A 54,468-nucleotide genomic window follows, 5' to 3' on the forward strand; every position below is an offset into this window, starting at 1 on the left:
TAGAGTCCGGGTTGCCGGTGAGGCTGATCATCTTGATGCCCAGGCGCTTGATCAGTGGCAGCAGGGTCACGATTTCGTTGGTGGTGCCGGAGTTGGATAGTGCCAGGATGATGTCATCCTTGGTGATCATGCCCATGTCGCCATGGCTGGCTTCGGCAGGATGCACGAAAAATGCGGTGGTCCCGGTGCTGGCCAGGGTGGCGGCGATCTTGTTGCCGACGTGGCCCGACTTGCCCATGCCGACCACGACAACGCGGCCCTTGCTGGCCAGAATCATCTCGCAGGCGCGTACGAAATCTGCGTCGATATGGGCCAGCAAGCCTTCCACGGCTTCAACTTCGAGGCGGATGGTGCGTTGTGCGGATTGAATAAGGTCGCTGGATTGGCTCATGTCTGAAGTCGTATAGCCTGACGAAAAGTCGGCGATTATAGCGGTAATGATCAAATCCCTCACGCAAGTTCGTCAGGCTTTATTCAACGGATGCCTGAGATCGATCCTCAGTAACATAGCCCGCAACGGTTTTTCCCTGTCCCTAAACTGAACTAGCGCTGTTCCGGCCTTGGGCGCCTTGTACCAGCAGTGATATAGTTCGCCGCCAGTTCGGTTCGCCCAGCCCATGTGGCTATCTATATGCGTCACCGTTGCAAACGTTTGTCGCATGCATGGTGTCTGAGTGAGAGGCTGCATCCCAAGGAGTTTAGATGAGTGCCGATAACGCCTACGCGGTCGAGCTGAAGGGACTGACCTTCAAGCGCGGGACGCGCAGCATCTTCAATAACGTCGATATTCGCATTCCCCGCGGCAAGGTCACGGGCATCATGGGTCCGTCCGGTTGCGGCAAGACTACGCTGTTGCGTCTGATGGGCATGCAATTGCGCCCCAGCGCCGGTGAGGTGTGGGTCAACGGCCAGAACCTGCCGACGCTGTCGCGCAGTGATCTGTTCGACGCGCGCAAGCATATGGGCGTGCTGTTCCAGAGCGGTGCGCTGTTTACCGACCTCGATGTGTTCGAGAACGTGGCGTTTCCGCTGCGGGTACATACCCAGCTGTCCGACGAAATGATTCGTGACATTGTGTTGCTGAAATTGCAGGCCGTAGGCCTTCGCGGCGCCATCGACCTGATGCCCGACGAACTGTCCGGCGGTATGAAGCGTCGTGTGGCCCTGGCGCGTGCCATCGCCCTCGACCCGCAGATCCTCATGTACGACGAGCCCTTCGTCGGCCAGGATCCGATTGCCATGGGCGTGCTGGTGCGCTTGATCCGTTTGCTCAACGACGCGTTGGGTATCACCAGCATTGTGGTTTCCCACGACCTTGCAGAAACCGCGAGCATTGCCGATTACCTCTATGTAGTCGGCGATGGCCAGGTGCTGGGGCAGGGCACGCCAGAAGAACTGATGAACGCCGACAACCCGCGTATTCGCCAATTCATGACCGGCGATCCCGATGGCCCTGTGCCTTTCCACTTTCCGGCAGCGGATTACCGCTCAGACCTTCTGGGGAAGCGCTGATGCGCAAGACATCTCTTATCGAGAAGGTTCGCCTTTTCGGTCGCTCCGGTATCGACATCGTCGAAGTGCTGGGCCGCTCGACGATTTTCCTGTTTCACGCCTTGCTTGGCCGCGGCGGCATTGGTGGCGGCTTTGGCCTGTTGATCAAGCAGCTGCATTCGGTGGGCGTGATGTCCCTGGTGATCATTGTGGTCTCCGGGGTGTTCATCGGGATGGTGCTGGCGTTGCAGGGCTTCAATATCCTGTCCAGCTACGGTTCGGAGCAGGCGGTGGGGCAGATGGTTGCCCTGACGCTGCTGCGTGAGCTGGGGCCGGTCGTGACCGCGTTGCTGTTCGCCGGTCGCGCGGGTTCCGCGTTGACTGCCGAAATCGGCAACATGAAGTCCACCGAGCAGTTGTCCAGCCTGGAAATGATCGGCGTGGACCCGCTCAAGTACATTGTTGCCCCGCGCCTGTGGGCCGGCTTTATTTCCCTGCCTTTGCTGGCGATGATCTTCAGCGTGGTCGGTATCTGGGGCGGTTCGTGGGTGGCGGTGGACTGGCTGGGCGTCTACGAGGGTTCCTACTGGGCCAACATGCAAAACAGCGTGACCTTCAACGGTGACGTGCTCAACGGCATCATAAAGAGCATCGTCTTCGCCTTTGTAGTGACCTGGATCGCCGTATTCCAAGGCTATGACTGTGAGCCCACTTCAGAAGGGATCAGTCGCGCCACCACCAAGACCGTTGTGTACGCCTCACTGGCAGTACTGGGCCTTGACTTCATTTTGACCGCCTTGATGTTTGGAGATTTCTGATGCAAAACCGCACTGTGGAAATCGGTGTCGGCCTTTTCTTGCTGGCTGGCATCCTGGCTTTACTGTTGCTGGCCCTGCGAGTCAGCGGCCTTTCGGCCAGCCCCACCGCCGATACTTATAAACTTTACGCGTACTTCGACAATATCGCCGGTTTGACTGTCAGAGCTAAAGTGACCATGGCCGGTGTGACCATCGGCAAGGTCACGGCAATCGATCTGGATCGCGATAGCTTCACCGGGCGAGTGACGATGCAACTGGACAAGAAGGTCGATAATCTGCCGACCGACTCCACTGCATCTATCCTCACTGCGGGTCTGCTGGGCGAGAAGTACATCGGTGTCAGCGTGGGCGGGGAAACAGCCCTGCTCAAGGATGGTTCGACCATCCACGACACTCAGTCGTCGCTGGTGCTTGAAGACCTGATCGGTAAATTCCTGCTCAATACGGTCAATAAAGACGCCAAATGAGGAATCTGTACATGATCTCTACCTTGCGACGTGGCCTCCTGGTACTGCTTGCAGCGCTGCCGTTGATGGCCAACGCAGCAGGTTCTGCGCACGAACTGGTGCAGGACACTACCAACAAGATGTTGGCTGACCTGACTGCCAATAAAGAGCAGTACAAGCAAGACCCGAGCAAATTCTACGAAGCGCTGAATACCATCGTCGGTCCGGTCGTCGATGCTGAAGGTATTTCGCGCAGCATCATGACGGTCAAGTATTCGCGCAAGGCCACCCCTGCGCAAATGCAAACGTTCCAGGAAAACTTCAAGCGTGGCCTCTTCCAGTTCTATGGCAACGCTTTGCTTGAGTACAACAACCAGGGCATTACCGTCGCTCCCGCCGGGGATGAGTCGGGTGATCGCACCAGCGTCAACATGAGCGTCAAGGGTTCCAACGGCGCTGTCTACCCGGTGCAGTACACGCTGGAGAAGATCAATGGCGAGTGGAAGCTGCGCAACGTGATTATCAACGGTATCAACATCGGCAAGCTGTTCCGTGACCAGTTCGCCGACGCCATGCAGCGCAATGGCAACGACCTGGACAAAACCATCAATGGTTGGGCCGGTGAAGTCGCCAAGGCCAAGGAAGAGACCGACAAAGCTGCCGGGAAGCCTGCGCAATGACCGAGTCGGGTGTTCGTCTCGGTGACGCTGGCGAGCTGTTCCTCAGCGGCGTGCTGGATTACCGCACCGGGCCTGACCTGCGCAAGCAGGGCCAGGCGCTGATCAAGACCAGCGCCGCCCCTGCGTTGGTGCTCGATTGCTCGGCTGTGACCAAGTCCAGCAGCGTCGGCTTATCGCTGCTGCTGTGCTTTATGCGCGATGCCGAAGCGGCCAAAAAACCGGTCAGCATCCGTGCATTACCTGAAGACATGCGCGAAATTGCCGAGGTTTCCGGTTTGACCGAGCTGTTGGCACATCCTTAATACACATTATCGATGAAGCCCCCCGTCAGAGTCCTGCTATGCGGGGTTCGCAGGCGCGGGGCTTTTTTGTATGATGTGCGACCCGTGCGCACTGGGCGCCGATAGAGGTTGATCATGCAGGCCCTAGAAGTTAAGAGCTTTCTTGAAGGAAAGCTGCCGGATACGAACGTAGAAGTTGAAGGCGAAGGCTGCAACTTCCAGCTGAACGTGATTAGCGATGAACTGGCGGCACTCAGCCCGGTCAAGCGTCAGCAGCAGATCTATGCCCATTTGAACCCGTGGATCACCGATGGCAGCATCCATGCGGTCACTATGAAATTTTTCAGCCGCGCGGCCTGGGCCGAGCGCACCTGAGCCCCCAAGGCGTCGAGATTCTTATGGATAAATTGATTATTACCGGCGGTGCCCGCCTTGATGGCGAGATTCGCATTTCCGGTGCGAAAAACTCTGCCTTGCCAATCCTGGCCGCGACCCTGCTGTGCGATGGCCCGGTAACCGTAGCCAACCTGCCGCACCTGCACGACATCACCACCATGATCGAGCTGTTTGGTCGCATGGGTATTGAGCCGGTAATCGACGAGAAACTGTCAGTCGAAATCGATCCGCGCACCATCAAGACCCTGATCGCCCCGTACGAACTGGTGAAAACCATGCGTGCGTCGATCCTGGTATTGGGCCCGATGGTCGCCCGTTTCGGCGAAGCCGAAGTCGCATTGCCTGGTGGTTGCGCCATTGGCTCGCGTCCGGTGGACCTGCACATCCGTGGCCTTGAGGCCATGGGCGCGACCATCGATGTCGAAGGCGGCTACATCAAGGCCAAGGCGCCGGAAGGCGGCCTGCGCGGCGCGAACTTCTTCTTTGATACCGTCAGCGTGACCGGTACCGAGAACATCATGATGGCCGCTGCCCTGGCCAACGGCCGCAGTGTGCTGCAAAACGCTGCGCGCGAGCCTGAAGTGGTCGACCTGGCCAACTTCCTGATCGCCATGGGTGCCAACATCACCGGCGCCGGCACCGACACCATCACCATCGACGGTGTGAAGCGCCTGCACCCGGCCACCTACAAAGTGATGCCGGACCGCATCGAGACTGGTACCTACCTGGTTGCTGCCGCCGTCACCGGTGGTCGCGTCAAGGTCAAGGACACCGATCCGACCATCCTGGAAGCGGTCCTGGAAAAACTGCGCGAAGCCGGTGCCGAAATCACCACCGGTGAAGACTGGATCGAGCTGAACATGCATGGCAAGCGGCCAAAAGCCGTTAACGTGCGTACCGCTCCATACCCGGCGTTCCCAACCGACATGCAAGCGCAGTTCATCTCCTTGAACGCGATTGCCGAAGGCACCGGTGCAGTGATCGAGACCATCTTCGAAAACCGCTTCATGCACGTTTATGAACTGCACCGCATGGGCGCGAAGATCCAGGTCGAAGGCAACACCGCCATCGTTACCGGCACCGAGAAGCTCAAGGGCGCGCCAGTCATGGCCACCGACCTGCGCGCTTCGGCCAGCCTGGTGATCTCGGCGCTGATCGCCGAAGGCGATACCCTGATCGACCGCATCTACCACATCGACCGTGGTTACGAGTGCATCGAGGAAAAACTGCAGATGCTCGGCGCGAAAATCCGCCGCGTACCGGGCTAGTCCCCACTGCATTGTAGGCGCGAGCTTGCTCGCGAAGAACTCGTGGGCACCGCGTTGAGTCTGAATAAACGCGTTATCGTTGACGTTTTTCGCGAGCAAGCTCGCTCCTACATACACTGGTTTGTTTCAAATCGAGGCTGTCATGGTCTCGATCTGTGTCTGGCGCCGTTTGCGACCGGACAGCAATAGCCTGATGAAGGACTGACGTTTCCCATGTTGACCATCGCACTGTCCAAGGGCCGCATCCTTGACGACACTTTGCCGCTTCTGGCTGAAGCGGGCATCGTGCCGACCGAGAATCCGGACAAGAGCCGCAAGCTGATCATCCCCACGACCCAGGACGACGTTCGCCTGCTGATCGTACGGGCTACCGACGTGCCAACTTACGTTGAACATGGCGCGGCCGACCTCGGTGTCGCCGGTAAAGACGTGCTGATGGAATACGGCGGCCAAGGCCTGTACGAGCCGCTGGACCTGCGCATTGCGCTGTGCAAGCTGATGACGGCCGGCCGTGTCGGTGATGTTGAGCCCAAAGGCCGCCTGCGCGTGGCCACCAAGTTCGTCAACGTCGCCAAGCGCTACTACGCCGAGCAAGGCCGCCAGGTCGACATCATCAAGCTCTACGGCTCGATGGAGCTGGCGCCGCTGATCGGCCTGGCCGACAAGATTATCGACGTGGTCGACACCGGCAACACCCTGCGTGCCAACGGTCTCGAACCACAGGACTTTATCGCCGACATCAGCTCTCGGCTGATCGTCAACAAAGCGTCGATGAAGATGCAGCACGCCCGTATCCAGGCGTTGATCGACACCCTGCGCAAGGCAGTGGAGTCTCGACACCGCGGTTGACTCACCCGCGTAGCTGAAAAGCCGCGCCCGTCTATCCGCCTCATAGCCAGAATTCTCAGGTGCCCAAGCGGAAACGACTGCTAGTTTAGGGCGCCTGAGTTTTTGCCAATTCTATTGAGGCCCTCGCTATGACCACGTCCACTGCAATTGCCCGACTCAACGCTGCCGACCCGGATTTCGCCCATCATCTGGATCATCTGCTGAGCTGGGAAAGCGTGTCCGACGACTCGGTCAACCAGCGGGTGCTCGACATTATCAAGGCCGTGCGCGAGCGCGGTGACGCGGCGCTGGTGGACTTCACCCGCCAGTTCGACGGTCTGGACGTCAAGTCCATGTCCGACCTGATCCTGCCTCGCGAACGCCTGGAACTGGCCCTGACGCGCATCACCGCGCCGCAGCGCGAAGCCCTCGAAGTCGCCGCGACCCGAGTGCGCAGCTACCACGAAAAACAGAAGCAGGATTCCTGGAGCTACACCGAAGCCGATGGCACGGTGCTGGGCCAGAAGGTCACACCGCTGGACCGTGCGGGTCTGTACGTACCGGGCGGCAAAGCTTCTTACCCGTCCTCAGTATTGATGAACGCGATCCCGGCCAAAGTTGCCGGCGTGACCGAAGTGGTCATGGTGGTACCGACCCCGCGCGGTGAAATCAATGAGCTGGTACTGGCTGCCGCCTGCATTGCCGGTGTCGACCGCGTGTTCACCATCGGCGGTGCCCAGGCGGTTGCCGCCCTGGCTTATGGCACCGAAAGCGTGCCGAAGGTCGACAAGGTGGTCGGCCCCGGCAACATCTACGTTGCTACCGCCAAGCGCCATGTGTTCGGCCAGGTGGGGATCGACATGATCGCCGGCCCGTCTGAAATCCTCGTGGTGTGCGACGGCCAGACCGACCCGGACTGGATCGCCATGGACCTGTTCTCCCAGGCCGAGCACGACGAGGACGCCCAGGCGATCCTGGTCAGCCCGGACGCCGAGTTCCTCGACAAGGTCGCCGCCAGCATCAATAAGCTCCTGCCGACCATGGACCGCGCCGAGATCATCGAGAAGTCGATCAATGGTCGTGGCGCGCTGATCCTGGTGCGTGACATGGAGCAGGCCATCGAAGTGGCCAACCGTATCGCGCCGGAGCACCTGGAGCTGTCCGTGGCCGATCCACAGGCCTGGCTGCCGTCGATTCGCCATGCGGGTGCGATCTTCATGGGCCGCCACACCAGCGAAGCGCTGGGTGACTACTGCGCCGGTCCTAACCACGTGCTGCCGACTTCCGGTACCGCGCGCTTCTCGTCGCCGCTGGGGGTGTATGACTTCCAGAAGCGCTCGTCGATCATCTTCTGCTCGCCACAAGGCGCTTCCGAATTGGGCAAGACTGCCTCGGTGCTGGCCCGTGGTGAATCCCTGAGCGCCCACGCCCGTAGTGCCGAGTATCGAATCCTGGAAGAGGGGAAATAACACATGAGCAAATTCTGGAGCCCCTTCGTCAAGGACCTCGTGCCTTACGTGCCCGGCGAGCAACCGAAGCTGACCAAGCTGGTCAAGCTCAACACCAATGAAAACCCCTACGGCCCATCGCCCAAGGCGCTGGCGGCGATGCAGGCCGAGTTGAACGACAACCTGCGCCTGTATCCGGACCCCAACAGCGACTTGCTCAAGCAGGCCGTGGCCAAGTATTACGCGATCGACGCCAGCAAGGTGTTCCTCGGCAACGGCTCCGATGAAGTCCTGGCGCACATCTTTCACGGCCTTTTCCAGCACGAACTGCCGCTGCTGTTCCCGGATATCAGCTACAGCTTTTATCCGGTGTACTGTGGTCTCTACGGCATCCAGTCCGACCCGGTGCCGTTGGGCGAGCAGTTCCAGATCCGCGTGGCCGACTACGCCAGGCCCAACGGCGGGATCATCTTCCCCAACCCGAACGCACCGACAGGCTGCGTCCTGGCGCTGGATGCCGTGGAGCAGATCCTCAAGGCCAGCCCGGATTCGGTGGTGGTGGTTGATGAAGCCTATATCGACTTTGGCGGCGAAACCGCCATCAGCCTGGTGGACCGCTACCCGAACCTGCTGGTGACCCAGACCCTGTCCAAGTCACGCTCACTGGCCGGCTTGCGTGTAGGCCTCGCCGTGGGCCACCCGGACCTCATCGAAGCGCTGGAGCGGGTCAAGAACAGCTTCAACTCCTACCCGCTGGATCGCCTGGCGATTGTCGGCGCGGCGGCGGCGTTCGAGGACCGTGAGTATTTCGAGAAGACTTGCCAGTTGGTGATCGACAGCCGTAACAAGCTAGTCGCGCAATTGGAAGGCAAGGGCTTTGAAGTGTTGCCGTCAGCGGCCAACTTCATCTTTGCCCGCCACCCACGGCACGACGCTGCCGGCCTGGCGGCCAAGCTGCGTGAGCAGGGGGTGATCGTGCGGCACTTCAAGCAGGAGCGGATTGCCCAGTTCCTGCGGATCAGCATCGGTACGCCGGAGCAGAACCAGGCGCTGATCGATGGTCTCGGCGAGCTTTAACGGGCGCTGAAATCAAATGTGGGAGGGGGCAAGCCCCCTTCCACATTGGTTTGTATTGGCAGTTAGATCAGCGGCTCATCCGGCTTCTTGTTCTTCCAGCCATCATTGCCCGGCAGCAGCAGGTTCAAACCAATCGCTACCACCGCACACAGGGCGATGCCCTTCAGACCGAAGTCATCCGGACCCGTCCCGGTTCCCACCAATACGCCGCCAATGCCGAACACCAGGGTCACCGACACAATCACCAGATTGCGCGCTTCACCCAGGTCAATCTTGTGGCGGATCAACGTGTTCATCCCCACCGCGGCAATCGAGCCGAACAGCAGGCACAGGATCCCGCCCATCACCGGTACCGGGATGCTTTGCAGCAGTGCACCGAACTTGCCGATGAACGCCAGGCTGATGGCAAACACCGCCGCCCAGGTCATGATCTTCGGGTTGTAGTTCTTGGTCAGCATCACCGCGCCCGTCACTTCGGCGTAGGTGGTGTTCGGCGGGCCGCCAAACAGGCCGGCTGCCGTGGTGGCGATACCGTCACCGAGCAAGGTGCGGTGCAGGCCAGGTTTCTTCAGGTAGTCGCGACCGGTCACGCTGCCCACTGCAATCACACCGCCGATATGTTCGATCGCTGGGGCCAGGGCCACCGGGACGATAAACAGGATCGCCTGCCAGTTGAACTCCGGCGCGGTGAAGTGGGGCAGGGCGAACCACGGTGCTGCGGCGATCTTTGCCGTGTCGACCACGCCAAAGTAGAACGCCATGGCAAATCCCACCAACACGCCGGAGATGATCGGCACCAGGCGGAAAATACCCTTGCCGAACACCGCCACGATCAACGTGGTCAGCAGCGCAGGCATCGAGATCATCATCGCTGTCTGGTAATGAATCAACTCGGCGCCATCGCCGGATTTACCCATCGCCATGTTCGCGGCAATCGGTGCCATGGCCAGGCCGATGGAAATGATTACCGGGCCGATCACCACGGGTGGCAGCAGGCGGTCGATGAAGCCGGTGCCTTTGATCTTCACGGCCAGGCCGAGGAAGGTATAGACAAAACCGGCTGCCATCACCCCGCCCATGGTCGCCGCCAGGCCGAACTGGTCCTTGGCGAGAATGATCGGGGTGATGAAGGCAAAGCTCGACGCCAGGAATACCGGCACCTGCCGCCCCGTCACCACCTGGAACAACAACGTGCCCAGGCCAGCGGTGAACAGTGCGACGTTTGGATCCAGACCTGTGATCAGCGGCATCAACACCAGCGCGCCAAATGCTACGAAGAGCATTTGTGCGCCAGACAGGATCTGGCGCCAAAGCGGGTCGTTGAATTCATCCTGCATGTTCACGCGTCCTTCTGCTTGGTGCCGAAGATCTTGTCACCGGCATCGCCCAGGCCTGGGATGATGTAGCCGTGTTCGTTCAGGCGCTCATCGATGGAGGCGGTGTAGATCTGCACGTCCGGGTGGGCTTTCTCGACGGCGGCGATGCCTTCGGGCGCGGCCACCAGCACCATGGCGCGGATGTCCCGGCAACCGGCTTTTTTCAGCAGGTCGATGGTGGCAACCATGGAGCTGCCGGTGGCGAGCATCGGGTCAATGATCATGGCCAGGCGTTCGTTGATTTCCGGTACGAGTTTTTCCAGGTAGGTGTGGGCCTGCAGGGTTTCTTCGTTGCGGGCTACGCCGACGGCGCTGACCTTGGCGCCCGGAATCAAGCTGAGCACGCCTTCGAGCATGCCGATACCGGCGCGCAGGATCGGCACCACGGTGATCTTCTTACCGGCGATTTTCTCGACCTGGACGGTACCCGCCCAACCTTCGATGTCGTAGGTTTCCAGAGGCAAATCTTTGGTGGCTTCGTAAGTGAGCAGCGCTCCGACTTCCTGAGCAAGCTCACGGAAATTCTTCGTGCTAATGTCGGCACGGCGCATAAGGCCGAGTTTGTGTCGGATCAGCGGGTGGCGGATCTCGCGAGTGGGCATGGGAAAGGCTCCGGCGGCGGGCAAAAAAACCGGCCTAGATTAATCTATCCGAGGGTGTTGTCCTATAGACATCTAGTACGTTAGTCCATTAAGGCTTGATCGTTGCGCCTCACATGCGTACCTTTGCCCGCTTTTCTTGCCACAGCACCCCTTGGAGAGCGCCATGTCCGCTGATCTCGAGCATATCCGTCAAATCATGCGCGAGGCTGACTGCCTGTATACCGAAGCGCAAGTCGAAGCAGCGATCGCCAAGGTTGGCGCACACATCACCCGCGACATGGCCGACACCAACCCGGTGGTCTTCTGCGTGATGAACGGTGGCCTGATCTTCGCCGGAAAATTGCTGACTCACCTGCAATTCCCGCTGGAAGCGTCCTACCTGCACGCCACTCGCTATCGCAACGAAACCACTGGAGGCGACCTGTTCTGGAAAGCCAAGCCGGAAGTCTCGTTCATCGACCGCGACGTGCTGATCATCGATGACATCCTCGATGAAGGCCACACCCTGGGTGCGATCATCGACTTCTGTAAACACGCTGGCGCACGTAAAGTGCACACCGCCGTGCTGATCGACAAAGACCACGACCGCAAGGCCCGTCCAGAGTTGAAAGCCGATTTCGTCGGCCTGCCATGCATCGATCGCTACATCTTCGGTTACGGCATGGATTACAAAGGCTACTGGCGCAACGCCAATGGGATCTACGCCGTCAAAGGTATGTAACGTATGACTCGCTTTCTTGATCAGACACTGTTTGCCGAGCTGGCCGAGAAAGCGGCCGCCAGCCCCCGTGGCCGGCATCATCACAACTTCCATCAGATGGACGAGCCGTGCCATCGGTTGGCCGTGGGCCTGCAGCCCAGCACGTATGTGCCGCCACATCGGCACTTGAGCGCGGACAAGGCGGAAACCTTGCTGGTTCTCCAGGGCCGCTTGGGCTTGCTGGTGTTCAGCGATACCGGCGAGGTGCTCGCCAAGCGTGTGATGCAGGCCGGCGGTGAATGTTCGGGCGTCGACCTGCCGCCCGGCGTGTTCCATGGCCTGGTGGTACTGGCGCCCGATACGGTGATGTTCGAGTGCAAGGCCGGGCCTTATCGGCCGGTGGGCGAAGGCGAACTGGCCGATTGGGCGCCCCGTGAAGGCGACGCCAACGTGGCCGAGTATCAACGTTGGATGCTTGCCCAGTTCGATTGAGCTACAGTGCTGGGCCACCTCTTGCGGAGCGGCCCATGAGCCTGTTGATACGCACCTGCGCCGCCCTGGCGTTGACCTTCAGTCTGCCGCTGGCTGCGGCGCCTGCGCCGATGCATGCGCAGTTCCTGCCGCCGGACGATCTCACCCTGCGCGCCGAAAGCCCTGACCAGCAACAGCTGTTGCAAGTCACCGAGTACGCGGTGGTGGTGGGCAACCAGCGTCAATCCACGCAACAGCCGATTCCGGTGACCTCCCCGCTGATGATCCGCCTCAAGGGCAAGTCCCTGAACAAAGGCGCGAGCATCAATCAGGTGGTGCTCAACTTCGATGCCGAAAGCAAAAGCCTGAAAAAGCCGGCATACGATGACAAGAGTAAAACCTTGACCCTGTCGTACCCGCTGACCCAGTACCGAGTGATTGTCGACCTGCTGCGCAATGACACGGTGTATGTGCAGTTCCTCAGTTACGCCAACGGGCATATCTGGGCGGATTTGCATACCGGTGCTGTTCGTACCAAATAGCAACAACACTGAAGATCCAACTGTGGAAGGGGGCTTGCTCCCTCATTGGTTCTTCAGCGCTTTCGAAGCCCGCGCCTCGCAGGTAGACTTCAAACCCCGTGTAAATGTCTGCTGGCTGGAGTCGGTAATGCGTAAAGATAAGAAACAGGTGATTGGTGACGAGATCGGCGACGATCAGATCAAGTTGTTCCTGGACTTCGAGCCGGTTGACGCGACTTCCCCGTCCCTGCACAAACTGATCAAGGCCTACCGCGGCCTGCGTATCGACGACTTCGAGCGCTTCCTGGGCTTTTTCAAGGAGGCCGGCCTGGACCTGGATGGCAAGGATGAGCACGGTCAGACCTTCGTCGACCTGATCAAGGACCAGCGTAACGCCGCCGAGTACATCGAGCTGATCGACAACGCCCGCGGCTGATTCTTCCTGGCCATAAAAAACGCCCCGTTCTCATCGTGAGAGCGGGGCGTTTTTTATTGCGGCAATGCCTTAGGCGTAGCTCTCGGCCTGGTTGCTCTGCTCAACCAGCTCCAGGCTGATGTTGTTCTGCGCGTTGATCTTGCGATACAGCTCAGCATCAGTCTCCAGGACCTTCTCCCGAGCCGGGAAGATCTCGTGCAGCTTGGTCGCCCACTCACCGGCAGTTTTCTCCGGGAAGCAGCGCTCGATCAGTTCCAGCATGATCGACACGGTCACCGAGGCGCCTGGGGAGGCCCCCAGCAGCGCGGCCAGCGAACCGTCCTTGGCCGCGACCAACTCGGTGCCAAATTGCAGCACGCCGCCTTTTTTCGGGTCTTTCTTGATGATCTGCACCCGTTGGCCGGCCACTTCCAGGCGCCAGTCTTCGGCTTTCGCCTCGGGGTAGAAACGGCGCAGGGATTCCAGGCGCTGTTCCATGGACTGCATCACTTCGCTGACCAGGTACTTGGTCAGGTCCATGTTGTCGCGGGCCACGGCCAGCATCGGGCCGATATTGCCGGCGCGAACCGACAGCGGCAGGTCGAGGAACGAGCCGTGCTTGAGGAACTTGGTGGTAAAGCCGGCGTATGGCCCGAACAGCAGGGATTTCTTGCCGTCGACTACGCGGGTGTCCAGGTGCGGCACGGACATCGGCGGCGAGCCCACGGCGGCCTGGCTATAGACCTTGGCCTGGTGGTGCTTGACCACTTCCGGGTTGTCGCAACGCAGCCACTGGCCGCTGACCGGGAAGCCGCCAAAACCTTTGCTTTCTTCGATACCCGAGGCTTGCAGCAGCGGCAGGGCCGCGCCACCGGCGCCGAGGAATACGAACTTGGCGTCCACTTCGCGACTGTTGCCGCTGTTGACGTCCTTGATGCTCACGGTCCAGCCGGCGCCGTTACGCTTGAGGCCGGTGACGCGCTTGCTGTACTTGACCTGGGCGTCCGGTGAGCTGGTCAGGTGGCTGAGCAACTGGTTGGTCAGGGCGCCGAAGTTGACGTCGGTGCCATTCATCACGCGGGTGGCGGCGATTTTTTCGTCGAGCGGGCGGCCCGGCATCATCAATGGCATCCACTCGGCCATCTCGTTGCGGTCTTCGGTGTAGTGCATGTCCGAAAACGCATGGTGCTGGCTGAGGGTTTCAAAGCGCTTCTTGAGGAAGTCCACGCCTTTTTCGCCCTGCACGAAGCTCAGGTGCGGCACCGGGCTGATAAAGGACTTGGACGAGCCAAAGGTGCCCTTCTTGGTCAGGTAGGCCCAGAACTGCTTCGACACCTCGAACTGGGTGTTGATGTGCACGGCTTTCTTGATGTCGATGGAGCCATCGGCGGCCTGGGGCGTGTAGTTCAGCTCACACAGCCCGGCGTGGCCGGTACCGGCGTTGTTCCACGGGTTGGAACTTTCCGCGGCACCCGAATCCATCAGCTCAACGACTTCCAGCTTGAGGCCGGGGTCGAGCTCTTTGAGCAGTACGGCCAGGGTGGCACTCATGATGCCGGCCCCTACCAGTACTACGTCGACTGCTTCGTTATGCGCCATTTAACGCGTCTCCAAAATCTGCAGCACCAAATTGACGGCATGGCTGCCAGGAGTGACGGGGCGGTTCACGTGTTGCCCCAGGTTACCCATGGCAAGGATCGCCATGTCCGTTTCGCAATTCTTTGCAAGTTCAGCACACGCTTCCTGCCGGGCCTAATCTGCCTATGAACGCATTCATGGGCGCCTGTGGCAATTCGACTTATGGTCAAAGCGTGCGATTCGTGCAATCAATCCGTAGCGGACAGGCTCAAGCTCCGGTGTTTGCGGAGTACTCGGTCCTGTGTGGTTGGGCTGTTCCAGACGCTGATGGTGCTTGTACAAACGCCAAACTATTCATTTGCTCGCCACACTCTTGTGAAGTTGTGAAAACCCGTTTTTTTCACGCTCTTTTGAAGACGTGAACCTCAAAAAAGGGCTGCCCCAGCCTGGCACCTGGCCCGCAAACTTCTGCCGACATGCGGCAAAACGGGCAAACAACTCAAGTGGCCGAGCGCAATGGCAGCTCTGGCAGATTCGGTAAAGACGGGTGGTTTGCAAAGGAAACAGCAAGCGCGCCAGCTTCACTCGATCTGTGTGGGCGGCTCTCTGTGGGCGATTCTTGGGGTTAATACCGAGGCATTAACGATGCTGCGAGGCCCGATCAGGAGACGTCCTTATAATCGGGGGGAGATTGTAGCGAAGAACGCCGGAGAAATGGGCGTGTTTTATGACTTTTATTAGGCGTTTGGTCAAGCGGCCAACGGCTGGTGACGGGGCGACCGCGCAGGGCGTGGGCTTACACGGGCGCGGGCCGGCAACGGACGATGCATCCAGCTCAGGCGAATTTCTTCGATTTCCACCCAGCCGTCGCCGACGGGAGGCTGGCTGCACTCTTTGAACGCCTGGCAGCAGCCTTGCGCATCGAGCAGGGCGAACTGGCGAAGGGCGGGCTTGCGCGTAAACAGCGACCAGAGAAAATGCATGGCGATCAACCTCCTGAGATTGAGACCAAGCATGCCAGCCCGGGATGACGAGCCCATGTAAGGCCTGTGACATCTGGGTTACATCGAACCGCAGCGGCGGCGCTGGGTCATAGGTTGTAACTGACGCTAGTTCACTGCAGTGGCGCCCCGCTATACTGCCGGCCTGTCGGTACCTGATTTCTGGAGAGAAGCGCATGTTGCAACGCCTGTTGTTCGGTTTGATCACTGTGACCAGTTTGACCCTGGTTGGCTGCGCCAACAGCCCGCAACAACTCAGCCCGCAACCGAAACTCACCACGCAGTTGGCCCCGGTGGGTCACGGTCAGCCGGTGTCGGTGCGTGTGGTGGACGGTCGTCCGTCGCCGACCCTGGGCTCTCGCGGCGGCCTGTATCCGGAGACCGCGCTCATCTCGGTGACCGGCCAGGACGTGCTGCCCAAGCTGCAAGCGCAGGCTGAAGCGGCCGTGCGCCTGTTGGGCTTCACCCCGAGCCCCAACGCCCCAGGCGCTCCCCAGTTGACCATCACCTTGGCTGAGCTGAAGTACCAGTCGCCCAAAGAAGGCCTGTATGTGACTGAAGCGGCCATCGGCGCAACGTTCAAGTCCGACGTCACCGCCGGTACCCGTCGCTACAGCGGCCGTTACGGTGCGTCGCTGAACCAGCGCTTTGGCATGTCGCCGAACCAGGAAACCAACACCAAGCTGGTCAGCGACGTCCTGAGTGACGCCTTGACCCGCCTGTTCAAGGATCCAAGCATCGGTTCATTGCTCAGCTCGCAGTAACCGCTCAAACAAAAAACCGGGCTCAGCGATGAGCCCGGTTTTTTTATGCCTTCAGTTTCACGCCGCGGTGTCGATACAAAAGTCCAGCATGCTCACCCCCGTCAACAGATCGGCCTCCGGCAAGTCCGCATGCTGGTGCCCGCCAAGGGCGCAATACACCAACCAGTGGCGGTCCTGCACGTTGAACGCGAGGCCGCCGATCAGCGCTTCCTGCTCATCGCTTGGGGCTATCAGATACAGCCGATCCTGGTTGTGCGCGTGCAGCATGACAAGCTCCTGAATGTTCGAAGGGCAACAGAGTGGCTTGTTAAGGTGACGTTCAGGTGACGCCGTAAATTACTGGATACATTAGCCGTCAATGGGGGAGGGAGCATTTCAAGCGCCGGAGGCCACTATCGTTCAGGTTTGTATCTGAATCGATACCACAACACTGTTTTATTGAGGTCTGCGATGGCGCTTCCCGCACTATTGATTAATGCCGTGGCTTTATTGGTGGCCTGCCCAGGTGCAGCGCTGCTGTTCATCACCCGCCTGCGCGAGCAACGCGCCATGGCTGACCTGGCTGCGCAAAGTGAAGAGCGCGCGATCGACCAGCCCATGCTGTTCCTGGATGTGCGCGCCGAGCGGGCAAATCGTGTGGCTTACCGCATCGGGTTCGCCTGCCTTGGGCTGGCGCTGCTGATTTCTTGGATCAGTACTCATCTTTAAGAACACTGCGAAGCAAATGTGGGAGGGGGCTTGCCCCCGATAGCGGTGTATCAGTCAATTAAGATGTCGACTGACACACTGTCATCGGGAGCAAGCCCCCTCCCACATTTTTTTGATCGGTGTTTACAGCGGGATACCAGCCTTGACCCGGTACTGATTGCGCACCGGCGTCGCATATTGCACCACCAGGAACGGCCGATGCTCGGGTGGGCACTCGTTCAAGCGACGCTCCCATTCAGCCTTCGCCTTGGCCAGTTCATCGGCCGGGAACACGTCGGCCGCCTTCGGCACCTGCAACTGCGGGTCGGCATCGCTCCACTGGGCGTACGCCAGGTAGTGCACCGGGAACAGCCGGTAGCCGCCGAGAATCTGCCGATCCATTTCCACGGCCAGCACTTTGGTGTCTTCGAAACGCTCGGTAATCGGCGGCGCGAAGTTGATATGTACGCGGCCTTTGTAGCCGGTGATGCCCAGGGCAATGCTCACGTCATCTTCGCCCTGCGCCTTGACGTAGGTGCCGGTGGTGGCGCGGATATACAACTCGCGGGCCTTGGCTGCATCGCACGGGTCGTACTCGTAGCTGATGGACACCGGCGTCAGGTTCAGGGACTGGATCACCTCGGCAAACGGCTCGTCCTTGCGGCTGACATGGAACATCTTGAGGATCGCCGACTCGGTGCGGTCATCCCCATCCTTGGCGCGGCCTTCGGCCTGGGCGATCCAGATCGACTGGCAGTCGTTGCGGATCGAATGGTTGATGTAGGCCGACAGCAGGTTGAACGCCGCCATTTTTTCCTTTCGCCCGGTGATCGAGCGGTGCACGATGAAGCTCTTGTTCAGGCGCATCAGGTCGCTGACAAACGGCTTTTGCAGCAGGTTGTCGCCGATGGCGATGCGTGGCGTCGGCAGGCCGGCGTGGTACACGGCATAGTTGACGAAGGCCGGGTCCATCACGATGTCGCGATGGTTGGCTAAAAACACATAGGCGGTGCCCGATTTGAGCTGTTCCACGCCGGTATAGGTAACGCCGTCGGTCGCCCGGTCAATGGTATGGTCGACGTAATACTCGACTTTGTCCTGCAGCGTGGCCACGGTGGTGACACCGGCGAACTCACGGCGCAATTTGCGGGCGATCATCGGCTTGAGCAGCCAGCCCAGGGCGCCGGCAAAGCGCGGGAAGCGAAAGTGGGTCAGGATGTCCAGAAAGGCCTTGTCACTGAACAGCCGGGCCAGCACTGCCGGGACTTCGCTGTCGTTGTAAGGTCGGATGGTATCGAATTCGCCCATCATGCTCTCTTGTTAGAAACGGCTAGGGTAAGTAGAGGAAATACCAGGGTGCGGTCCGGGTAATTGGCCCGGCCGGAAAATAGCCCTGTAAATAGACCGGCGATTATACGCACAAGTCACTTGGGAGACTGCGATGCTGGAAACTGCGCTGTACGATTGTCCTTATTGTGGTGAAGCGGTAGAGACCTCGGTGGATTTATCCGGCGGTGACCAGACCTACATAGAGGACTGTCAGGTGTGTTGCCGACCGATCATTTTCAACCTGCAGGTCCATGGTGAAGAGTGGATGCTCGAAACCCGCAGTGAAAACGAATAACAGGTACGCCCATGCAGCGAATCTACGAACCGGAAAACCTGATGGAAGGCGAGCTGTTGCAGCAAATGCTCGCCAGCGAGGGCATTGAAGCGCACCTGGTAGGGCGCCATCTGCTCGGCGGCACGGGGGAGTTGCCGATCTTTGGCCTGCTGGGGCTGGAAGTGGATAACGACCGGGCGGCTGAAGCCCGCGAGTTGATTACCGCCTATATCGGTGCGCAACCCCTGCCCGGTGATGAACCCGACAGCTTCCCCGACGTATTGGTCTGTTAGGCTGTCGGTCGGTTTACCCCAAGAGTCGTGTTGCCCCATGTGTGGACGTTATGCCCTGTTTCGCTGGAACCCCACCTTTGCTGCCTTGCCGGGCTTCCCGCCCGACCAGCAGGCCCAGTGGAACATCTCCCCGAATGATTCGGTGCTCATCCAGCGCCAGAGCGACGGCCAGCGCACCCTGGCCCGCGCTCGCTGGGGCCTGACGCCGCCCTGGCTGACGGACCTTTCACGCACTCCGGCCCATGCCCGTGCCGAAACCCTGGCCGAGCAACCGATGTTTCGCGAAGCGTTTCGCCAGCGCCGTTGCCTGCTGCCGGCCAACGGTTTCTACGAATGGCGCGGCACCCAGCGCAAACGCCCGTACTGGTTGACACCGGGGGAGGGCTCTACCCTGTTTTTTGCAGCGATCTGGGAGGCGTACCCCGTGCAGGAGCAGGTGTGGCTGAGCACGGCGGTAGTGACCCAGGCCGCCCAGAGTCAGCGCCGGCCGTTGATTCTGGACGCGGCGGGGCAGGCCGCCTGGCTCGATCCCGAGACGCCCTTGCATGTGTTGCAAGGTTTGCTGGCCAGTGAGCCGGTCGCGTTGCGCGAGCGGGTTCTGGCCAACATGGTCAATGATCCCAAGCTCAACGGGCCGGAGTGCCTGACCCCGGCTTGAGCCTTGAACTGATTGGTCAAGCGCCGTTGTCGAGTGCTGTGGGATGTGTCTGAAAATCAGCGGTTACACGTCTGGTGTATCTAGCGCTGATACAAATGAGCGCCTACGATACGCGCCATGTTTTCAGGGCGTCTTTTCAGGGAGAGTGTATTGATGAAGAAATCATTGGCTGTAAGTGTATTGGCAGCAGGCGTGTTGCTGGCCGGATGTCAGTCGGTCAACACCACCAGCGGCGGCGCCGTTGGGGTTGAGCGCAAGCAATATATGTTCAGCATGCTGTCGAGCCAGGAAGTCGACCAGATGTACGCCCAGTCTTATCAGCAGACCCTGGGCGAAGCCAGTAGCAAAGGTCAGTTGGACAAGACCAGCGCCAATGCCAAGCGCGTGCAGGCTATCGCCAATCGCCTGATCGCCCAGGCGCCCACCTTCCGCCCGGATGCGGCGCAGTGGAAGTGGGAAGTGAACCTGATCAAAAGCGATGAGATGAACGCCAATTGCGGGCCTGGCGGCAAGATCTTCGTGTACAGCGCGTTGATCGACAACCTCAAGCTCACCGATGATGAACTGGCCGCCGTGATGGGCCATGAAATTGCCCACGCATTGCGTGAGCACGGCCGCGAAGCCATGTCCAAGGCCTACGGCATCGAGATGGCCAAGCAGGGCGCCGGTGCGTTGTTCGGCCTGGGCCAGGACAGCCTGGCGCTGGCCGATACCGTGGCCAACTACGGCATGACCTTGCCCAACAGCCGCAGCAATGAAAACGAAGCGGACCTGATCGGCCTGGAACTGGCGGCCCGCGCCGGCTACAACCCGAACGCGGCCATCACGCTGTGGAACAAGATGGCCAAGGCTTCCGAAGGCGCGCCACCGGAATTCATGAGCACTCACCCGGCCTCCGACAGCCGGATCGCCTCGTTGCAGGCGGCGATTCCGAAGGTGATGCCGCTCTACCAGAAGGCTAAGAAGTCCTGACAATCCAGGTCATGTGAAGATCTAAATGTGGGAGGGGGCTTGCTCCCGATGGCGGTCTCTCAGCCAAATATTCATTAGCTGACCCGCCGCTATCGGGAGCAAGCCCCCTCCCACATTGGATTGGGTTTGCAGGCTTGGATCCCTAGATCCAGCCGCTGCTCTGCATGGCCTTGTACACCGCCACAATCGCCAGGACAAAAAACGCCGTAGCCGCGAGTCGACGAATCAACGTCAGCGGCAGTTTCTCCGCCGCAAAATTCCCCGCCAATACCACCGGTACGTTGGCAATCAACATGCCCAGGGTGGTGCCGATAATCACCAGCCACAGTTCCGGGTATTGCGCCGCGAGCATCACCGTGGCGATCTGGGTCTTGTCACCGATTTCCGCCAGGAAGAATGCAATCAGCGTAGTCAGGAACGGCCCGAACTTGCGGGTGGTGCTGGCTTCGTCATCGTCGAGTTTGTCTGGCACCAGGGTCCACAGCGCGGTGGCGCAGAAGCTGGCCGCGAGAATCCAGTGCAATACCGCATCCGAGAAGAAACTTCCGAACCACGCCCCCACGGCACCGGCCGCCGCATGGTTGGCCAGGGTCGCGGCAACGATGCCGGCGATGATCGGCCAGGGCTTGCGAAAGCGCGCGGCAAGGATAAGTGCGAGCAGTTGCGTCTTGTCGCCGATTTCGGCCAAGGCAACGATTGCGGTAGGAACGAGCAATGAATCCAGCATCAGGTAGGTTTCCAGGGGCGGGTCGACACGGCTATGACACGTACAGCCTTCCCGCCCCGGGTAAGGTGTGCGTGTCATAGGTCTTGTCAAACCCCGGTCCGTCTGTGCGGACTCCTGGGTCGCATACGCCATGGCCTGTTGACCAAGTATGTTGACGTATGCCGGACGAGCGTGGCGCTCGTGGGAGACTACTCCCCTAGGACGGAGCGGATTCTGCCTAGGCAAAATCCATTCGGCAAGCCTTCTTTTTCAAACGCCCGTCAGCCGCGCTTGGCACGGTAGATGCGAAAACCATTGCCCTCGGCCTTGATTGCACACACGCCCAAATGCTCTTCGATCAACGGCTGGTACTTCAGGAAACTGTTGGCGACCAGACGCAGTTCGCCACCTTTTGCCAGGTGTTTCGCCGCTTTTCGCAGCAAGTTCTCGGTGGCGAAATAATCGGTATGCACCCCGACATGGAACGGCGGGTTGCTCAAAATCGCGTTCAAACCCATCGGCGCGGCGTCGATGCCATCACCGGTCAGCACCTCGGCTTCCAGCCCGTTGGCGGCCAGGGTCAAGCGACTGCTGGCGGCGGCGAACGCGTCCACATCCAGCATCGTTACGGTGTTGTGCGGGTAGCGACGTTTGACCGCCGCGCCCAACACACCGGCGCCGCAACCGAAGTCCAGCAAATGACCGCTCGGCAGTTTGTCCAGGTGCTCCAGCAACAGCTCGGTGCCGCGATCCAGGCGGCCGTGGCTGAATACACCCGGCAGGCTCACCACCTTGAGCGGCCCTTCGGCCAGCGGTACGTCGAACACCTGCGCCAGGCTCTCCAGCTCGACCGCTTGCGGGGCATTGGCCACGGTGATTTGCCATAGCTGGCAATGCCGCGCGTTGTCGAGCTTGCGCGGTTTGCCGAAGGGGGCCATCTGCTTGGCGGCGCTTTCGATGCCGCTTTTTTTCTCGCCGACCAGAAACAGTTCGGCGCCGGGCAGGCGCGCTGCCACCGCGTTAAGCAGGTAGTCGGTGAGGTCCTTGGACTTGGGCAGGAAGATCACCGCTGCATCAAACGCGCGCTCGGGCACGTTCACGCCGAATTGGCTGCGCTCCGGGAAGCGTGCGTCGAGCGCCGCCTGGTCGCCGGCGTGCCAGCACCAGCCGTGGGCGTTGGGCAGGCGACCCAGCAGGTCATCGGCGGGCAAGCCCACCAGCAGCAGGTTGCCTTGAAAAAGTTCGGCCTGACGAAGCAGTACTTCACTGCGCGGATCCATGGTCTGCTCCTTGAAAAGGGGCGCAGTTTATCAACTGACGACGCGCAGCGGGGCGCCGCAGAAAAAGCCCCGTGCGTTTTCCGCCAGTTGGCCGACGATACGCTGCCGCGCTTCACGGCTGCCCCAGGCATTGTGCGGGGTGACGATCAGTCGAGGAATATCGCCGGCCAGCAGCGGGTTGCCATTGACCGGTGGCTCAACACTCAGCACGTCGGTCGCTGCGCCGCCCAGGTGGCCGCTGCGCAACGCGTCAGCCAGGGCCTGTTCGTTGATCAAACCACCGCGCGCGGTGTTGACGATGAACGCGCCGGGCTTGAGCAGCGCCAGTTCACGGGCGCCGATAAAGTCGCGGGTGTGTTCATTGAGCGGGCAGTGCAAGGTGAGTGCGTCTACCTGCGCGAGCAATTCATCCAGCGGCACGCGGTCGGCACGGGCGGGGCGCCCGGGAATCGCGCCGAGTAGCACGCGCATCCCGAAGGCTTCGGCCAGGCGCGCCACAGCACTGCCCAATTCGCCATGGCCCAGCAGGCCGAGGGTTTTGCCTTCCAGCTCGACAATCGGGTGGTCCAGCAGGCAGAACTGCTTGGCCTCTTGCCATTTGCCGGCGCTCACATCGCGTTGATAGTCCTTCAGGCGCGTCGCCAGGTTGAGCAACAGCATGATCGTGTGCTGCGCCACCGACGGCGTGCCGTAGCCCTGGCAGTTGCTCACGGTGATGCCATGGGCGCGGGCAGCCTCCAGGTCAACGTTGTTGGTGCCGGTGGCCGATACCAGGATCAGCTTGAGTTCCGGGCAGGCCGCCAGGGTCTCGCTGTTGAGCGGGATTTTGTTACTGATCGCCACCTGCGCGCCTTGCAGGCGCTCGACCACATTCTGCGGCGTGGTGCCTGTCAACAACTGCAAGTCGCTGAAACTGTCTCGCAACTCGCTGAGATCGAGGTCGCCCAGATCCAGGGACGGGTGATCAAGGAAGACGGCGCGGTGATTGTTCGTCATCAACTGTACCTTTTGCGACAGGGTTCGAAGGCGTAATCTGCCGAGCCTATCAGATGAAATAATCCGTTACTTAATGGAGTGAGTATGTACGCCGCCGAGTTTTTGACCGTAGCCCTGATTCACCTGTTGGCGGTGGCCAGTCCCGGCCCGGATTTCGCGGTGGTGGTGCGCGAAAGTGTTACCCACGGCCGCCGCGCCGGAACCTGGACTGCGCTGGGCGTGGGCTCGGCGATTTTCCTGCATGTGGGTTATTCGTTGCTCGGCATCGGCCTGATCGTGTCCCAGTCCATCGTATTGTTCAACGCACTGAAATGGGCGGCGGCCGCCTACCTGCTGTACATCGGCTTCAAGGCCCTGCGCGCAAAACCTGCCAAGCCAGCCGCCGAGGGCGAGTTGCACCGCGAAGCGGGCGAGCGCACCCCGCGCGGTGCGTTTACCGCAGGCTTCGTGACGAACGGCTTGAATCCCAAGGCGACGTTGTTCTTCCTGTCGCTGTTCACCGTGGTGATCAACCCGCACACGCCGCTGGCGATTCAGGCCGGTTACGGCGTGTACCTGGCGGTGGCGACGGCGTTGTGGTTCTGCCTGGTGGCGATGCTGTTCAGCCAGCAGCGCGTACGCGCAGGCTTTGCGCGGATGGGGCATTGGTTTGATCGGACCATGGGGGCGGTGTTGATTGCCATCGGCGTGAAACTGGCGTTTACCAGCGCGAAATAAACGCTGTTCTCAAGTAAACACAATCCAGTGTGGAAGGGGGCTTGCTCCCGATGGCGATGTTTCAGTCGACACATGCAGTGACTGATCCACCGCCATCGGGAGCAAGCCCCCTCCCACATTTGACTTCTATCGCTCCTGGGTGGTGGCGTAAAGCTAGCATTTCCCAGCCTCCGCAAATCATTCCTTTGGCTGATTTAGCTGAAACATAACCTCTCTACAGTGCAGGTCTTCAAGCCAAGACCGTGCAGTCATAAAAGGGATTCGTATGTTGCAGACCCGTGTTATTCCGCCCGCTGAAGGTGCGTACCAATATCCGTTGTTGATCAAGCGCCTGTTGATGTCCGGAACCCGCTACGAGAAGACCCGGGAAATTGTCTACCGCGACAAACTGCGCTACACCTACCCGACCCTGATCGAGCGGGTCGCGCGCCTGGCTAACGTGCTCAGCGAAGCGGGGGTCAAGGCCGGTGATACCGTGGCGGTGATGGACTGGGACAGTCATCGTTACCTGGAATGCATGTTCGCCATTCCGATGATCGGCGCGGTAATCCACACCATCAACGTGCGCCTGTCGCCGGAACAGATTCTCTACACCATGAACCACGCCGAGGACCGCTTCGTGCTGGTCAACAGCGAGTTTGTGGGGCTCTACCAGGCCATCGCCGGGCACCTCACCACCGTCGAAAAGACCCTGCTGCTCACCGACGGCGAAGCCAAGACCGCCGAGTTGCCCAACCTGGTGGGTGAGTATGAAACCCTGCTGGCCGCTGCCAGCCCGAAGTACGACTTCCAGGATTTCGACGAAAATTCCGTCGCCACTACCTTCTACACCACCGGCACCACCGGTAACCCGAAAGGCGTGTACTTCACCCATCGCCAACTGGTGCTGCACACCATCGGCGTGGCGACCATCATGGGCAGCGTCGACAGCGTGCGCCTGCTGGGCACCAACGACGTGTACATGCCGATCACGCCGATGTTCCACGTGCATGCGTGGGGCTTGCCGTATGTGGCGACCATGCTCGGTCTCAAACAGGTCTACCCCGGTCGCTACGACCCCGAATACCTGGTGGAGCTGTGGCGCAAGGAGAAGGTCACCTTTTCCCACTGCGTGCCGACCATTTTGCAAATGGTGCTCAACGCCAAGGCCGCCCAGGGCGTGGATTTTGGCGGCTGGAAAATCGTCATCGGCGGCAGCGCCCTCAACCGTACGCTGTATGAGGCGGCGAAGGCGCGTGGGATTCAACTGACCGCCGCGTACGGCATGTCCGAGACGGGCCCGCTGGTGTCCTGCGCCCACCTCAACGAAGAACTGATGGCCGGCACCGAGGACGAGCGCATCACCTACCGCATCAAGGCCGGTGTGCCTGGGCCATTGGTGGAAGCGGCGATCATGGACACCGAGGGTAACTTCCTGCCCGCCGACGGCGAGTCTCAGGGCGAGTTGGTGCTGCGCGCGCCGTGGCTGACCGAGGGTTATTACAACGAACCGCAGAAGGGCGCCGAGCTGTGGGCGGGTGGCTGGATGCACACGGGCGACGTGGCCACCCTCGATGCATTTGGCGTGATCGATATTCGCGACCGCATCAAGGACGTGATCAAGACCGGTGGCGAATGGATCTCCTCCCTGGCCCTCGAAGACCTGGTCAGCCGTCACCCGGCGGTACGCGAAGTAGCGGTGGTGGGCATCGCCGACCCGCAGTGGGGCGAACGCCCGTTTGCGTTGCTGGTGGTGCGTGATGGTCATGAGATTGGGGCCCGCGAGCTCAAGGAGCATCTCAAGCCTTTTGTCGAATTGGGCCATTTGAGCAAGTGGGCGATCCCGAGCCAGATCGCCGTTGTTACGGAAATTCCCAAGACCAGCGTCGGCAAGCTCGACAAAAAACGTATCCGCGTTGACATCATTGAATGGCAGGCCAACAACAGCACCTTCCTGTCCACCCTCTGAGCTGATTTGCCGTGCCTTCGTGGCACGGCGATGCTCTATCTCGCGCCTTCACTTGTGATTTGCCAATTTTCAGCCATCCTTGCCGCGTCGGCCTTCGCCGACATGGCGAAAGGGCTGTGGCAGACGGGTTGGTGATGCAAATCACACTTTAGAGGGATCAAGCGGTACCCCCTGCTGGCTATAGTCCCACCCAGAGTTTTTCAAGGATGCGTCGCTTCGGGCCATGGAGGTTCAGTTGCCAGGCGGCATTGGAATCGTTGTATTCCGGCCGTTACAAGCATCACAGACAGAACTCACTGCCATAACAATAATGCACATGGAGTAGCGTCGATGACCTCAGTAAACCAGTTCTGGCGCCGGGCAAAGTTGCCCCTGGCCGTCAGTCTCGCCTCTACGCTCGCCGGGCCCGCATTCGGCGTCAGTTTCAATATCGGTGAAATCGAAGGTAGTTTTGACTCGTCGCTGTCTGTGGGGGCGAGCTGGTCGACAGCCAAGCCCAACCGTGACCTCATTGGTGTCAACAATGGTGGCAAGGGGTTGTCCCAGACCTCCGATGACGGCCACTTGAACTTCAAGCGTGGCGAAACGTTCTCGAAGATCTTCAAAGGTATCCACGATCTGGAATTGAAATACGGCGACACTGGCGTATTCGTGCGTGGCAAGTACTGGTATGACTTCGAACTCAAGGACGAAAGCCGTGAGTTCAAGGACATCAGCGATAACAATCGCAAGGAAGGCGCCAAGTCTTCCGGCGGGCAGATTCTCGACGCCTTCGTCTATCACAACTATGCCATTGCCGATCAGCCGGGCAGCGTGCGGTTCGGTAAGCAGGTGGTGAGTTGGGGCGAAAGTACCTTCATCGGCGGTGGTATCAACTCCATCAACCCGATCGACGTGTCTGCGTTCCGTCGTCCAGGTGCGGAAATCAAGGAAGGCTTGATTCCGGTCAACATGTTCTATGTGTCGCAAACGCTGACCGATAACTTGTCGGCGGAAGCCTTTTATCAGTTGGAGTGGGACCAGACGGTTACCGATAACTGCGGCACTTTCTTCTCTCAACCTGATGTTATTTCCGATGGCTGCAGTAACAATTTGCGAGTGTTGAACAGCCGTCGCTTCCTCCCTGCCGGAGTACTGCCAGGGCTCGCCGCAAATGGCGTCGACGTCAATAACGAGGGCGTACTGGTGCGTCGCGGCCCGGACCGTGATGCGCGCGACAGTGGTCAGTTCGGTGTCGCGTTCCATTACAATTTCGAGCCTCTGGATACAGAGTTCGGCGCTTATTTCATGAACTACCACAGTCGTGCGCCGATCTTCAGTGCCCAGGGGGCCCCACAATCGGCCTACACTGGCGCAACGCCAGGTGTGCCTGGCCAATTGCGTCCGTTGGTGGTCGCCGGTAACTCCAATTATTTCGTCGAGTACCCTGAAGATATCCGTCTCTATGGTTTGAGTTTCTCCACCACCCTGCCCACAGGGACTGCATGGAGCGGCGAGTTGAGCTACCGTCCTAATGCCCCGGTCCAACTGAGTACCACAGACATTCTCTTTGCCGGTGTCACGCCCCTTCCGCCCTTCAATAATGCATCTGTGTTGAAAGGGTCGCCGGGTCAGGATTTGCATGGCTACAACCGCAAGGAAGTCACCCAGTTCCAAACCACCTTCACGCACTTCTTCGACCAAGTCATGGGCGCCAGTCGCTTGACCACCGTCGGTGAAATCGGCGTGACCCACGTGGGCGGTCTGGAGAGTAGGTCCCAGGCGCGTTATGGCCGCGATCCGGTGTTCGGTCCGGGCCAGTTGCCGGGTGGTTTCTGTACCGCACTCAACAACTCCACTGCTCAAGGCGGCGGCCAGGCCAATGCTGCCAACCTCAACACCAACTGCAATAACGATGGCTTCACCACCGCCACCTCATGGGGCTACCGCGCGCGTGCAATCTGGGAGTACCCGGATGTGTTCGCTGGCGTCAACCTCAAGCCAAACGTGGCCTGGTCCCATGACGTAAAAGGTTATTCGCCAGGCCCTGGTGGTAACTTCGAGGAAGGTCGAAAGGCCGTCAGCCTGGGCCTGGATGCCGAGTACCAGAACACCTACACCGCCAGCCTGGCTTACACCAACTTTTTCGGTGGTGATTTCAGCACGGTGAATGACCGCGACTTCGTCGCCCTGAGCTTCGGCGCCAACTTCTAAGCACACTGTATTTTCAGGAAGACCAGAACATGAAAATAACCAAAAGTCTGTTGCACGTCGGTGTGCTTGGACTGTCGATCCTGGCGAGCAATGTCATGGCGGCAGTGTCGGCGGATGAAGCAGCCAAGCTGGGCACGACCCTGACGCCGATGGGCGCGGAAATGGCCGGTAACGCAGCGGGCACCATCCCTAAATGGTCGCCTATGCCGACCAACGCCGGCGCTGTGGATGCCAAAGGTTTCCTCGCCAACCCGTACGCCAGCGAACAACCGCAATTCACCATCACTGCGCAGAACGTCGAGCAGTACAAGGACAAGCTGGCACCGGGGCAGTACGCGATGTTCAAGCGTTACCCGGAAACCTTCAAGATGCCGGTCTACCCGACCCATCGCGGCGCTACCGTGCCGGCCGATGTGTTCGCGGCCATCAAGAAGAACGCCACCACCACCAACCTGGTGTCGGGCGGCAACGGCCTGGAAAACTTTGAAACCGCCGTACCGTTCCCGATCCCGAAAAGCGGTGTGGAAGTTATCTGGAACCACATCACCCGTTATCGCGGCGGCAGCGTGACCCGTCTGGTGACCCAGGCCACGCCGCAAACCAACGGTTCCTACAGCCTCGTGTACTTCCGCGACCAGTTCGTGTTCCGCGACAAGATGAAGGACTTCGACCCGAAGAACCCGGGCAACGTGCTGTTCTACTTCAAGCAGCAAGTGACCGCGCCGGCACGCCTGGCCGGTGGTGTGCTGCTGGTGCACGAAACCCTGGACCAGGTGAAGGAGCCGCGTTCGGCGTGGGTCTACAACGCCGGCCAGCGCCGTGTGCGCCGGGCGCCGCAAGTGTCCTATGACGGGCCAGGTACCGCCGCCGATGGCCTGCGGACCTCCGACAACCTTGACATGTACAACGGTGCGCCGGATCGCTACGACTGGAAACTGGAAGGCAAGAAGGAAATCTACATCGCCTCCAACAGTTACAAGATCGACGATCCGAAGCTCAAGTACGCCGACATCATCAAGGCCGGCCACATCAACCAGGACCTGACACGCTACGAGCTGCGCCGTGTCTGGCACGTGGTCGCGACCTTGAAGGAAGGCCAGCGCCACATCTATGCCAAGCGTGATTTCTTCATCGACGAAGACACCTGGCAAGCGGCGGTGATCGACCACTACGACGGTCGTGGTCAACTGTGGCGCGTCGCCGAGGCCCATGCCGAGAACTACTACGACAAGCAAGTGCCGTGGTACGCCCTGGAAACCCTCTACGACCTGCAGTCCGGCCGCTACCTGGCCCTGGGCATGAAGAACGAAGAGAAACAGGCCTATGACTTCGGCTTCACCGCCACCACCAGCGACTTCACCCCAGCGGCCCTGCGCCAGGACGGTGTTCGCTAAGCTGCACGAGTGACTCAATGTGGGAGGGGGCTTGCTCCCGATAGCGGTGTGACAGTCAACGCATGCATTGACTGATCCGCCTCTATCGGGAGCAAGCCCCCTCCCACTTTTTGTTTGTGGCGATATTTCTTGTCTCAGTTCTTTTTCAGGCAAATGTTGCAAAGATCTACAAACCCACCGCTTTTACCGCTAGTCTGCGGACATCTGCAATGCCGACAACAGCCTTCTACAAGAGCCCGGCGATGACTGATCTGTCCCGAATCCAAGGGCCTGCCAGTAGGGTAATCCCGACCCTGGAAGGTCGCTTCTACAGGCCTCCGCTGCCTGACGGCTACGTGCCGCGCCCGCGCCTGTGTGAACGGCTGAGTGCCGGGCTGGAAGGGCGGTTGCTGTTGGTCAGCGCACCGGCTGGGTTCGGCAAGAGTTCATTGGCGGTGGAGTTCTGCCAGGGCCTGCCGGCTCACTGGCAAAGCCTGTGGTTGGGCCTGAGCCCACGGGACAACGACCCGGGGCGTTTTCTTGAGCGCCTGCTCGAAGGGTTGCAGCATTACTTCCCCGCGCTCGGCGCCCACTCCCTGGGCTTGCTGAAAATGCGCCAGCGGCACCAACCCTTCGCGTTTGAAGAATGGCTCGATGGCCTGCTCGATGAACTGACCGTGCACCTGTCCACCCGTGCGCCATTATTGCTGGTGCTGGATGACTACCATCTGGCCCAGGGACCGGTGCTGGACCGTTGCCTGCAATTTTTCCTCAACCATCTGCCCGATGGCCTAGTGGTGCTGGTCACCAGTCGCCAGCGCCCGGACTGGCATCTGGCGCGCTTGCGGTTGTCACGGCACTTGCTGGAGTTGCACGAGCAAGACCTGCGCCTGACCCATGCCGAATCCCAGGCGTTGCTGGATCGCCACAGCAGTTCCTTGAGTGGTGAAGCCCTCGACAACCTGATCCGCCGCAGCGAAGGCTGGGTGGCCGGCCTGCGCTTTTGGCTGCTGGCGGCTTCCGAAGCCGGCAACGAGAGCGCCTTGCCGCAAAGCCTGCACGGTGGGGAAGGGCTGATCCGCGACTACCTGCTGGAAGAAGTGATCGACTGCCTGCCACCCGAAGTGCAGGCGTTCCTGTTCGACACTGCGCCCCAGGACCGTTTTTGCAGCGAGTTGTGCGATGCCGTGCGCGAAGCCCATGACAGCGCCGAGATCCTGCGTTACCTGCAAGCCCACCAGGTGTTTCTGGTGCCGTTGGACGAGCAGGGGCACTGGTACCGTTATCATCATTTGTTCTCCGACCTGCTGCGCACCCGCCGCGCGAGCAGCAATGTATTGCCGGCCGCCAGCCTGCACCTGCGCGCGTGCCGTTGGTTCAACGCCTAGGGCTTGATCGACGAGGCGGTGGAGCAGGCGTTGCGCGCCGGGCACCTCGACGTGGCGGCCAACCTGGTGCAGAACCTGTCCGAAGAACAACTGCTGGCCGAGCAGAATGTCGGCATGTTGCTGCGCTGGAAAATGGACTTGCCCGACAGCCTGCTGATCAGCACGCCGCGCCTGATTGTGCTGTACAGCTGGGCATTGGGGTTGGCCTGCCAGCTGGATGCGGCGGAGGAATTATCCGCGTACCTCAGTCGCTTCCTGCCAGCGCCCTCGGCCACTGCACAGCGCTCGATGCTGGCCCAGTGGCTGGCGCTGAGCGGGATTATCGCCCGGGGCCGCGGGGATCGTGAATTGACTCAGCGCTATTGCAGCGAGGCGTTGGAAAGCCTGCCGCAACGGCGTTACGGCCAGCGTCTGGTGTGTCTGTCGACCCTGTCCAACCTGGCCATCGCCGATGGTGATTTGTGGCGCGCCCGAGGCCTGAACCGCGAATCCCTGGAACTGGCGCAGCGCGTCGGCAACCCATTGTTCGAAGCCCTGGCCCATTACGACCGTGCACGGGTGCTGCAGGCACGTGGCGAAATCCTGCGCGCCCTCGATGAAGTGCGCCAGGGCCTGCAACGCCTGCACGGCCTGGCACCGCAGCGGTTGTATGCGGTGCGTGCGCGGCTGTCGCTCTACGAAGGCTATTTGCTGTTGGTGCGCAACCAGCCTGAAACCGGCATCGCCCACCTGCGCGCGGGCCTGGCTGAGGCGCGCGCCTGTCGCGACATCAGCGTGCTGATCGGCCATTGTGTGATCGCCAGCTTCGAAGGGCGGCGCAATGACTTTCCCAAAGCCTTCGCCGAACTCGCCGAAGCCGAGCGCCTGATGCATATCTGGGATGTGCCGCCGATCTACTACCTGGCGATGATTACCCTGATCAAATGCGAACTGTGGCTGGCCCAAGGCCGCACCGACCTGGCGGATGCCTGGCTGACGCGGCTGGGGCAGACTTACCACGGCGAACAGGCCGCCGCTGCACCGGAATTCCACCCGCACTTGCCGCAACATATCGGGCTGCAACAAGCCGCCCTCGATGCCGTCCGCCATCAACCCCAGGCGGCGCTGGAGCGGCTCGAAGCACTGGCGCACCAGGCTCACAACTGCGGGCGCCAGATGATTGCCCTGATGGCGCTGACCCAGCAGGCGCAGTTGCTGCTGGAGTGCGGTCAGGAAGCCAAGGCGCGTCCGGTACTGGCCCAGGCGTTTGAGGCGGGCGCCGGGGGGGCGTTACAGCCGTTCCAGCGCTTGTTGGACGGGTATCCGGACTGGATGCGCGAGCAATTGGGCAAAGACCCGCAAGGTCCGCTGCACCAGAGCCTGCTCGCACTTCTCCCAGCGGTGGTGACTCCCGAGGTTACGACCACCCACGAAACCCTGAGCACGCGCGAGCTGGCGGTCCTGCAACTGATCGCCCAAGGCTGTTCTAACCAGGAAATCAGCAACCAGCTGTTTATCTCCCTGCACACCGTCAAGACCCACGCCAGCCACATCAACAGCAAACTCGGGGTGGAGCGACGCACCCAGGCCGTGGCGCGAGCCAAGGCGATGGGGTTGCTGGCGTAATGGCCGGACGGTTTACGGCGCAGGCGGGCACTGGCCGGCTGACCTGTCGACCGCCTGCCTGACCTGCGCGGCAAAGCGCTTGAGATTGTTTTGATGGGCGAGCACCACGTTGTCGATGCTCGACCCGGCGGGCGACTGCAATGTGGTCCGGCAGGTCAGCGGCGGGCGCTCGGTGCCGCCGGCCGGGCGTAGACGCCATTTGACGTCGAGCAGCGCGTACTGGCCGGGCACGGAGTCAAAGCGCTGCACTTCAAGACGCAACAACATCGATTGCCGAGGGTTGCTGTTGGCCAATTGGTCCACCAGCGCACTCCTCAGCTCATCCGCGAGGCTCGCAGCCCACCACTGGGTTTCCAGGATGGCCACGCCGCTGTCGCCCTGGCGAATCACGATCTGCGGTCGGTCGACCTGGGGTGGAACGGTGATGCTTTCGATCCGGATGCTGCCCGCGTCGGCCCCAGTGGCCGTATTCCAGTGCGCCGGGGTCAGCGTATGAAAGGTGATCGGAGTACTGCTACACGCCGCCAGCAACAGCAGCATGCCGATCACTGTGATTTTCAACGGAAACGTCATGGCGCTTGCTCCAGGGGTCATTTGCGCGGAGGTCCTTGCAGGTCCAGGGGCGCGGCGTTGTCGGGGCGTCCGCGAATCAGCGATTCCGGGTGACGGCCCAGGTAGTCCGACAGCTCGCGCAGGGAGCGCGACATGCGGCTCAGTTCATCCAGGGTCTGGGTCAGCTGTTCGCGCTGCGGTGAATCCTCGGCCAGGGTCGAACTGGCCGATTGCAGCGTCTTGCTCACATCAGCCAGGGTGTTCTGAACGCTGGGCAGGGTTTTGGCGTTGAACTGGGTCAGGCCTTTGCGCAGCTCGACCAAGTTGCTGTCGAGGTTGCCGGCAATGCGTTCGATCGGCAGTTGGTTGATCTTGTTGACGATGTTCTCGAGTTTTTCCTGTAGCTGCTCCAGGTTACCGGGAATGGTTGGAATGCTGACAGGGCGCAGGCTGGGGTCAAACTTGACCTTCTCGGCTTTCGGGTAGAAGTCCAGCGCGATGTATAACTGGCCGGTCAGCAGGTTGCCACTGCGCGCCTGGGCACGCAGGCCATTTTCGATGAACGAGCCGATCAGGCGTACGCCGGCGGCCTCATCGTCGGGGTTATGGTTCATGACCTTGAGCAGTTTGGTGTGGGCCTGCCCGAGCAACTGTGGGTAGATCACGATGCCGACGTTGAGCGGGAAGCTGCGTTTTTTTGCGTCGTAGTCCAGGTTGATCGACACCACTTTGCCAAATTCAACGCCGAGGAACTCCACCGGCGCACCGACCTTGAGCCCGCGCAATGCCTGGTCGAATCGCAGGGCCATGTATTGCCCCTCGCCATTGGGTGGGGCCAGGGCGCTGACTTGGTCGTCGAACAGCTCAAAGGTACGGGCTTCGTCGGCTGGTTTGTCGTTGGGGCTGTACGGCGGCGCCTGAAAGGCGATGCCACCCACCAGCATGGACGAGAGCGATTCGGTTTTCAGCGCGAAGCCATTGGCGCCTACGCTCAGGTCAATTCCGCTGGCGTTCCAGAAACGCGTGTTTTCGGTGACATAGGCATCATTCGGTGCATGCACGAATACCTCGACATTGATGCCCTTGCCTTCGACGTCCAGCTCGTAGGCCACCACCTGGCCGACCTCGATTTTGCGGTAGTACACCGGTGAGCCGATATCCAGCGAACCGAGGGTCTGCGTGTGCAGCGTGAAGCGCTTGCCCGGTTCGCCGTAGGTGATGGGCGGCGGGTTTTCCAGGCCTTTGAAGTGTTTGGCGCGTGTGTCGGATTGGCCGATGTCGGCACCGATGTAGTCGCCGGAGAGCAGGGTGTCGATGCCGGATACACCGCCGGCGCCGATACGCGGGCGCACTACCCAGAACTGCGAGTCGGCGCGGGTGAAGCTTTCGGCCTGCTTGGCCAATTGAACGGTCGCGTTGACGCTTTTCTGGTCGTCACTCAGGGCGACATCGGTCACCTGGCCAATTACCACGTTGCGGTACTTGACCTCGGTTTTATTCGCGGTCAGGCCACTGCCAGTCTTGAAGTTGAGAGTGATGGTCGGGCCCTGCTGGAGGACGCTGTGTACCACCAGCGAAATCCCCACCAGCACCGCGACGATCGGCACGATCCACACCAGCGAAACGCTGAAGCGTCGTGTCTTGATCGCAGGCGACCCTGGGGCTTGCGGGGTGTCAGTGGGATGTGACGTCATCCGCGGTCTCCTTGTTGTGTGGGGTTTCCCAGATCAGCCTCGGATCGAAGCTCATGGCGGCCAGCATGGTAAACACCACCACCAGACCGAAAAACAGGATGCCCAGGCGCGGCTCGATGGTGCCCAGGGCCTGGAACTTCACCAGCGCGGCCACCAGCGCGACCACGATGACATCGAGCATGGACCAGTAGCCAATCAGCTCGACGAAGCGGAACAGCTTCGACCGTTCCTTGCGTGCCCACAGGCTATTGCGCTGCACGGTGACCAGCAGCAGGGTCAGGGACACAAACTTGATGCCGGGCACTGCGATGCTGGCGATGAAAATAATCAGCGCAATGTCCCACGCGCCATGCTGCCAGAACTCCAGAACGCCGCTCATGATGGTGCTGTCCGCCCCCGAGCCGAACATCGTGGTGTTCATCACCGGCAGCAGATTGGCCGGCACATAGAACGCCAGTGCGGTGAGCATGTAGGCCCAGGTGCGCGTCAGTGAGCTGACCTTGCGCCGGTGCAAGGGCGCGCCACAGCGCTCGCATTCGGTCGGCCCGGTGCGCATGTCACAGGACAATCCGCAGCTGTGGCAGAGGCACAGGTCGAGCTCGCTGGCCGTCGGCGGTGTGTTCATACGCTGTCCCACAGGTCGCGCACATCGCGTCCGGCAATGCGGATCAGCAACAGGCTGAGCACGGCCAGGGCAAACAGGCCGGTGCCGGGTATCACATCAAGCATGCCGGCCAGCTTGAACACCGCCACCATCGCACCGAGCAGGCATACCTCCAGCATGCTCCAGGGCCTGAGCGCCTCCAGCCAACGCATACACAATCGGAATGCGGGTGAGCGTTTGCCCCTGAGGGCAAAACTCAGGACCCACATCAGTAGCAGTAACTGGAACACCGGCGCGATGATGATGGAAATGGCCGCCACCAACGCGATAAACGTGATCGGCCCCAGGCTCAGCGCTACCACCGAATCCCATAACGTGGCGCTGCTTTTCAGGCCTTGCAGGCTGATACTCATCACGGGATAGAAATTGGCGAACGTCCACAGCACCGCAGCCGTCAGCGTCAGGGCTAGGCGCTGTTGCACCAACAGGCCGTTGTAGCGCTGGAGCACGCCGGCGCAACGTACACAGAAGGCTTTTTGATGTCTGGCGAGCGTGACTTTTTCGTAAACGCAATCGCAGTGCTCGCAGATGATCAGTTGATTCGCCATGGGGCTCGCTCCAACGCGGCATGCTTGTGGGGGCCTGGATTGTTTTTCGATGGCGCTGGCAAGCTTAGCAGTCGCTGCTCTTCAGGTCTGGCGCCTCGTCAACCATACTGTGCGGAATATGCCATAGAGCCCGCAGGAGCACCGATGAATATTGAAAAAGCCGCGCTGATCCGCGAAACCTTCCCGGTCGGCCCGTTGCAGTGCAACTGCACGATCATTGGCGACCCCATCACCAAAAAGGCCATCGTGGTCGACCCGGGTGGCAACCATGAGTTGATCCTGGCACGTCTCGATGCGCTGGGCCTGAAAGTGGTGAGCATCATCCACACCCATGCCCATCTCGATCACTTCCTGGCCTCGGGACAATTGAAGGAAAAGACCGGTGCCACCCTGCATCTGCACAAGGAAGACCAGTTTCTCTGGGACAACCTGGAGATGCAGTGCCAGATGTTTGGTGTGCCCTACACCCCGGTGCCGTCGCCGGATCGCTGGCTGGCCGATGATGAGGCGTTGGCCTGCGGATGCGGTGTTGCGCTGCATACACCGGGGCACACGCCAGGTTCGATGAGCTTCTGGTTTGCCGATGCCAAACTGCTGATTGTCGGGGACACGCTGTTTCGGCGCGGCGTAGGGCGTACGGATTTGTGGGGTGGGGACCAGGCGACGATCGTGCGTTCGATCAAGCAGCGGCTCTACACGCTGGACGAAGGCGCGACGGTGGTGACCGGTCATGGCCCGGATACGCGCCTGGGTGACGAGATGCGTGAGAACCCGTTTGTGCGGGCGTGAAAGGAAGTGTTCAAACGGCAATCCGCTGTAGCAAAAACTCAGGCCGCGTTCAGCGTGTGTCTGCTACGGTTTCTGTCGTAGCGCAAGTCCCGAACGTTTTGTTACAGCTCGGGGCGCGCCCACGGAATTTTTACCGTTTGTCGCGTTCCAAACTCGGCACGGGTCCATTGCCAATGTCCTTTGCACCACAGAATGCAAAAAGTAGGAGCTCCCTTCATGTTCACTCCGCGTCGTCTGCTTGTTGTTGCTACCGCCGTAGCCCTGTTGTCCGGCTGCGCTTCACCTAATCCTTATGACGGCAGCAGCCAGGGACAGGCGAATAATGAATCCAGCGGTATGAGCAAGACCGCCAAGTACGGTGGCCTGGGTGCCCTGGCCGGTGCATTGGCGGGTGCTGCCATCGACCATAACAACCGTGGCAAGGGCGCGCTGATCGGTGCGGTGGTTGCGGGTGCCGGCGCTGCGGGTTACGGCTACTACGCCGACCAGCAGGAAAAGAAACTGCGCGAGAGCATGGCCAATACCGGGGTTGAAGTTCAGCGCCAGGGCGACCAGATCAAGCTGATCATGCCGGGTAACATCACGTTCGCCACCAACTCGGACGCGATCTCCAGCAGCTTCTACCAGCCGCTGAACAACCTGGCCAACTCCCTCAAGCAGTTCAACCAGAACACCATCCAGATCGTCGGCTACACCGACAGCACCGGCAGCCGCCAACTGAACATGGACCTGTCCCAGCGTCGTGCCCAGAGCGTGGCCAACTACCTGACTTCCCAAGGCGTCAACGGTGCGAACCTCAGCGCGCGCGGTGCCGGCCCGGATAACCCGATTGCCAGCAACGCCGACGTGAACGGTCGTGCGCAGAACCGTCGCGTAGAAGTAAACCTCGGCCCGATCCCCGGCCAGCAGTACGGCCAGCCTGGCGCGCAGCAACAAGCGCCGCAGCAGAACAACCAGTTCCAGGGCAACCCGTATCAGCAATACCAATAAACGCTGACCACTAAAAAGGGCGCCATGCAGTCAATGCATGGCGCCCTTTTTGTCGCCGGATATTTTACAGGTGGAACCGGCTGACGAGGGTGTTGAAAGACGTCGCGAGGTTCGACAACTCTTGGGTCGATGCATTGGTCTGGTGCGCGCCGGCTGCTGTTTGTGTCGACAGGTCCTGGATATTCACCAGGTTGCGGTCGACTTCACGCGCCACATGGGCCTGTTCTTCCGAGGCTGTTGCGATCACCAGGTTGCGCTCGTTGATCTGGGAAATTCCCTCGGCGATCTGTTCCAGCGCCTCGCCCGTGGCCTGGGCCAGGGTCTGGGTGTCGTTGACCAATGCCTGGCTTTTGCCCATGGCGCCTACGGCCTGGTCGGCACTGCTTTGCACAGCATTGATCATGCTTTCGATCTCTCCGGTCGAGGCCTGGGTGCGGGCGGCGAGGGCGCGTACTTCATCCGCGACCACGGCAAAGCCGCGACCTTGCTCCCCGGCCCTGGCAGCCTCGATGGCGGCATTGAGGGCCAGCAGGTTGGTCTGCTCGGCAATGCCCCGAATCACGTCCAAGACCTTGCCGATATCACGCACCTGGCCGGCCAGGTCCTTGACCATGGTGGTCGACGTGTCGATCTCGCCAGTGGCGTGGTTGATCGCGGTGACAGCCTTGCGCGCCTGGTCGCGGCCGTTGGTGGCCTGTTCGCTGGTGGTGCGGGAAGCCTCGGAGGTGGACACCGCATTACGCGCCACTTCTTCTACCGCTGAGGTCATCTCGGTCACCGCCGTCGCGGCTTGCTGGATCTCGTCGTTCTGGCGAACCAGGCTGCGGCTGCCGTTATCGGTAACCGCTGTGAGTTCTTCTGCGGCAGACGCCAATTGGTCAGAGGCGCTGGCAATTTGCTGGATCGTTTGCTTCAAGCTCGATTGCATATCGCCCAGTGCGCTCAACAGTTGGCCGGTTTCGTCGCGGCTGGTGCTGACGATGGCCTGGGTCAGGTCGCCATCGGCAATGCGCCGTGCGCTGGTCACGGCCGTGGCAATTGGGCGGCTGATCAGGCGGCTGATAAACAGGCCCAAAAGGATCGCCGCAATAAACGCCAGCACAATGCCCGAGTACAGGGTGTTCTTCGCCAAAGATTCTTGCACCGTTGCATCCGTTGCGTTCTCTGCAACCTGGCGATCATTGGAGTCGACCATGATGGTCAGTTCATCCATCACGGTGCGATAGTTTTTTTGCAGGTCACCGAACAGCAGCGTTCGCGCCTTATCCAGCTCATGCGCATTCAGCAGCGCGATGTACTGCTGGACCATGGCTTGATACACCGGCCAGTCACGCTCCATTTTATCGCCGGCTGCGCGCTCATCATCCGCCAGAGGGCGCTGGCGATAGAGGGTAAATGCCTTCTCGCTTGCCAGTCGATTGGCGTTCATCGAGGCGATGAATTCGTCTTTCACCGACTGGGATGCATCGTTGGCGTGGGCGATATACAGGCGATACAGATCGCGACTTTGCCCCACGGCCTTGATCTTGGTCTGAGCGCTGTTGGCGATGGCGACCAGGTTGTTGTTGAACACCGACCTGAGGCTTTCCGACAGCGCAGATACCCCCCGGCTACCCAGCACGCCCACGCCCAGGGTAATCAGGGCGCAGAGTGAAAAGGAGGTGATCAGTTTGGTTGAGAGTTTTGCATCGTTAAGCCAGCTCATCGGTTCGTCCTGGGAGATGCTGATGGATTCATCAACGAAGTGAGGGCCGGCACCTCTGCGGTGACGGCAGTTGTCGTACCTCTATCGACAGCGTTTTACAGGACTGAAGGCTAAATGACAGCACACACGTTCAAGCATCACGAAAATTTAAAGAAATTCGTCTGTTTTTTTCAAAAATATCATTAACGTGACCACGAAGAATTCCGGTGATGCTTCGAAAGCATTGATTTAGACGCGTCTGAATGGATGCTCGACTGATGTCATTTGGCCTTTAAATTTGTTGCCAAATATTGCGTCGCGTGAAATATTCGCGGCGTGCTGTCATATGACGTCCTATGACATCTCGAATTTTCGATGATTCACAGCAACGTGTGAGTCCACGAAAGTCATGAATACAGTGCTTAAGGTAAAAGTCATGCCGCGTAAAACGGGTAGGGGAACAAGCACTAGGTATGTGCTGGCGAGCGTGCTCACGCTTGTCGCGTGTATCGCCAGCAGTGCTCAGGGCCAGGCGCTGGATGACACTTCGTCACCCGGCAAGCGCCTGGCGATCGCAGCGGATTGCGTGGCGTGTCACACCGCGCCAGGCGGCCAGCCTTTTGCGGGCGGCTACCCGCTCAGCTCGCCGATGGGGGTGATTTATTCGACCAATATCACCCCGTCCAAATCTGCGGGTATCGGCGGCTATACCGCTGAGCAATTCGCTCGTGCGGTAAGGGACGGCGTCACGCCGAATGGCACGCACCTCTATCCAGCAATGCCTTACACCTCCTACGCGAAGATGACCGATGCCGATGTAGCGGACCTCTACCACTACTTCATGCACGAAGTGCAGCCCGTCGACGCCACGACACAGAAGACCGATCTGGACTTCCCGTTCAACATCCGCGCGTCGATGCTTGGTTGGAATGCGTTATTCCATAGCCAGAAGCGCTTCACCCCGGATCCCGGGAAATCCGCCGAAGTGAACCGTGGCGACTACCTGGTTAATGCCCTGGCCCACTGCGACACCTGCCACACCCCGCGCAATGTGCTGATGGCGGCCGATAACAGCAAGCCACTCGCCGGTGGCGCATTGGGCAGTTGGTACGCGCCCAACATCACTTCTGACAAAACCAGCGGCATCGGCGCCTGGTCCAGCGATGATCTGGTGGCTTACCTGCGTACCGGCCATGTGGAAGGCAAGGCGCAGGCCGCCGGGCCAATGGCAGAAGCGGTCGAGCACAGCCTGCAGCATCTGGACGATGTCGACCTCAAGGCCATCGCCGCTTACCTGCTGCAAACCCAGCCGATCAACACCGGTGAGACCAAAGCTCGGCATGAGTTCGGCCAAGCCTCCAGCGATGAGTTGACCCTGCGCGGTGGCAAACCCGAAGACAACCCTGGCTGGCATATTTTCAGCGGCACCTGCGCCAACTGTCACCAGGCCAATGGCCAGGGCACCCGTGAATACCCGTCGCTGTTCCACAACACCGCCACCAGCCGCAGCGACAACCTGATCGCCGCAATCGTCTATGGCGTGCACCGCGAGGTGGATGGCGTGGCTATCGACATGCCGGCGTTCGGCCCGGATGCGTTGTTTACCGATCGCCTCAATGACCAGCAGATTGCCGACGTGAGCAACTATGTGCTGTCCCGCTACGGCAATGATGCGCAGAAGGTGTCCGCCGCCGATGTGGCTCAGGTTCGCGCGGGTGGCCCCAAGGCGCCGTTGGCGGTGATGGCCAAGTTCGCGCCTCCGGCGATCATCCTTGCCTGCATCCTGATTGCCTTGGCGGTGATCCTAATTGTCCGTCGCCGACGTCTGGAGGTTTGAACCATGGACTCATCAATCAATGCACTCTCACGCCGCAGCTTGTTGCGCGGCTCGGTCACGTTGGGGTTGACCGCGCTGGTCAGCGGCCTGGTGCCCTGGCAGTCGGTTATGGCGGCCGCTCAGTCGGACGCCGACTTTGCGGCCCTGTCGCAGTTTCTGGTCAGTCGTCCGGTCAACGCGGTTCTGGCGGCTCGTTACTACGCGGCCCTGGATGAACGTGCGCCGAACTTTTCGACCCATGTGATCGCCCTCAAGCAGTTGATCTCCGAACGTGGCCTCAAGCATGTCGATGATTACCTGGCGCTGGCCGATGCCGATCCGTCGTTGAAGATAACGGCTACCAGCATCATTTCGGCCTGGTACCTGGGCATCGTCGGCGAGCCGGCCGACGCGGAACTCGTCAGCTACAGCGAAGCGCTGATGTACCGGCCCACTCACGGCACTCTCATCATCCCCACTTACGGTGGCGGCCCGGACTCATGGGGCCCCAAACCTAAAGCGCCACAGGACTTCAAACTATGAGCAAGGCTGATTTCGATGCCGACGTAGTCATCATCGGCTCCGGTGTCATGGGCGGGCTGATTGCCACCGGCTTGGCCAAGGCGAACAAGTCGGTGATCGTTCTTGAGGCCGGCCCTCGGGTCAATCGCCGCGATGTGGTGGAAACCTTTCGCAATGCGCCGGTCAAGCTGTCACTGGCCAACGCCAAACTGCAGGGCGCAGGTTCGCCATACCCGAGCCTGCCCCACGCGCCGTCGACCTATGGCGATTACCTGCAGCAGGTCGGCCCGGTCAAATACAACACCTCGTATTTGCGGGTGGTGGGTGGCACCACCTGGCACTTCGGCTCATCGTTATGGCGCATGTTGCCGAACGATTTTCGCCTGAAATCGTTGTATGGCCAGGGCCGCGACTGGCCGATCAGCTACGACGAGCTGGAACCGTTCTACGCCCGCGCCGAAACTGAGCTGGGCGTCTCCGGCGTCGATGGCCAGGACGAGAGCGGGCAGGGCGGTGAGGCTTACCCGCCGCGTTCGATCCCGTACCCGATGGAAGGCCTCAAGCCCAGCTATATGTTCACGCGCCTTTCGGAAATGCTCGGCAAGGGCGGCTATAACCCGATCCTGGAGCCCAACGGCCGCGCGACCCGTCCGTACGGCAAGCGACCGCCGTGCGCCGGCAATAACAACTGCAACCCGGTGTGCCCGATTGCCGCCAAGTACGACGGCTCGATGCACATCGACGAGGCCGAGCGTCATGGCACCAAGGTTCTGGAAAACTCGGTGGTGTATAAGATCGAGGCGGGGGAGGACGGCAAGATCACTGCTGTCTGGTACATGCGCCCCGACAAGTCGACCCACAAGCTGACGGCGCGTTATTTCGTGTTGGCCGCCTATGGCATCGAATCGCCGAAGCTGTTGCTGATGTCGACCTCCGACAAATACCCTAATGGCATTGCTAACTCGTCCGACCAGGTGGGCCGCAACCTGATGGACCACACTGGCATCAGCATGAACGTCATGACCAAGGAAGACATGTGGCCCGGAGAGGGCCCCACGCAACTACTGGTGTACCTGAACAGTCGCGACGGTGCGTTCCGCAAGGACTACCCCGGCTACAAGATCAAGGTCCGCAACACCGTGCCGACGTCGCAAATCACTTCCAACCTGATCGCCAAGGGCGTGCTGGGTTCCAAGCTGGATGAGCAGATTCGCCTGCAGTCCGCACGCTCACTCAACTGGGCGGTGGACTTCGAGACCTTGCCGCTGCCGGAAAACCGCGTCACCCCGAGCAAGACCAAGTTCGATGCCATAGGCCTGCCGGTGCCGGAGATCTATTACAGCGTTCCAGCCTATTGGCATGCCGGTAAAGAGAAGGCCCTGGAGGACTTCAAGCAGTTCGCCAAGCTGCTGGATGCGGATATCCTCAGTACGGACGTCGGTTTCCAGAACCGTCAGCACATCATGGGCACGACCATCATGGGTGATGACCCGAAGGACTCGGTGGTTGACCGGGATTGTCGCAGCCATGATCACGCGAACCTGTTTATTGCGGGCACCAGCGTGATGCCGTCGTCATCCTGCGTGAACCCGACGCTGACCGGTGCCGCCTTGAGCATTCGTATCGCCGACGTGCTGGTGAGTGAAGTCTGAGTCACCAGGCCGCTCGATAAAAAAGCCCCCTGACGCCAATGGCGCAGGGGGCTTTTTTTGTACGGGATTTACATCAGTCGATGTATTCGAACACTTTCACAATCTTCTGTACGCCCGAGACGCCCTGCACCAGGTTGGCTGCACGCGTGGCTTCGGCCTGGGTCAGCAGGCCCATCAGGTAGACGATACCGTTATCGGTGACGACTTTGATTCGCGAGCCGGGGATGGCGTTGTCGGTCAGCATCTGCGCCTTGATCTTGGTTGTCAGCAGGGCATCGTTGCTGATGGCCAACAGGGTGATCGGGTCCATGACCTGCAATTCGTTGTGGACCTTCTTGACCCGTTGTACGGCCGAGGCGGCTTGTTCGGCTTGGGCCTTGAGGTCGGCGCGCGGCGTTTGGCCGGCGAGCAGTACCACGCCGTTGAAGCTGGTCACGACAATGCGCGACGCGCCGTTGCCCAGGTCCGTGGCGGCTTTGGCGATGTTGACTTCGACCTTGGTTTCGATCAACGAGTCGTCGATCTTGCTACCGAAGGTACGGGTGCCCTTGTCATCCTGAATAGGGGTGTCACGTGTCGCAGTGATTGCCGTGCTGCAGCCACTGATGCCGAGGCACAGCGTAATGGCCAAAAGGCCGAGGCGGTTAACGGTCATTCTTCACTCCCAAACAGTTGGCTGTCGATCAGATCGCACAGGCAGTGGATCGCCAGCAGGTGGACTTCCTGAATACGTGCGGTGACATTGGCCGGGACGCGAATCTCCACATCTTCGGGCAGCAGCAGCGAGGCCATGCCGCCGCCGTCGCGTCCGGTCAATGCTACGACAATCATTTCGCGATCATGTGCGGCCTGGATCGCTTGAATAATATTCGCCGAGTTGCCGCTGGTGGAAATCGCCAAGAGCACATCGCCTGGTTGGCCCAGGGCGCGGATCTGCTTGGAGAAAATTTCGTTGTAGCTGTAGTCGTTGGCGATCGAGGTGATCGTTGACGAATCGGTGGTCAAGGCGATGGCCGGCAGGCTCGGGCGCTCACGCTCGAAGCGGTTGAGCAGCTCGGACGAAAAATGCTGGGCATCGCCGGCCGAACCGCCGTTGCCGCACGAAAGCATTTTGCCCTCGTTGAGCAAGGCATTGACCATGACCTGACTGGCTTGCTCGATGTGCGGTGCAAGTACGTCCATCGCCTGTTGCTTGGTGTCGATGCTGGCCTGGAAAAGCTGGCGAATTCGGGATTGCATGTCCATCTGTGTGACCTTAAGTAGCGCGGCTGTTTGGCACAGAAATGTGCAGCCCGCAAAGCAAAGAGCAAAAGTGTGTGATGAAGGTGTCCGGGGAATCAGCTGTCAAAGGCATTTTGCAGCCAGTTCAGATCAACTTGACCAGACGGTGTGCTTTCCATGGCAACCACATCGAAACGGCAGGGGGCGTCGGCCCAGCGATGCTCTTTTTGCAGGAAAAACTGCGCAGCGAGTATCAGCTTCTGACGCTTGCGCCCGTCGATACTGGCGAGCGCGCCACCCCATTGTGCGTGTTTTCTGTAGCGGACTTCGACGAATACTACTGTATCGCCGTCAAGCATGACCAGATCAAGCTCGCCGCGTTTACACAACCAGTTCTGCGCCAGAAGGCGCAGACCCTGTTGTTGCAAGTGTTTCAGTGCTTGAAGTTCGGCATCCTTGCCGCTTTGTGCAGTAGACCGCTCCTGCATCAGCGCGGGGTGTCCGGCAGGCGTTGGATCTCGCCACCGACGAACTTCGCCCATGGCATCTGACGATCGACGCGCTGGTTGGTGCTGATGCCCAGGTTGCCCGAGAGGCCGTCAACCCGTGTATCCGGCAGTGCCTTGAGCTGGCCAAGGCGCGGCGCCAGGCGGTAGGCGTCAACGCCCATCGCATACAGGCGGCCAAGGCTGCCGTTGGCTTGCGGCCACTGTGCTGCAACCTGGTTACGCAGCGGGTCGGTGGTGTTGAGCAGCCAAGGGGTTTCGCAGAACATCACGTTGGTCATGTCCAGGTACTGGTTCTTGTCACCGCTGGCGCTGAACACGTGGGACGTGGCGTACACCGGCACATCACCGGCGTACTGGAAGTTCAGGGTCGGCTTGATCTGTTGTGCCAGTTGCGGGGTGACGGCCAGGAAGATGAACTCGATGTCCTGGCGGCGCGACGGTTGTGCCGCTACGTCAGTACCGACGGTGCTTTGCAGGCTCTTGGCGCGACCTTCGCTTTTACGCAGTTGGAACAGGTCGGCGATTTGCTGTGCAAGGGCGACCGGCTGGTCGACATACTCGACACCGACAACCGTGCCACCGTTGGCCTCCCAATCCTGACGGAAAGCCCGGTAGACACGCTCGCCCCATTCGCCACGGGGCACCATGGCAGCGGCGCGATGCAGGCCGTCGGCACGGGCGCGGCGCGACACTTCGCGGGCTTCGTCTTCAGCGGCGAGGCCGAACTGGAACAGTTGCGGCGGGCTCTGGTCGGTCTCGCTGTAGTTCAGCGCGAGGGTAGTGATCGGCAATTGAGGGCGGGCGCTGAGTTGTTTGACCAGTGGCTTCTCCAGCGGGCCAACCACCAGTTGCACGCCGGCAGCCTGGGCCTTGGCATAGAAGTCGTCGATGGAAGTCAGGCGCGAACTGTCGTAGAACTCAATGACCGGTGGCTTCTGCCCGGCTTGTTCAGCCTGGTAGTGGGCGGCCATGAAACCTTCGCGCAGCGCCTTGCCGACGGAGGCCAGTGGGCCTTCCTGCGGCAGCAGCAGGGCGATCTTGTTCAAGGGCTGGCTGGCCAGTTCCTTGAGCTTGGTCAGCGGTGTTGGCAGTTGCACGGCGGCCGGGTGGCCCGGGTTCTGTGCGCGCCAGGTGTCGATAGCGGCCTGTTGTTGCTCGAGCGTACCGGCGCCCTTGACCGCCTGGGCCAGGGTGATCCAGCCGTCCAGGGTCGGGTTGCCGCTGGCTTGCAGTTGTTCTGCCGGCAGTGCGGCGATCAAGATCCAGATGGCTTCGTGATTGCTTTTAGCGGCATCGCCGCTGAGCAGTGGCGCCATGGCAACGCGCTCGCGAGCAGCGGCCAGGGTCTGGCCATCGGCTTCATAAGCGCGGGCGTGTACGGTACCGGTGCGGATCTGCTGTTCGGTCGGCAGCTCCTTCAGGCTTTGCAGGCTCGGATGGTTCAGCGCGGTCAACGCGGCCTTGGGCTGGTTGCGCGTCATGGCCAATTCGGCCGCCAGGGTGCTGGCAAAGACTTGTGCGGCTGGCTTTAGAACATCCAGGGACACTTGCGCAAGAATCTGCGACGAGCGGCCAGGGTTGTTCTGGTGGTAGGCCATGTCTGCCGCACTCAGGCGCAGCAATGCGGCCTTTTCCGGCGTCTTGGCGGTAGTGGCCTGTTCGAGCAGTTGCTCGATACTGGCATCCGGGGTCCGTGGAAGTTCGCCAAGGCTGGACGAGGGCGAGCTGGCGCAAGCCGCCAGTAAGGCAGCGAGGCAGAGGGCGGAGAGCAGCCGCAGGCAAGCGATCATGTAAGTGTTCCTGATACCGATCAAATTAGCGTGGAATTGTACCCAAGCACTGGCCCAGGCGCGATGTTACTGGCGTGAAACCTTTGATTTAGATCGTGCAAATGTTGCTGTTGGCAATTGATGGCAGAAAAGGCATCGGCCGTGATGGCATATTTTCAAGGCGCCTACGCGCTACAATATGGCTTTTGCCAACCATCGAGGTGTGCGCTTTGACTGCTCCAGGTCCTTTGAATTCCACTGCAGGCTCGCTTTTTGTCGTGGCGACGCCCATTGGCAACCTGGACGACATCAGTGCTCGGGCATTGAAAGTGTTGCGCGAGGTTAAATTGATCGCGGCCGAAGACACGCGGCACTCCCAACGGTTGATGCAGCATTTTGGTATCAGCACGCCATTGGCGGCCTGTCATGAGCACAACGAGCGCGAAGAAGGCAGTCGCTTTATTGTCCGCCTGCTGGCCGGTGACGATGTAGCGCTGATATCCGATGCGGGTACGCCGCTGATCTCCGATCCGGGCTACCACCTGGTTCGCCAGGCGCGGGCTGCTGGTATCAATGTAGTGCCTGTTCCGGGGGCGTGCGCGCTCATAGCAGCATTGTCGGCGGCGGGCCTGCCATCGGATCGCTTTATCTTCGAAGGTTTCCTGCCGGCCAAGGCGGTGGGGCGTCGCGCGCGGCTCCAGGCGGTAAAGGAAGAGCCGCGTACCCTGATCTTCTACGAAGCCCCGCACCGTATCCTTGAATGCCTGCAGGACATGGAGCTGGTGTTTGGTGGCGAGCGTCTTGCGTTGCTGGCGCGTGAACTGACCAAGACGTTCGAAACCCTCAAGGGCTTGCCGCTGGAAGACCTGCGGGCGTTTGTCGAAGGCGACAGCAATCAGCAGCGTGGAGAGTGCGTGGTGCTGGTGGCAGGTTGGACGGCGCCGGAGGCGGAAGACGCGGTCGGCAGCGAGGCCATGCGTATCCTCGACCTGCTGCTCAAGGAGATGCCCCTCAAGCGCGCTGCGGCGTTGGCGGCGGAAATTACCGGTGTGCGCAAGAATGTGCTGTATCAAGTCGCGCTGGATAAACAGAAAGCCGAATAGTTCCGGGGTTAAACCAGTATTCCGTCCGAACGTGATGGCAATGCTGCACTTTTAATACTTGTCCTGAGGCCGCCGTGCCGTTAACCTGCGCGGCGGAGAGTCGATTGGACAGTCGCTGCCTTCTATGAAAATTAGGGGGGGGAGGAAAGTCCGGGCTCCATAGGGCGAAGTGCCAGGTAATGCCTGGGAGGCGTGAGCCTACGGAAAGTGCCACAGAAAATAACCGCCTAAGCACTTCGGTGCCGGTAAGGGTGAAAAGGTGCGGTAAGAGCGCACCGCACGACTGGCAACAGTTCGTGGCTAGGTAAACCCCACTTGGAGCAAGACCAAATAGGGTCCCAAGGCGTGGCCCGCGCTGGGACCGGGTAGGTTGCTAAAGATGTCCAGTGATGGCCATCGTAGACGAATGACTGTTCAAGACAGAACCCGGCTTACAGATCGACTCTCCACCTTTTTTCTTCTGTCCGAATCTCGGGCAGAAAACCGGTAGTAACGCAAGAATCCCTCCCTGCCGAATCATTGGCAGATGCATCTTCGTAATACCAAAAAAATCTTACTCTTAATAAATTACTTTAACTTTGAGCTCTAGCTCTTTGAGCTATTTGTGCTTGTCGAGCCAAAAACACTGCCGAACTCTGGTTTCTCCTCCTTTTACGCTCCTAAATCTCCGATCTGTAAGGCTTTTCCTTGAATCCGCGCCTTGACGGTGTGGTGGGCGCATTCCTATAGTGTGCGCAAGTGGCGGAAAGTGGCACAAAGTGGGTTTTTTGAACGTAAAACGCTAAAATTTGGAGAAACGCATCTGTGTTTCGCGGAGCTAACGCTATCAGTCTCGATGCAAAAGGCCGTCTCGCCATGCCGAGCCGGTATCGTGACGAGCTGATTTCGCGAAGTTCCGGACAGTTGATCATCACCATTGATGCCGTTGACCCTTGTTTATGTGTTTACCCCCTCGATGAGTGGGAGTTGATTGAGACCAAGTTGCGTGCCCTGCCTTCATTGCGTGAAGAAAACCGCCGTCTGCAGCGTTTGCTGATTGGTAATGCCGTCGACCTCGAGCTCGATGGCAGTGGTCGTTTCCTGGTGCCACCGCGTTTGCGCGAGTACGCCAAGCTGGATAAGCGCGCAATGCTGGTCGGCCAACTGAACAAGTTCCAATTGTGGGACGAAGATGCCTGGGATGCTGTTTCTGCAGCTGACCTGGCTGCTATTCAACAACCGGGCGCCATGCCTGATGAACTGCGTGATTTGATCCTGTGACTATTGATAGCGGCTTTAACCACATCACCGTACTGCTTGACGAAGCCGTTGAGGCTCTCGCCGTACGCGCGGATGGCTGCTATTTGGACGGCACCTTTGGCAGGGGCGGGCATAGCCGGTTGATACTCAGCCAGCTCGGGTCCGACGGCAAGCTCCTCGGGTTCGACAAAGACCCCCAAGCGATTGCCACCGGGCAAGCGCTAGCGGCCGAAGACGGCCGCTTTGTCGTTGTGCAGCGCAGCTTTGCCGAGTTGGGTGCCGAAGTCGCCGAGCGCGGCATGGCGGGCAAGGTGGCCGGGGTTTTGCTCGACCTGGGCGTGTCATCGCCGCAGCTCGATGACCCGGAGCGCGGCTTCAGCTTCATGAATGACGGCCCCCTCGACATGCGCATGGACCCGACCCGTGGCGTCAGTGCCGCGCAGTTCATTGCCACCGCGCCGGTGGAAGAAATCGCCCGCGTGTTCAAGGAATACGGTGAAGAACGCTTCGCCGGCCGCATGGCCCGTGCCGTGGTCGAGCGCCGCGAAATCCAGCCGTTCGAACGCACTGCCGACCTGGCTGAAGTGCTGAAAGTCGCCAACCCTGCTTGGGAAAAAGGCAAGAACCCGGCGACCCGTGCGTTCCAGGGCTTGCGTATTCATGTCAACAACGAATTGGGTGACCTGGAGGCTGGCCTTGAGGCTGCCCTCGATGCGCTGGAAGTGGGCGGTCGCCTGGTGGTGATCAGCTTCCACTCCTTGGAAGACCGCATCGTCAAGCTGTTCATGCGCCGTCTGGTCAAGGGTGAGTCCGACAACCTGCCGCGCAACCTTCCGGTACGTTTCGAAGCCTTTGTGCCGAAAATCAAAATCCATGGCAAAGCGCAGTTCGCTTCCGAAGCCGAACTCAAGGCCAACCCTCGTTCCCGTAGCGCCGTCATGCGCGTCGCGGAGAAGTTGCGGTGAGCAAGCTTTTCGCCAAGCCCCTCCCGGGCGGCAGCTTCTTTATGTTGCTGCTGTTTGTCGGCGTGCTCGTGTCCGCAATTGCGGTGTCCTACAGTGCCCACTACAACCGCCAACTGCTCAATACCCTCTATGGGGAATTGAGCGTGCGTGACAAAGCGCAGGCGGAGTGGGGCCGGTTGATCCTCGAGCAAAGCACCTGGACGGCCCATAGCCGCATCGAAGTGCTGGCCACCGAACAGCTGAAAATGCACATCCCTGGCGCGGCCGAAGTTCGCATGGTGGCGCCATGATGAAGCTCGAAGGCGCACTCTACCCATGGCGCTTCCGCCTGATGCTCGGTTTGCTGGCATTGATGGTGGGGGCGATTGCCTGGCGGATCATCGACCTGCAAGTGGTCGACCGTGACTTCCTGATCGGCCAGGGGGATGCCCGTAGCCTGCGTCATATCCCGATTCCTGCGCACCGCGGCCTGATCACTGACCGTAACGGCGAGCCGTTGGCGGTGAGTACGCCGGTGACCACCCTATGGGCCAACGCCAAGGAATTGCAGGTTGCCAAGGACAAGTGGCCACAACTGGCTGCCGCCCTCGGCCAGGACCCAAAAGCCTTGGCTGAGCGCCTTGAAGCCCAGGCAAATAAAGAATTTATCTACCTCGTTCGCGGCCTTACTCCCGAGCAAGGCCAGCAGGTGCTCGACCTTAAAGTCCCCGGTGTCTACGGCATCGAGGAATTCCGTCGTTTCTACCCGGCCGGTGAAACCACTGCCCATATGGTCGGCTTTACCGACATCGATGATCACGGTCGTGAAGGCGTGGAACTCGCCTACGATGAATGGCTCGCCGGGGTTCCCGGCAAACGACAAGTCATCAAGGATCGGCGCGGCAGACTGATCAAGGATGTCCAGGTCACCAAAAACGCCAAGGCCGGTAAGCCCTTGGCGTTGTCGATTGACCTGCGCCTGCAATACCTGGCCAACCGCGAGCTGCGTAACGCGATCATCGAGAACGGCGCCAAGGCTGGCAGCCTGGTGATCATGGACGTGAAGACCGGCGAGATCCTCGCCATGGTCAACCAGCCGACCTACAACCCGAATAACCGTCGCAACCTGCAACCGGCGATGATGCGTAACCGCGCAATGATCGACGTGTTCGAGCCGGGTTCGACCATGAAAGCTATCTCCATGAGTGCCGCCCTGGAAACCGGACGCTGGAAGCCCAGCGACAAGGTCGAGGTGTATCCGGGTACTTTGCAGCTGGGCAAATACACCATCCGTGACGTGTCCCGTACTGAAGGCCCGGTGTTGGATTTGACAGGTATCCTGATCAACTCCAGTAACGTGGGCATGAGTAAGGTCGCCTTCGATATCGGCGGCGAAACCATCTACCATCTGGCGCAGAAGATCGGCCTGGGGCAACCCACCGGCCTGGACTTTCCGGGTGAGCGCGTCGGCAACCTGCCCAACTACCGCGACTGGAAAAAAGCCGAGACTGCCACGCTTTCCTACGGCTATGGCCTATCGGTGACCGCGATCCAACTGGCCCATGCCTTCTCCGTGCTGGCCAATAACGGCCGCATGGTGCCGCTCAGCCTGATCCACGTCGACGAGGCGCCGAAAGCTACCCAGGTGATCCCGGAAAACGTCGCCAAGACCATGCAAGGCATGCTGCAACAAGTGATCGAAGCTCCGCGTGGGGTATTCCGTGCCCAGGTGCCGGCGTATCACGTGGCTGGCAAGTCCGGTACCGCACGTAAAACGTCGGTCGGCACCAAGGGCTATGCCGAAAACTCCTACCGCTCGCTGTTCGCCGGCTTCGGCCCGATGAGCGACCCGCGCTACGCCATCGTCGTTGTGATTGATGAGCCGAGCAAAGCCGGTTACTTCGGTGGCCTGGTATCGGCGCCGGTGTTCAGCAAAGTGATGTCCGGCACCCTGCGCCTGATGAACATCACGCCGGATAACCTGCCGCCGACGCAACAAGCGAATGCCGGACCACCGGCCGCTGCAGTAAAAGCCAATGGAGGGCGCGGCTGATGTCTCTAAGCCTGAACAAGATTTTTGCCCACGCCGGCCGCGATCTGCTGATTCGCGAGTTGACCCTGGACAGCCGTAACGTGCGCGCTGGCGACCTGTTCCTGGCGGTGCCGGGCGGCAAGTACGATGGCCGTGCGCACATCGCCGATGCGTTGCAGCGCGGCGCGGCTGCCGTGGCTTATGAGGTGGAAGGCGCCACCGTGCTGCCGATCACCGACGTGCCGCTGATTCCGGTCAAGGGTTTGGCCAAGCAGCTGTCCGATATTGCCGGGCGCTTTTATGGCGACCCGAGCCGCCACCTCAACCTGGTGGGCGTGACGGGCACCAATGGCAAGACCAGCGTGACCCAATTGGTCGCCCAGGCCCTCGACCTGCTGGGCCAGCACTGCGGCATCGTCGGCACCCTGGGCACCGGTTTTTATGGCGCGCTGCAAAGCGGCCTGCACACCACGCCGAACCCTATCGCCGTGCAAGCGACCCTGGCCGACCTGAAGAAGGCCGGTGCCAAGGCGGTTGCCATGGAAGTATCGTCCCACGGCCTGGACCAGGGCCGCGTCACCGCCCTGGCCTTTGATGTAGCGGTGATGACCAACCTGTCCCGCGATCACCTGGATTATCACGGCACCATGGAGGCGTATGCCGCCGCCAAGGCCAAGCTGTTTGCCTGGAATGACCTCAAGTGCCGGGTGGTCAACCTGGACGACGCCTTTGGTCGCCAATTGGCTGCGCAAGACAGCGAAGCGCGCCTGATCACCTACAGCCTGGAAGACTCCAGCGCGTACTTGTATTGCCGTGAAGCCCAATTCAATGACGAAGGCGTGCGCGCTACGCTGGTGACGCCTCAGGGCGAGCACCACTTGCGCAGCACCCTGCTTGGGCGTTTCAACCTGAGCAACGTCCTCGCCGCCATCGGCGCGTTGCTCGGCCTGGATTACGCCCTCGACGAAATCCTCAAGGTACTGCCGAAGCTGGACGGCCCGGCCGGTCGCATGCAGCGCCTGGGCGGCGGTACTCAACCGCTGGTGGTGGTCGATTACGCCCATACCCCGGACGCCCTGGAAAAAGTCCTCGAAGCCCTGCGCCCTCACGCCAAGGGCAAATTGCTTTGCCTGTTCGGCTGCGGTGGTGATCGTGATCGCGGCAAGCGTCCGTTGATGGCCGAGATCGTCGAGCGCTTGGCCGATGGTGTGCTCGTGACCGACGACAACCCGCGCAGCGAAGACCCGAGCCGGATTTTCGAGGACATTCGCACCGGCTTCAAAGACGCGTCCAAGGCCACCTTCGTCGCCGGTCGCGGTGCGGCAATCGCCCAGTTGATCGCCAGTGCCAGCGCTGACGACGTGGTCGTGCTGGCCGGTAAGGGGCATGAGGATTACCAGGAAATCAATGGCGAGCGTCATGCGTTCTCCGATCTGGTCGAGGCCGATCACGCCTTGACCGCCTGGGAGGTTGCCCATGCTTAAGGCGATGACGTTCAGCGAACTGACCCAAGCCTTGTCGGCCCGCGTACTGTCGAGCGATTGCAGCTTCAGCGGCGTGAGCATCGACAGCCGGGCGATTAAACCGGGGCAACTGTTTGTCGCCCTGGCCGGCCCGCGTTTCGACGGTCACGACTACCTCAACGAAGTCGCCGCCAAAGGTGCCGTAGGTGCCTTGGTACAGCGCGAAGTAGCCGATTCCACCTTGCCGCAACTGCTGGTCGCCGATACCCGCCTGGCCCTCGGCCAACTGGGGGCGCTGAACCGCGCCGCTTTCGATAAGCCCGTTGCCGCCATCACCGGCTCCAGCGGCAAGACCACGGTCAAGGAACTGCTCGCCGGTGTCCTGCGTACGCGCGGCCCCGTGTTGGCGACCCGTGGCAACCTGAACAATGATTTCGGCGCTCCGCTGACCCTGCTCGAACTGGCCCCGGAACACACGGCGGCGGTGATCGAGCTGGGGGCTTCGCGTATCGGCGAAATCGCCTACACCGTGGCGCTGACCAAGCCCCACGTTGCGATTATCAACAACGCCGGTACTGCCCACGTTGGCGAATTCGGCGGCCCGGAAAAAATCGTCGAAGCCAAGGGCGAGATCCTTGAGGGCCTCGATGCATCGGGCACCGCAGTCTTGAACCTGGACGACAAGGCCTTTGAGACC

At 60.4% G+C, this 54,468-nt stretch carries 57 protein-coding genes, 1 other RNA gene and 1 riboswitch (2 of these 59 cut by a window edge); of the genes, 39 read left to right on the forward strand and 19 right to left on the reverse strand.

Translation table 11 applies throughout. The features are described from left to right. Positions 1-391 carry the 5' end (the start) of a KpsF/GutQ family sugar-phosphate isomerase gene (locus tag FIV39_RS01120; RefSeq protein ID WP_090409409.1) on the reverse strand. The gene continues 584 nt to the left of window position 1, outside the view, so the window shows 391 of its 975 coding nt (coding positions 1-391); it begins with the start codon at positions 389-391; its stop codon lies beyond the left edge, outside the window. Positions 392-702: 311 nt separating this feature from the next. Between FIV39_RS01120 and FIV39_RS01125 the strand changes: the two genes are divergently transcribed. The 10 genes from FIV39_RS01125 (at position 703) to hisC (ending at position 8,733) form a co-directional block, all read left to right on the forward strand. Beyond that, positions 703-1,512 carry an ATP-binding cassette domain-containing protein gene (locus FIV39_RS01125; RefSeq protein WP_003171811.1) on the forward strand — a complete coding sequence of 270 codons (810 nt, stop codon included), beginning with the start codon at positions 703-705 and terminating at the stop codon, positions 1,510-1,512. Continuing rightward, positions 1,512-2,309 (forward strand): lipid asymmetry maintenance ABC transporter permease subunit MlaE, encoded by a 798-nt coding sequence (gene mlaE / locus FIV39_RS01130; protein ID WP_090409407.1) that lies wholly within the window; start codon positions 1,512-1,514, stop codon positions 2,307-2,309. Before FIV39_RS01125 ends, mlaE begins: the two co-directional genes overlap by 1 nt. Further along, complete coding sequence (gene mlaD, locus FIV39_RS01135; protein WP_003171814.1) at positions 2,309-2,776, forward strand: outer membrane lipid asymmetry maintenance protein MlaD; 468 nt, start codon at positions 2,309-2,311, stop codon at positions 2,774-2,776. Before mlaE ends, mlaD begins: the two co-directional genes overlap by 1 nt. A gap of 11 nt (positions 2,777-2,787) precedes the next feature. Then, complete coding sequence (locus FIV39_RS01140) at positions 2,788-3,435, forward strand: MlaC/ttg2D family ABC transporter substrate-binding protein (RefSeq protein WP_090409406.1); 648 nt, start codon at positions 2,788-2,790, stop codon at positions 3,433-3,435. Beyond that, the gene (locus tag FIV39_RS01145; RefSeq protein WP_090409404.1) at positions 3,432-3,737 is read left to right on the forward strand and encodes an STAS domain-containing protein; all 306 of its coding nucleotides are present in this window, start codon (positions 3,432-3,434) and stop codon (positions 3,735-3,737) included. The genes FIV39_RS01140 and FIV39_RS01145 overlap by 4 nt, the downstream gene beginning before the upstream one ends. 114 nt (positions 3,738-3,851) lie before the next feature. Continuing rightward, positions 3,852-4,091, forward strand: coding sequence for a BolA family protein (locus FIV39_RS01150; RefSeq protein WP_027604803.1), 240 nt, complete (start codon positions 3,852-3,854; stop codon positions 4,089-4,091). A 23-nt stretch (positions 4,092-4,114) separates the two neighbouring features. Continuing rightward, on the forward strand, positions 4,115-5,380 hold the full coding sequence (gene murA / locus FIV39_RS01155; protein ID WP_024073479.1) for a UDP-N-acetylglucosamine 1-carboxyvinyltransferase: 1,266 nt from the start codon (positions 4,115-4,117) through the stop codon (positions 5,378-5,380). Positions 5,381-5,593: 213 nt separating this feature from the next. Continuing rightward, positions 5,594-6,229 (forward strand): ATP phosphoribosyltransferase, encoded by a 636-nt coding sequence (hisG, locus tag FIV39_RS01160; RefSeq protein ID WP_003188599.1) that lies wholly within the window; start codon positions 5,594-5,596, stop codon positions 6,227-6,229. A gap of 128 nt (positions 6,230-6,357) precedes the next feature. Further along, the gene (gene hisD / locus FIV39_RS01165) at positions 6,358-7,677 is read left to right on the forward strand and encodes a histidinol dehydrogenase (RefSeq protein ID WP_053131525.1); all 1,320 of its coding nucleotides are present in this window, start codon (positions 6,358-6,360) and stop codon (positions 7,675-7,677) included. Positions 7,678-7,680: 3 nt separating this feature from the next. Then, positions 7,681-8,733: a histidinol-phosphate transaminase gene (gene hisC / locus FIV39_RS01170; RefSeq protein WP_090409402.1), complete on the forward strand. Its 1,053-nt coding sequence runs from the start codon at positions 7,681-7,683 to the stop codon at positions 8,731-8,733. A gap of 62 nt (positions 8,734-8,795) precedes the next feature. Here the strand turns inward: hisC and FIV39_RS01175 are convergent, their stop codons facing one another. Beyond that, positions 8,796-10,070, reverse strand: a complete 1,275-nt coding sequence (locus tag FIV39_RS01175; protein WP_090409400.1) for a uracil-xanthine permease family protein — start codon at positions 10,068-10,070, stop codon at positions 8,796-8,798. 2 nt (positions 10,071-10,072) lie between these two features. Continuing rightward, positions 10,073-10,711, reverse strand: coding sequence for a uracil phosphoribosyltransferase (gene upp / locus FIV39_RS01180; protein WP_027604798.1), 639 nt, complete (start codon positions 10,709-10,711; stop codon positions 10,073-10,075). Positions 10,712-10,874: 163 nt separating this feature from the next. On the opposite strand from upp, the gene FIV39_RS01185 reads away from it, so the two are divergent. From FIV39_RS01185 to FIV39_RS01200, 4 genes are all read left to right on the forward strand, one after another. Next, positions 10,875-11,432, forward strand: a complete 558-nt coding sequence (locus FIV39_RS01185) for a hypoxanthine-guanine phosphoribosyltransferase (RefSeq protein WP_090409397.1) — start codon at positions 10,875-10,877, stop codon at positions 11,430-11,432. A gap of 3 nt (positions 11,433-11,435) precedes the next feature. Continuing rightward, entirely contained in the window at positions 11,436-11,903 is a 468-nt protein-coding gene (locus FIV39_RS01190; RefSeq protein WP_090409393.1) for a WbuC family cupin fold metalloprotein, read from the forward strand. Positions 11,904-11,938: 35 nt separating this feature from the next. Continuing rightward, a complete protein-coding gene (locus tag FIV39_RS01195; RefSeq protein WP_090409391.1) occupies positions 11,939-12,424 on the forward strand; it encodes a hypothetical protein in 486 nt (161 codons plus the stop codon). Positions 12,425-12,551: 127 nt separating this feature from the next. Next, positions 12,552-12,839, forward strand: a complete 288-nt coding sequence (locus FIV39_RS01200; protein WP_003188614.1) for a PA4642 family protein — start codon at positions 12,552-12,554, stop codon at positions 12,837-12,839. A gap of 69 nt (positions 12,840-12,908) precedes the next feature. On the opposite strand, the gene mqo is transcribed toward FIV39_RS01200, so the two are convergent. Together mqo and FIV39_RS01210 are read right to left on the reverse strand one after the other, a co-directional pair. Further along, entirely contained in the window at positions 12,909-14,417 is a 1,509-nt protein-coding gene (gene mqo / locus FIV39_RS01205; RefSeq protein ID WP_090409388.1) for a malate dehydrogenase (quinone), read from the reverse strand. A 728-nt stretch (positions 14,418-15,145) separates the two neighbouring features. Next, a complete protein-coding gene (locus FIV39_RS01210) occupies positions 15,146-15,379 on the reverse strand; it encodes a hypothetical protein (RefSeq protein ID WP_090409386.1) in 234 nt (77 codons plus the stop codon). Positions 15,380-15,573: 194 nt separating this feature from the next. Here FIV39_RS01210 and FIV39_RS01215 point away from each other — a divergent pair, with 194 nt between their 5' ends. Beyond that, entirely contained in the window at positions 15,574-16,161 is a 588-nt protein-coding gene (locus FIV39_RS01215) for a YajG family lipoprotein (RefSeq protein WP_053131509.1), read from the forward strand. A 57-nt stretch (positions 16,162-16,218) separates the two neighbouring features. On the opposite strand, the gene FIV39_RS01220 is transcribed toward FIV39_RS01215, so the two are convergent. After that, positions 16,219-16,428: a hypothetical protein gene (locus tag FIV39_RS01220; protein ID WP_090409383.1), complete on the reverse strand. Its 210-nt coding sequence runs from the start codon at positions 16,426-16,428 to the stop codon at positions 16,219-16,221. A 183-nt stretch (positions 16,429-16,611) separates the two neighbouring features. Between FIV39_RS01220 and FIV39_RS01225 the strand changes: the two genes are divergently transcribed. Beyond that, entirely contained in the window at positions 16,612-16,869 is a 258-nt protein-coding gene (locus FIV39_RS01225) for a hypothetical protein (protein WP_090409381.1), read from the forward strand. Between the two features lie 123 nt (positions 16,870-16,992). On the opposite strand, the gene FIV39_RS01230 is transcribed toward FIV39_RS01225, so the two are convergent. Further along, on the reverse strand, positions 16,993-18,156 hold the full coding sequence (locus FIV39_RS01230) for a 1-acyl-sn-glycerol-3-phosphate acyltransferase (RefSeq protein WP_186731494.1): 1,164 nt from the start codon (positions 18,154-18,156) through the stop codon (positions 16,993-16,995). Between the two features lie 133 nt (positions 18,157-18,289). On the opposite strand from FIV39_RS01230, the gene FIV39_RS01235 reads away from it, so the two are divergent. From FIV39_RS01235 to FIV39_RS01250, 4 genes are all read left to right on the forward strand, one after another. Continuing rightward, complete coding sequence (locus FIV39_RS01235; protein ID WP_053131495.1) at positions 18,290-18,472, forward strand: CPXCG motif-containing cysteine-rich protein; 183 nt, start codon at positions 18,290-18,292, stop codon at positions 18,470-18,472. 11 nt (positions 18,473-18,483) lie between these two features. Further along, positions 18,484-18,744, forward strand: a complete 261-nt coding sequence (locus FIV39_RS01240; protein WP_027604786.1) for a putative signal transducing protein — start codon at positions 18,484-18,486, stop codon at positions 18,742-18,744. A 37-nt stretch (positions 18,745-18,781) separates the two neighbouring features. Next, positions 18,782-19,402, forward strand: coding sequence for an SOS response-associated peptidase (locus tag FIV39_RS01245; protein WP_090409374.1), 621 nt, complete (start codon positions 18,782-18,784; stop codon positions 19,400-19,402). 153 nt (positions 19,403-19,555) lie between these two features. Then, the gene (locus tag FIV39_RS01250; RefSeq protein ID WP_090409371.1) at positions 19,556-20,374 is read left to right on the forward strand and encodes a M48 family metallopeptidase; all 819 of its coding nucleotides are present in this window, start codon (positions 19,556-19,558) and stop codon (positions 20,372-20,374) included. Positions 20,375-20,516: 142 nt separating this feature from the next. Here the strand turns inward: FIV39_RS01250 and FIV39_RS01255 are convergent, their stop codons facing one another. From FIV39_RS01255 to FIV39_RS01265, 3 genes are all read right to left on the reverse strand, one after another. After that, the gene (locus tag FIV39_RS01255) at positions 20,517-21,101 is read right to left on the reverse strand and encodes a TMEM165/GDT1 family protein (protein WP_005784895.1); all 585 of its coding nucleotides are present in this window, start codon (positions 21,099-21,101) and stop codon (positions 20,517-20,519) included. Positions 21,102-21,189: 88 nt separating this feature from the next. After that, a riboswitch (yybP-ykoY riboswitch) is annotated at positions 21,190-21,311 on the reverse strand. A gap of 50 nt (positions 21,312-21,361) precedes the next feature. Then, positions 21,362-22,360, reverse strand: a complete 999-nt coding sequence (locus tag FIV39_RS01260) for a class I SAM-dependent methyltransferase (RefSeq protein WP_090409368.1) — start codon at positions 22,358-22,360, stop codon at positions 21,362-21,364. Positions 22,361-22,390: 30 nt separating this feature from the next. Beyond that, positions 22,391-23,356 carry a 2-hydroxyacid dehydrogenase gene (locus FIV39_RS01265; RefSeq protein ID WP_090409365.1) on the reverse strand — a complete coding sequence of 322 codons (966 nt, stop codon included), beginning with the start codon at positions 23,354-23,356 and terminating at the stop codon, positions 22,391-22,393. Between the two features lie 84 nt (positions 23,357-23,440). On the opposite strand from FIV39_RS01265, the gene FIV39_RS01270 reads away from it, so the two are divergent. From FIV39_RS01270 to FIV39_RS33820, 6 genes are all read left to right on the forward strand, one after another. After that, positions 23,441-24,073, forward strand: a complete 633-nt coding sequence (locus tag FIV39_RS01270) for a LysE family translocator (protein ID WP_065938546.1) — start codon at positions 23,441-23,443, stop codon at positions 24,071-24,073. Between the two features lie 265 nt (positions 24,074-24,338). Further along, complete coding sequence (locus FIV39_RS01275; protein ID WP_090409362.1) at positions 24,339-26,021, forward strand: fatty acid--CoA ligase; 1,683 nt, start codon at positions 24,339-24,341, stop codon at positions 26,019-26,021. 330 nt (positions 26,022-26,351) lie between these two features. After that, positions 26,352-28,214: a DUF1302 domain-containing protein gene (locus tag FIV39_RS01280; protein WP_090409359.1), complete on the forward strand. Its 1,863-nt coding sequence runs from the start codon at positions 26,352-26,354 to the stop codon at positions 28,212-28,214. A 29-nt stretch (positions 28,215-28,243) separates the two neighbouring features. Next, positions 28,244-29,608 carry a DUF1329 domain-containing protein gene (locus FIV39_RS01285; protein ID WP_090409356.1) on the forward strand — a complete coding sequence of 455 codons (1,365 nt, stop codon included), beginning with the start codon at positions 28,244-28,246 and terminating at the stop codon, positions 29,606-29,608. A gap of 242 nt (positions 29,609-29,850) precedes the next feature. After that, positions 29,851-30,975, forward strand: coding sequence for a MalT transcriptional regulator family protein (locus FIV39_RS33815; protein ID WP_390620673.1), 1,125 nt, complete (start codon positions 29,851-29,853; stop codon positions 30,973-30,975). Between the two features lie 288 nt (positions 30,976-31,263). Then, entirely contained in the window at positions 31,264-32,580 is a 1,317-nt protein-coding gene (locus tag FIV39_RS33820; protein ID WP_390620683.1) for a LuxR C-terminal-related transcriptional regulator, read from the forward strand. A 12-nt stretch (positions 32,581-32,592) separates the two neighbouring features. On the opposite strand, the gene FIV39_RS01295 is transcribed toward FIV39_RS33820, so the two are convergent. From FIV39_RS01295 to FIV39_RS01310, 4 genes are read right to left on the reverse strand one after another with little or no spacing between them, the layout of a single operon-like run. Next, complete coding sequence (locus tag FIV39_RS01295; protein WP_090409353.1) at positions 32,593-33,153, reverse strand: PqiC family protein; 561 nt, start codon at positions 33,151-33,153, stop codon at positions 32,593-32,595. A gap of 17 nt (positions 33,154-33,170) precedes the next feature. Further along, the gene (locus tag FIV39_RS01300; RefSeq protein ID WP_090409350.1) at positions 33,171-34,826 is read right to left on the reverse strand and encodes a PqiB family protein; all 1,656 of its coding nucleotides are present in this window, start codon (positions 34,824-34,826) and stop codon (positions 33,171-33,173) included. Next, positions 34,807-35,451 carry a paraquat-inducible protein A gene (locus FIV39_RS01305; protein WP_090409347.1) on the reverse strand — a complete coding sequence of 215 codons (645 nt, stop codon included), beginning with the start codon at positions 35,449-35,451 and terminating at the stop codon, positions 34,807-34,809. The genes FIV39_RS01300 and FIV39_RS01305 overlap by 20 nt, the downstream gene beginning before the upstream one ends. Next, complete coding sequence (locus FIV39_RS01310) at positions 35,448-36,038, reverse strand: paraquat-inducible protein A (protein ID WP_090409344.1); 591 nt, start codon at positions 36,036-36,038, stop codon at positions 35,448-35,450. The genes FIV39_RS01305 and FIV39_RS01310 overlap by 4 nt, the downstream gene beginning before the upstream one ends. 144 nt (positions 36,039-36,182) lie before the next feature. On the opposite strand from FIV39_RS01310, the gene FIV39_RS01315 reads away from it, so the two are divergent. Together FIV39_RS01315 and FIV39_RS01320 are read left to right on the forward strand one after the other, a co-directional pair. Continuing rightward, the gene (locus tag FIV39_RS01315) at positions 36,183-36,827 is read left to right on the forward strand and encodes an MBL fold metallo-hydrolase (RefSeq protein ID WP_090409341.1); all 645 of its coding nucleotides are present in this window, start codon (positions 36,183-36,185) and stop codon (positions 36,825-36,827) included. A 216-nt stretch (positions 36,828-37,043) separates the two neighbouring features. After that, positions 37,044-37,817, forward strand: a complete 774-nt coding sequence (locus tag FIV39_RS01320; RefSeq protein WP_053131457.1) for an OmpA family protein — start codon at positions 37,044-37,046, stop codon at positions 37,815-37,817. Positions 37,818-37,881: 64 nt separating this feature from the next. Here FIV39_RS01320 and FIV39_RS01325 read toward each other — a convergent pair whose 3' ends face one another. Next, positions 37,882-39,522, reverse strand: a complete 1,641-nt coding sequence (locus tag FIV39_RS01325; protein WP_090409339.1) for a methyl-accepting chemotaxis protein — start codon at positions 39,520-39,522, stop codon at positions 37,882-37,884. A 415-nt stretch (positions 39,523-39,937) separates the two neighbouring features. Here FIV39_RS01325 and FIV39_RS01330 point away from each other — a divergent pair, with 415 nt between their 5' ends. From FIV39_RS01330 to FIV39_RS01340, 3 genes are read left to right on the forward strand one after another with little or no spacing between them, the layout of a single operon-like run. Beyond that, positions 39,938-41,338, forward strand: coding sequence for a cytochrome c (locus FIV39_RS01330; protein ID WP_090409336.1), 1,401 nt, complete (start codon positions 39,938-39,940; stop codon positions 41,336-41,338). A gap of 3 nt (positions 41,339-41,341) precedes the next feature. Then, complete coding sequence (locus FIV39_RS01335; protein ID WP_090409332.1) at positions 41,342-41,860, forward strand: sugar dehydrogenase complex small subunit; 519 nt, start codon at positions 41,342-41,344, stop codon at positions 41,858-41,860. Next, a complete protein-coding gene (locus FIV39_RS01340) occupies positions 41,857-43,491 on the forward strand; it encodes a GMC family oxidoreductase (RefSeq protein WP_090409329.1) in 1,635 nt (544 codons plus the stop codon). Before FIV39_RS01335 ends, FIV39_RS01340 begins: the two co-directional genes overlap by 4 nt. Positions 43,492-43,564: 73 nt before the next feature. Here the strand turns inward: FIV39_RS01340 and FIV39_RS01345 are convergent, their stop codons facing one another. The 4 genes from FIV39_RS01345 to FIV39_RS01360 all read right to left on the reverse strand — a co-directional run bounded on the left by FIV39_RS01345 (position 43,565) and on the right by FIV39_RS01360 (position 47,011). Continuing rightward, positions 43,565-44,146: a BON domain-containing protein gene (locus FIV39_RS01345; RefSeq protein ID WP_027604770.1), complete on the reverse strand. Its 582-nt coding sequence runs from the start codon at positions 44,144-44,146 to the stop codon at positions 43,565-43,567. Further along, positions 44,143-44,736, reverse strand: coding sequence for a phosphoheptose isomerase (locus tag FIV39_RS01350; RefSeq protein ID WP_007904374.1), 594 nt, complete (start codon positions 44,734-44,736; stop codon positions 44,143-44,145). The genes FIV39_RS01345 and FIV39_RS01350 overlap by 4 nt, the downstream gene beginning before the upstream one ends. Positions 44,737-44,828: 92 nt before the next feature. Then, positions 44,829-45,200 carry a YraN family protein gene (locus tag FIV39_RS01355; protein WP_090409326.1) on the reverse strand — a complete coding sequence of 124 codons (372 nt, stop codon included), beginning with the start codon at positions 45,198-45,200 and terminating at the stop codon, positions 44,829-44,831. Then, positions 45,200-47,011 (reverse strand): penicillin-binding protein activator, encoded by a 1,812-nt coding sequence (locus FIV39_RS01360; protein ID WP_090409323.1) that lies wholly within the window; start codon positions 47,009-47,011, stop codon positions 45,200-45,202. Before FIV39_RS01360 ends, FIV39_RS01355 begins: the two co-directional genes overlap by 1 nt. Positions 47,012-47,220: 209 nt before the next feature. On the opposite strand from FIV39_RS01360, the gene rsmI reads away from it, so the two are divergent. From rsmI to FIV39_RS01400, 8 genes are all read left to right on the forward strand, one after another. Continuing rightward, positions 47,221-48,093 carry a 16S rRNA (cytidine(1402)-2'-O)-methyltransferase gene (rsmI, locus tag FIV39_RS01365; RefSeq protein WP_090409320.1) on the forward strand — a complete coding sequence of 291 codons (873 nt, stop codon included), beginning with the start codon at positions 47,221-47,223 and terminating at the stop codon, positions 48,091-48,093. A gap of 96 nt (positions 48,094-48,189) precedes the next feature. Continuing rightward, positions 48,190-48,543, forward strand: an RNA gene (gene rnpB, locus FIV39_RS01370) — RNase P RNA component class A. 354 nt (positions 48,544-48,897) lie between these two features. After that, the gene (gene mraZ, locus FIV39_RS01375) at positions 48,898-49,353 is read left to right on the forward strand and encodes a division/cell wall cluster transcriptional repressor MraZ (protein ID WP_003171868.1); all 456 of its coding nucleotides are present in this window, start codon (positions 48,898-48,900) and stop codon (positions 49,351-49,353) included. Continuing rightward, complete coding sequence (gene rsmH / locus FIV39_RS01380; protein WP_004371992.1) at positions 49,350-50,297, forward strand: 16S rRNA (cytosine(1402)-N(4))-methyltransferase RsmH; 948 nt, start codon at positions 49,350-49,352, stop codon at positions 50,295-50,297. Before mraZ ends, rsmH begins: the two co-directional genes overlap by 4 nt. After that, positions 50,294-50,587 carry a cell division protein FtsL gene (ftsL, locus tag FIV39_RS01385; RefSeq protein ID WP_003216203.1) on the forward strand — a complete coding sequence of 98 codons (294 nt, stop codon included), beginning with the start codon at positions 50,294-50,296 and terminating at the stop codon, positions 50,585-50,587. Before rsmH ends, ftsL begins: the two co-directional genes overlap by 4 nt. Next, positions 50,587-52,329: a peptidoglycan D,D-transpeptidase FtsI family protein gene (locus FIV39_RS01390; protein ID WP_164673122.1), complete on the forward strand. Its 1,743-nt coding sequence runs from the start codon at positions 50,587-50,589 to the stop codon at positions 52,327-52,329. The genes ftsL and FIV39_RS01390 overlap by 1 nt, the downstream gene beginning before the upstream one ends. Further along, on the forward strand, positions 52,329-53,792 hold the full coding sequence (locus FIV39_RS01395) for a UDP-N-acetylmuramoyl-L-alanyl-D-glutamate--2,6-diaminopimelate ligase (protein ID WP_090409317.1): 1,464 nt from the start codon (positions 52,329-52,331) through the stop codon (positions 53,790-53,792). The genes FIV39_RS01390 and FIV39_RS01395 overlap by 1 nt, the downstream gene beginning before the upstream one ends. Next, positions 53,785-54,468, forward strand: the 5' end (the start) of a protein-coding gene (locus tag FIV39_RS01400; RefSeq protein ID WP_090409314.1) for a UDP-N-acetylmuramoyl-tripeptide--D-alanyl-D-alanine ligase. It continues 687 nt past the right edge of the window; only the first 684 of its 1,371 coding nucleotides appear in the window; it begins with the start codon at positions 53,785-53,787; the stop codon falls past the right edge of the window. The genes FIV39_RS01395 and FIV39_RS01400 overlap by 8 nt, the downstream gene beginning before the upstream one ends.

Source organism: Pseudomonas grimontii (assembly GCF_007858185.1).
Classification (GTDB): domain Bacteria; phylum Pseudomonadota; class Gammaproteobacteria; order Pseudomonadales; family Pseudomonadaceae; genus Aquipseudomonas; species Aquipseudomonas grimontii.

What these genes read in the sequence shown, in the direction of transcription:
- FIV39_RS01200 (WP_003188614.1), top strand. Translation starts at nt 12,552, where the DNA reads ATGCGTAAAGATAAGAAACAGGTGATTGGTGACGAGATCGGCGACGAT.
- FIV39_RS01285 (WP_090409356.1), top strand. Translation starts at nt 28,244, where the DNA reads ATGAAAATAACCAAAAGTCTGTTGCACGTCGGTGTGCTTGGACTGTCG.
- FIV39_RS01230 (WP_186731494.1), bottom strand. Translation starts at nt 18,156, where the DNA reads ATGGGCGAATTCGATACCATCCGACCTTACAACGACAGCGAAGTCCCG.
- FIV39_RS01395 (WP_090409317.1), top strand. Translation starts at nt 52,329, where the DNA reads ATGTCTCTAAGCCTGAACAAGATTTTTGCCCACGCCGGCCGCGATCTG.
- FIV39_RS01185 (WP_090409397.1), top strand. Translation starts at nt 10,875, where the DNA reads ATGTCCGCTGATCTCGAGCATATCCGTCAAATCATGCGCGAGGCTGAC.
- FIV39_RS33820 (WP_390620683.1), top strand. Translation starts at nt 31,264, where the DNA reads ATGCTGGCCCAGTGGCTGGCGCTGAGCGGGATTATCGCCCGGGGCCGC.
- FIV39_RS01350 (WP_007904374.1), bottom strand. Translation starts at nt 44,736, where the DNA reads ATGGACATGCAATCCCGAATTCGCCAGCTTTTCCAGGCCAGCATCGAC.
- FIV39_RS01355 (WP_090409326.1), bottom strand. Translation starts at nt 45,200, where the DNA reads ATGCAGGAGCGGTCTACTGCACAAAGCGGCAAGGATGCCGAACTTCAA.
- FIV39_RS01225 (WP_090409381.1), top strand. Translation starts at nt 16,612, where the DNA reads ATGGCGCTTCCCGCACTATTGATTAATGCCGTGGCTTTATTGGTGGCC.
- FIV39_RS01215 (WP_053131509.1), top strand. Translation starts at nt 15,574, where the DNA reads ATGTTGCAACGCCTGTTGTTCGGTTTGATCACTGTGACCAGTTTGACC.
- FIV39_RS01235 (WP_053131495.1), top strand. Translation starts at nt 18,290, where the DNA reads ATGCTGGAAACTGCGCTGTACGATTGTCCTTATTGTGGTGAAGCGGTA.
- FIV39_RS01300 (WP_090409350.1), bottom strand. Translation starts at nt 34,826, where the DNA reads ATGACGTCACATCCCACTGACACCCCGCAAGCCCCAGGGTCGCCTGCG.
- murA (WP_024073479.1), top strand. Translation starts at nt 4,115, where the DNA reads ATGGATAAATTGATTATTACCGGCGGTGCCCGCCTTGATGGCGAGATT.
- FIV39_RS01210 (WP_090409386.1), bottom strand. Translation starts at nt 15,379, where the DNA reads ATGCATTTTCTCTGGTCGCTGTTTACGCGCAAGCCCGCCCTTCGCCAG.
- hisC (WP_090409402.1), top strand. Translation starts at nt 7,681, where the DNA reads ATGAGCAAATTCTGGAGCCCCTTCGTCAAGGACCTCGTGCCTTACGTG.
- upp (WP_027604798.1), bottom strand. Translation starts at nt 10,711, where the DNA reads ATGCCCACTCGCGAGATCCGCCACCCGCTGATCCGACACAAACTCGGC.
- FIV39_RS01255 (WP_005784895.1), bottom strand. Translation starts at nt 21,101, where the DNA reads ATGCTGGATTCATTGCTCGTTCCTACCGCAATCGTTGCCTTGGCCGAA.
- FIV39_RS01190 (WP_090409393.1), top strand. Translation starts at nt 11,436, where the DNA reads ATGACTCGCTTTCTTGATCAGACACTGTTTGCCGAGCTGGCCGAGAAA.
- FIV39_RS01195 (WP_090409391.1), top strand. Translation starts at nt 11,939, where the DNA reads ATGAGCCTGTTGATACGCACCTGCGCCGCCCTGGCGTTGACCTTCAGT.
- FIV39_RS01335 (WP_090409332.1), top strand. Translation starts at nt 41,342, where the DNA reads ATGGACTCATCAATCAATGCACTCTCACGCCGCAGCTTGTTGCGCGGC.
- hisG (WP_003188599.1), top strand. Translation starts at nt 5,594, where the DNA reads ATGTTGACCATCGCACTGTCCAAGGGCCGCATCCTTGACGACACTTTG.
- FIV39_RS01265 (WP_090409365.1), bottom strand. Translation starts at nt 23,356, where the DNA reads ATGACGAACAATCACCGCGCCGTCTTCCTTGATCACCCGTCCCTGGAT.
- mlaE (WP_090409407.1), top strand. Translation starts at nt 1,512, where the DNA reads ATGCGCAAGACATCTCTTATCGAGAAGGTTCGCCTTTTCGGTCGCTCC.
- mlaD (WP_003171814.1), top strand. Translation starts at nt 2,309, where the DNA reads ATGCAAAACCGCACTGTGGAAATCGGTGTCGGCCTTTTCTTGCTGGCT.
- FIV39_RS01345 (WP_027604770.1), bottom strand. Translation starts at nt 44,146, where the DNA reads ATGACCGTTAACCGCCTCGGCCTTTTGGCCATTACGCTGTGCCTCGGC.
- FIV39_RS01340 (WP_090409329.1), top strand. Translation starts at nt 41,857, where the DNA reads ATGAGCAAGGCTGATTTCGATGCCGACGTAGTCATCATCGGCTCCGGT.
- FIV39_RS01305 (WP_090409347.1), bottom strand. Translation starts at nt 35,451, where the DNA reads ATGAACACACCGCCGACGGCCAGCGAGCTCGACCTGTGCCTCTGCCAC.
- FIV39_RS01275 (WP_090409362.1), top strand. Translation starts at nt 24,339, where the DNA reads ATGTTGCAGACCCGTGTTATTCCGCCCGCTGAAGGTGCGTACCAATAT.
- FIV39_RS01320 (WP_053131457.1), top strand. Translation starts at nt 37,044, where the DNA reads ATGTTCACTCCGCGTCGTCTGCTTGTTGTTGCTACCGCCGTAGCCCTG.
- FIV39_RS01250 (WP_090409371.1), top strand. Translation starts at nt 19,556, where the DNA reads ATGAAGAAATCATTGGCTGTAAGTGTATTGGCAGCAGGCGTGTTGCTG.
- FIV39_RS01325 (WP_090409339.1), bottom strand. Translation starts at nt 39,522, where the DNA reads ATGAGCTGGCTTAACGATGCAAAACTCTCAACCAAACTGATCACCTCC.
- hisD (WP_053131525.1), top strand. Translation starts at nt 6,358, where the DNA reads ATGACCACGTCCACTGCAATTGCCCGACTCAACGCTGCCGACCCGGAT.
- FIV39_RS01295 (WP_090409353.1), bottom strand. Translation starts at nt 33,153, where the DNA reads ATGACGTTTCCGTTGAAAATCACAGTGATCGGCATGCTGCTGTTGCTG.
- FIV39_RS01270 (WP_065938546.1), top strand. Translation starts at nt 23,441, where the DNA reads ATGTACGCCGCCGAGTTTTTGACCGTAGCCCTGATTCACCTGTTGGCG.
- FIV39_RS01175 (WP_090409400.1), bottom strand. Translation starts at nt 10,070, where the DNA reads ATGCAGGATGAATTCAACGACCCGCTTTGGCGCCAGATCCTGTCTGGC.
- FIV39_RS01150 (WP_027604803.1), top strand. Translation starts at nt 3,852, where the DNA reads ATGCAGGCCCTAGAAGTTAAGAGCTTTCTTGAAGGAAAGCTGCCGGAT.
- FIV39_RS33815 (WP_390620673.1), top strand. Translation starts at nt 29,851, where the DNA reads ATGACTGATCTGTCCCGAATCCAAGGGCCTGCCAGTAGGGTAATCCCG.
- FIV39_RS01315 (WP_090409341.1), top strand. Translation starts at nt 36,183, where the DNA reads ATGAATATTGAAAAAGCCGCGCTGATCCGCGAAACCTTCCCGGTCGGC.
- FIV39_RS01390 (WP_164673122.1), top strand. Translation starts at nt 50,587, where the DNA reads ATGAAGCTCGAAGGCGCACTCTACCCATGGCGCTTCCGCCTGATGCTC.
- FIV39_RS01125 (WP_003171811.1), top strand. Translation starts at nt 703, where the DNA reads ATGAGTGCCGATAACGCCTACGCGGTCGAGCTGAAGGGACTGACCTTC.
- FIV39_RS01240 (WP_027604786.1), top strand. Translation starts at nt 18,484, where the DNA reads ATGCAGCGAATCTACGAACCGGAAAACCTGATGGAAGGCGAGCTGTTG.
- FIV39_RS01280 (WP_090409359.1), top strand. Translation starts at nt 26,352, where the DNA reads ATGACCTCAGTAAACCAGTTCTGGCGCCGGGCAAAGTTGCCCCTGGCC.
- FIV39_RS01220 (WP_090409383.1), bottom strand. Translation starts at nt 16,428, where the DNA reads ATGCTGCACGCGCACAACCAGGATCGGCTGTATCTGATAGCCCCAAGC.
- mqo (WP_090409388.1), bottom strand. Translation starts at nt 14,417, where the DNA reads ATGGCGCATAACGAAGCAGTCGACGTAGTACTGGTAGGGGCCGGCATC.
- FIV39_RS01245 (WP_090409374.1), top strand. Translation starts at nt 18,782, where the DNA reads ATGTGTGGACGTTATGCCCTGTTTCGCTGGAACCCCACCTTTGCTGCC.
- FIV39_RS01140 (WP_090409406.1), top strand. Translation starts at nt 2,788, where the DNA reads ATGATCTCTACCTTGCGACGTGGCCTCCTGGTACTGCTTGCAGCGCTG.
- FIV39_RS01360 (WP_090409323.1), bottom strand. Translation starts at nt 47,011, where the DNA reads ATGATCGCTTGCCTGCGGCTGCTCTCCGCCCTCTGCCTCGCTGCCTTA.
- FIV39_RS01330 (WP_090409336.1), top strand. Translation starts at nt 39,938, where the DNA reads ATGCCGCGTAAAACGGGTAGGGGAACAAGCACTAGGTATGTGCTGGCG.
- FIV39_RS01310 (WP_090409344.1), bottom strand. Translation starts at nt 36,038, where the DNA reads ATGGCGAATCAACTGATCATCTGCGAGCACTGCGATTGCGTTTACGAA.
- FIV39_RS01260 (WP_090409368.1), bottom strand. Translation starts at nt 22,360, where the DNA reads ATGGATCCGCGCAGTGAAGTACTGCTTCGTCAGGCCGAACTTTTTCAA.
- FIV39_RS01145 (WP_090409404.1), top strand. Translation starts at nt 3,432, where the DNA reads ATGACCGAGTCGGGTGTTCGTCTCGGTGACGCTGGCGAGCTGTTCCTC.